We start from the raw sequence: 56,657 nt of genomic DNA, 5'->3' as shown, positions 1-56,657 counted from the left end.
GTTGTGCGCCCAGACGCGGTTCGCGAAGTGCAGCGCGAGGAACTGCTCCGGCCGCCCGGTGAACGGCGCGAGCGCGCTCGGCAGCAGCGTCGAGGAGTTCGTCGCGAAGATCGTGCGGGCGGGGGCGACCCGGCCGAGCTCCTCGTAGACGGCCTGCTTGATGTCGGGGTTCTCCGGCACGGCCTCGATCACGAGGTCCGCATCGGCGACGGCCTCGGCGAGCACGTGGCTCGTGCGGATGCGCCCGAGCGCCTCCTCCGCCTTGCCCTCGGCCGCCCCGGCCACGCCCTCGGCGCGATAGGTCTCGGCAAGCTTGGCGAAACGTTCCTTCGCCGCGGCGAGCGCGGGCTCGTCGACGTCGTAGGCCACCACGTCGAAGCCGTGGTACGCGGTCTGGTACGCGATCTGCGAGCCGAGCACTCCGGTGCCGAGCACGGTGATGTGTTGCATGGTCATTCCTCTTCTCTTGTGGAGCTTCTGGTCGAGCTGATCGAGCGGCGGCTGTCCCGCCCGCTCGGGCGGCGTCAGGGGCGGGTCTCGCCCCCGGCGTCGCGGTTGAAGCGCTGCAGGTCGTGCGCGAAGCGCGCGACCTCGTCATCGCTCCAGTCGGACAGGTGGCGGTCGACGACGCCCTGCAGGATGCCGATCGCCTCGTCGTAGGCGGCCCAGCCGTCCTCGGTGAGCTCGAGGGGCGTGCCTCGGCCCGACGCGTCGGCAAGCTCGCGCACGATGCCGAGCCGGACGAGGCCGGCGAGCTGCCGGGAGACGGTCGAGCGGTTCAGCCGGAACGCCTGCGCGATGTCGGTGGAGCGGGCGCCCGGATGCTCGACGAGGTAGCCGAGGATCGACTGCTCGGTCATGGAGAGCCGGATGCGCGCGGTCCGCGCGTCGGCGACACCGCGACGGGAGACGACGATGAGGGCGTTCAGGATGGCGGCGGCATGCGCGTTGCGCGATTCGGCTCGAGGCATCCGGCCCTCCACTCTTCCTGTTGCTCTTTGCAACGCTACGCCGCCCTGTTGCATTCCGCAACACCCCCGCGCGCGAAGTGGCGCTACCGCTGCGCCCTCGCTTGCCTCGCTCCCGCCCGGCTGCGAGGCTTGACGCGGAGGTCCCCACCAGATGTCAGCTTCACCGCCCGCGCCGCCCGCTTCCTTCTCCTTCGACCCCGCGAACCCCGTGCACGCCCGGGCCCTCGAACGACTCGCCACCGAGGAGGTCGCCTGGCTCGGCACGATCGACCGGCAGGGCTTTCCGCACGCGGTGCCGGTCTGGTTCCTCTGGGAGGGCGACACGATCCAGGTGCTGGTGCAACCCGGTTCGGTGAAGACCCGCAACGTCCGGCGCGACCCGAAGGTGCTCGTGCACTTCGAGACCGACGAAGAGGGCGAGGACGTCACCGTGCTGCAGGGCGTCGCCGAGCTCGCCGAGGAAACCGCGGCCGAGTGGATGGAACGACTCGGCGAGCCGTACCTCGCGAAGTACCGGGCGGGGCTCGAACGCCTCGGCTGGTCGCTCGACCGCATGACCGGCGACTACTCGACCGTGCTGCGCGTGCGCCCCACGAAGCTCATCGGATGGTGACCCGGGTCGCCGCAGCGGCGCCCTGGCGCATCTGGCTCGTCTGGGCGGTCAGCGTCGCCGCGTACATCGTCTCGGTCACGAACCGCACCTCGCTCTCCGCCGTCGGCGTCGATGCGGCGGAGCGCTTCCAGGCGGATGCCTCGACGCTGTCGATGTTCGCGGTCATCCAGCTCGCGGTGTACGGCCTCATGCAGATCCCCGTCGGCCTGCTGCTCGACCGCTACGGTGCGCGGCCGATCATCACGATCGGCATGCTGCTGATGGCGACGGGTCAGCTCGTGATGGCGTTCGCCCCGAACGTCGGCATCGCGATCTTCGCGCGCATGCTGCTCGGTGCCGGCGACGCGGCGGTCTTCCCGAGCGTGCTGCGCGTGGTCGCGACCTGGTTCCCGGCCCAGCGCTCCCCGTTCATCGTGCAGATGACCGGCATCGTCGGCCAGTTGGGGCAGCTGCTCGCGCTCCTGCCGATGGCGGCGCTGCTGCACGCGACGAGCTGGTCGGTGGCGTTCGGCAGCCTCGCCGGGCTCGGGGTGCTCTTCGCGGTGCTGACCTTCGGGATCATCCGCAACCGCCCGCCCGGCCGCGACGCCGATGTCGCGGTGAACACGGAGACGGGCGCGATCCGCGCCGTGACCTCGGCGGCCGACCTGCGCGAGGGCTTCCGCGAGAGCTGGGGTCACCCGGCGACCCGGCTCGCATTCTGGTCGCATTTCACGACGCCGTTCGCGGGCACCGCCTTCGGCATGCTCTGGGGATTCCCGTTCCTCACCAGCGGGCAGGGGCTGAGCCCCGCGACCGCCTCGCTCATCATCAGCGTGTTCGTCGTATTCGGCATGATCGTGGGCCCCGTGATCGGGCTGCTCTCCAGCCGGCATCCGATGCGCCGCTCCCGCCTACTGGTGCTGCCGATCGTCGGCATCCAGGCGGCCGTGTGGATGGCCGTCATCCTCTGGCCGGGGACGACCCCGCTCTGGCTGCTCTTCGGCCTCGCGCTGGCGCTCGCGACCGGCGGGCCGGCCTCGATGATCGCCTTCGACCACGCGCGCACCTTCAACCCGAGCCACCGACTCAGCACGGCGAACGGCATCGTCAACGGTGGAGGGTTCATCGCGGCGCTGATCGCGATCTTCCTGATCGGCCTCGCCATGGACCTGCAGGGCGCGGGCACACCGGCGGACTACTCCCTCGAGGCGTTCAAGATCGCGTTCCTCACCCAGCTGCCGCTGTGGGGGCTCGGCGCACTCATGATCGTGATCGAGCGCAAGCGCACCCGGGTGCACATCGGCATCGAGGAGCCGCGGCGGCGGCGGTCGGGCACCGATCCCGGCTAGGCGCCGCCGACCCCGACGCGGGGCGCACCAGGTAGAAGCAGCGCACCGAGCACGAGCAGCGCACCGGGTCAGTCGTCGAGCAGGGCACGGAGCTCGTCCGCGCTGAACCGAGGCTCGGCGAAGTCCACGTCGTCGGGTGCGAGGCCGTCGGAGCCTTCGGTCGCGGCAGCGCCGGCAGCGCCGGCAGCCCCGGCCCCGACCACCCCCGCCCCGAGCACGCCCGCCACGAGCTCGCCCTTGCGTGCCTGCAGAGCGAGCACTTTCTCCTCGATCGTGTCGGCGGAGACGAGTCGGTAGACCATCACCCGCTCCGTGCGGCCGATCCGGTGCGCCCGGTCGATGGCCTGCTGTTCGCTGGCCGGGTTCCACCACGGGTCGAGCAGGAACACGTAGTCCGCCTCGACGAGGTTCAACCCGAAGCCGCCTGCCTTCAGACTGATGAGGAACACGCGCGCCTCCCCCGCCCGGAAACGGGCCGCCTCGGCATCCCGCCGCGCGACCGGCGTCGAGCCGTCGAGCAGGGCGAAGGGGATGCCGGCCGCCTCGAGCCGCGCCGCCGCGCGCCCCAGGAACGAGGTGAACTGGCTGAACACGATCGCCCGGTGCCCCTCCTCGCGGAGCTCCTCGAGCTGTTCGAGGAGCGCGTCGAGTTTCGCCGAGCCGAGTCCGTCGTGCGCTGGATCGATGAGGCCCGGGTCGAGGGCGAGCATGCGCAAGAGGGTGAGCGAGCGGTAGAGGATGAAGCGGCCACTCTCATCCTTCACGAGGTCGAGCAGCTTCTGCCGTTCGCGCTGCAGCGTCGCGTCGTACACCCGCCGGTGCGCGGCGGAGAGCTCGACGGCGATCGTCTGCTCCTGCTTCTCGGGCAGCTCCGGCGCGACGAGCTCCTTCGTGCGGCGCAACAGGAACGGCCGGATGCGCCGTCGGAGCTTCGCGAGCCGCTCAGCGTTGCCATCGTCCTCGATCGGACGGCGATAGCGCTCGTCGAATCCGCGGCGGCTCGGGAACAGCCCGGGCGCGACCAGCCGCAGGATCGCCCACAGCTCGCCGAGGTGATTCTCGATCGGGGTCCCGGTGAGGGCGAGCACGAAGGGCGCGCGGATGGCCCGGGCCGCCTCGTGCACCCGCGTCTTCGGGTTCTTCACGAACTGGGCCTCGTCGAGCACGAGCCCGCCCCAGGCCACCTCGGCGAAGCGCGCCGCCTCGAGCCGGAGCACCGCATAGCTCGTCACCACGAGGTCGGCGGATGCCGCAGCCTCGGCGACGCCGAGCCGGCCGGTGCGTTCGGTCGAGGTGAGGCGGGCCACCCGGAGTCCGGGAACGAACCGCGCCGCCTCCGCGACCCAGTTCGACGCCACCGAGGTGGGCGCGACGACGAGGAACGGACCCGCGCCCTCCTCGGCCGCCCGGGCGACGAGCGCGAGCGCCTGGGCGGTCTTGCCGAGACCCATGTCGTCGGCGAGCACGGCGCCGAGGCCGGCGGCCCGCATGCGGGCGAGCCAGCGGTAGCCGTCGAGCTGGTAGGGCCGGAGCGGCAGCGCGAGCCCGGCCGGCGGTTCGATCGGGCCCGGTTCGGCCGAGGCATCCGCCCCGCGCTCGACAGCAGGAGCCGCCGCGGGCCGGAGCGCCGCCACGAGCGCGCGCCAGGCGAGCGCCGGCCCCTCGAACTCGGCGAGGTCCTCGAAGTCGGCGTACAGCGCGAGCGCCTGCTCGCGCGGCATCCTGAGGCCGGCTTCCCACTCGACGATCCCCTCCGCCTCGGCGATGAGCGCGCGCAGCTCGTCGAAGACGGCGAGCTCGAGCGAGAGGTAGCTGCGGTCGACGAGGAGCAGCCGCTTGCGCCCCTGCGCGAGGGCGCGGAACAACGGCAGGAACGGCACCGGCTTGCCGTTCACCGTGACGACGACGCCGAGGTCGAGCCAATCGGCCTTCGGGGACTCCACCATCGTGACCCGCAACTCGGGCGGATCGAGCAGTTCGCGGTAGTCGGGGCGCTCGCCGCGCTCCTCGATGACGAGCCGGCGGGTCTCCGCCAGACGCTCGAGCTCGGGCAGCCGCTCGGCCACGAAGCGCGCCGCGTCGATGCCGCGCAGCACGACCGCCTCGAACGGCACCCAGCCGAGCACGTCGAGCACGCGGGCGACGAGATCCGGGTCGCGCTCGGCATCCGCCCGCTCGTCGCCGTCCTCGGCGTCGGCCGCGCCCGCCTCGGCGACGCGGCCGTCGGCGAATCGCCAGTTCCAGGCGGCGCGCACCGCGTCGCCGGTCTCGTAGCGCAGCTGGAGCACGAGCTCGGCAGGCGGGGCGGGCGGCGGCTCGAAGCTGCCGTCGGCGCTCGCGACCGGGACCTCTTTGGCGAGCGCGAAGTAGTGCGTGCGGGTGAACTCCGCGAGCTCGCCCGGGGGCACCCGAACCGTCTCGGGGCGGGCGAGGAGCGCGAGCTGCGCGGCCGACGGCGTCTGCGCGAGCGGGGCCAGCTCGAGTGCGCCCCGCTCGAAACCCGCGCGGTACAGGCCGTGTCGTCCGATGAGTCGCACCCCCCCGAGCGGGACCGGGAGGGTCGGCCGTGCCCCGGCGAACCGGGCGACCGGGGCGAGCCGGAGCCCGCCGTCGTCGATGCTCGCGTCGAAGCCGAGCTCGGCTGCGCCGAGCACGCGGACGGTCGGCGTCGCCTCGCCGCCGACGAACGGGATGCCGAGGCGCACCGCCTCGGCGAGCAGCGCCCAGAGCACGGGGCTCTCGTACTCGTCGAGGGTGATCCAGTCGGAGCCGTACGGGTTGTAGACGCCCGGGTTGCCGCCCTTCAGCAGAGCGAACTGCGCGAACCAGCGGGCGTGCGCCGGGTCGTAGCCGCCCGCCTCGCCCTGGTAGGCGACGTTCTGCCAGGTGAGCCCCTGCTTCACCCAGGCCCCGCGAGCCCCGCGGGTCATGGGCCGGGCGGCGAGCCGGTCGACCTCGGCGAGGCGGGTGGCCGGCTCGTCCTTCGGCCCGCGCCACTGCCCGGGGCGCTGCTCGAGGCGGTGCCGCAGCTCGAGCTGGAGCGCGAGCGGGGTCGGCGCCGTGCGCGCCGGCGGACGCGCTGCCCGTCCGTCGGCCGTCACGCCCGCGGCGCCCGGGCCGCCCGGGCCGCCCGGTGGCACGAGGCCGTCGAGCGCCGCGCGCCAGTCGGCGGGATCGGTCGGCGGCGCAGTCATCCCACCATGCTCGCAGCTCCCGCCGACGCGCGGGTGTCCGCCGGGCCTCACGCTCGCGAGTTGCACGACGGATGCCCCGGCGCGCCGCCGCAACTGGCGCGACGTGCGATTCGTCGTGCGACTCGGGGCGCGGGCGGGCTGCGCGGGCGCGGGCGGGCGGCGCGGGCGGGCGTGGGCGGGGCTCAGCCGAGCACGTCGGCGAAGAAGGCATCGATCCGCTCGGCGAGGCCGGCAGCCCGTGCGGCGACGATCTCCTCGACGGGCGGATCGAGCGGACCGCGGAGCGGCGGCTGCCGGACTCGGGCGTGGCAGCCCAGGTCCTCGCAGGCCAGCACGCCGACGGTGTCGCCTCGGAGCCCGGCGGCTCCCGCGCGCGGGGCCGTGAAGAGGGCGACCTCCTCGAAGCGCGCCGTGAAGCGGCAGAAGGTGCACATCACGGCGCGGTCGGGTCGGCCGGGCGCTCGGGCGATCGTGAGCAGCAGCCCCTCGGGCCGCGGGGTGCCGTTCCGGCCTGCCCAGCGCACGAGGTAGCCGCGGTGGCGCGCCCGCGAATCGCGCCAGGCGAGCACGTCACGCCCCGCCCAGTCGAGTTCGGCGAGGCCGCGCGGCAGCAGCATGGTGCGGCGCACCCGTTCGTCGGCGTTCCTGATCGACCCGCGGATCTCGGCGGGGGTCATCGCGCGCATGTTCCGGCCTCCGTGCCGGCACGATGCCTTGGACTGTGCCGCAGATGGCGCAACGCAGCAGAAGTGGCGCATACGCGCAGCCACCCGGCGGGCTGAAGCCAAAACCAGCACCACGCGCGCCACTTCACCGTCGATGCGCCACCCGTACTGGCGCAACGCGGCGGAAGTGGCGCAAAGGCTGCGGGGGTGGGCAGAGCGGGGTGACCGGACATGGGGATCGCGCTCCTCCCTCTCCAAATTGGGCACTTGACCAAATCGACTCTAGGACAGATTTGGACTCGTGTACAATTCACGGATGAGCTACCTCCCGCGCGATGCCCGCCGCACCGAGCTGCTGCACGCCGCCGTGCGCGTGCTCGAGCACGACGGCCTCGCCGCGGTCACCGCGCGCGCCGTCGCGAGCGAGGCCGGCGTCTCCCCCGGGCTCGTGCACCACCGCTTCGCGAGCACCTCCGAGCTCGCCGCCGAGGCCTGGCTCGCCTACGTCGAGCGCGAGCGCACCGCCTACGAGCTCGAGACCCCGACCCCGGGGCGCGCGGCGGTCGAGGCGTTCTTCGCACCGTTCGCGGCGGGAGACCTGGCCGGGCTCGCGAGATGGGCGGATGCCTGGCGCCACGCCCAGCTCGACGAGCGCTTCGCCGTGGCCTTCGCCGAGAGCTACCGCGCGCTCGAGCGTTCGCTCGCTGCACGCCTCCCCGGGCCGGGCGACCGCACGGCCGCCGCGAGCCGCCTGCTGCTCATCGCCTTCGGCGTCGCCGGGGCGCAGCGCATCGATCCGGACCTCCTCCCGGCGCCCGGCGCACTCATGGCCGCCGCAGTCGACCGGGAGCTCGGCACCGGCTGAGCGCGAGTCGCACGACGGATGGCCGTTCGCGCCACACTGCGTGGCGCGCCGGCCGAATCGTCGTGCAGCTCGCACCCGGGGCGGGGCGGGGGCGAGAGGGCGGGCGGCGGGGCAGGGCCGGGGCGCGCGGGGGGGGGCCGGGGCGCGCAACGGGGGCTAGGCCTGCCGCCCGACGATGCCGTCGGCGTGCTCGGCGACCCAGCCGACGAGGGGCAGCATGCGCTCCATGAGCTCCTCGCCGAGCGGGCTCAGCGAGTACTCCACGCGCGGCGGCACCTCGGGGTAGGAGGTGCGTACGACGATGCCGTCGGCCTCGAGGGTGCGCAGCGTCGAGGCGAGCATCTTCTCGCTGATGCCGTCGACCTCGCGGCGCAGCTCGCCCCAGCGCAGCGTGCCCTCGCTGAGCGCGAGCAGCACGAGCACGCCCCAGCGGCTCATGACGTGGTCGAGCACGACCCGGGTGGGGCAGCCGTGCGTGAAGATGTTCGGGCGCTCGACGCGCAGATCCGCAAGACTTACCTGCATGTGGGTACCTTACCGAAAAGTGGGTACCCTCCAGATGGAATGCGGGCGCCTCGGCATCCGGTTGGCCCATGGTGACGCCGGAGGGGCCGGCGCTTCCGAAAGGACCATCGCATGACCATCCTCGTCACCGCCGCCTCCGGCCAGCTCGGCCGCCTCGTCGTCGACGCCTTGCTCGAGCGCGGGGTCGCCCCCGCCGAGCTCCTCGCCACCGCCCGCGACACCGCGAAGCTGCAGTCCGCCGCCGAGCGCGGCGTGCGCACCGCCGTGCTCGACTACGACCGGCCCGAGACCATCGCCGCCGCGCTCGACGGCGTCGACACCGTGCTGCTCATCTCGGGCAGCGCCCCCGGCGCCCGTGCCGCCGGGCACCGCAACGTCATCGACGCCGCGAAGGCCGCGGGCGTCGCGAAGCTCGTCTACACGAGCGTGCCGAACGCCACGACCGCCGAGTTCGTGCTCGCCCCCGACCACAAGGCGACCGAGGAGGCGATCGTCGCGTCGGGCGTGCCGGCCGTCATCGCCCGGCACAACTGGTACACCGAGAACTACGTCGGCGACGTGCAGCAGGCTGCCGAGTCGGGCGCGATCGTCGCGAGCGTCGGCGACGGCACGGTCGCGAGCGCCACCCGGGCCGATCTCGCCGCCGGGCTCGCGGTGCTGCTCACCGAGGACGGTCACCTCGGTGCCGTGTACGACTTCTCCGGCGAGCACGCCTGGGGCTACGAGGAGCTCGCCGCCGCGGCCGCGGAGCTCACCGGCCGCGAGGTGCGCTACACGCCCGTCTCCACCGAGGAGCACGTCGCCGCGCTCGAGGCCGCCGGCCTCGACGCGGGCACGGCCGGCTTCGTCGCGGGGATCGACGACGGCATCCGCCGCGGCGTGCTCGCGAACGCCGACGGCACCCTCGCGCGCCTCATCGGCCGCCCGACCACGTCGCTCGTGGAGGGCCTCCGCCTGGCGATCTCCGCCTGAGGCGGCAGCTCACCCCAGCCAGAGCGACGGCGCGCGGGCGACGAGTTCGCCCCGCGCCGCCCGCTCCGCGAGCAGCAGCGCGCCGGCGAGCGGGTCGCCGAGCGGGTCCCGCACCTCCGCGTCGGGGCGCAACCCGGCGAGCGTCGCCCGGAAGCGCTCCACGAGCGCCCCGCCGGCGCCGAACAGGCCGCCCGTCGCCGCGACCCGCGGGGCGAGCCCCGGCACGAGCGCGGCGGCGCCGCTCCGAGCGGCCTCCTCCCCCGCGTCGGAGACGATCGCGAGCGCCGCGTCGTCACCGCGCGCGGCGAGCGCGACGACGTCGGGCGCGAAGCCCGCGAGCACGCCTGCCCGATCATCGCGGGTGTAGAGCTGCGCCGGCCAGCCGAGCGGTTCGCCGAAGCGGGCGCGCGCGGCGGCGAGCAGGGCGTCGCCCGAGGCATCCACCCCGTCGTGCGCCCGGAGGGCGGCCTCGAGTCCGCGCCGCCCGATCCAGGCGCCGCCGCCACGATCGCCGAGCAGGTGGCCCCACCCGTCCACGCGGTGCCAGATCCCGTGCCCGTCCGAGCCGAAGGCGATCGCCCCGGTGCCGAGCGCGACGATCGCACCGGACTCGCCGCCGAGGGCGCCGAGGTGGGCGGTCACGGCGTCGATGGCGACGGCCACGGCGGGGGCCGGGGCGCCGGCAGCCCGGCCGTCTTCGAGCGAAGCGCGGAGCGACGCGGCGAGGGCGGCAGGTTCCGCGACGAGCGTGCCGAGCCCGGTGGCACCGAGGCCGAGGCCGTCGACCACGGCGAGCTCGGCCGGCCAGTGCTCCCGGGCGAGCCGGAGCAGCGCGAGTGCGGTCGCCGGGGCCGAGCTCCCCGAGCCGGTCACGCCGACACGCTCCCCCGCGAGCTCACGGCGCGGACCGGCGCCGCCCAGCAGGGCGACCCGACTGCCCGAGCCGCCGAGGTCGATGCCGAGCCGGAGGGTCACTTGCTCATGCCGGCGGTGAGGCCCGAGACGATCTGCTTCGTCGCGAGCAGGAACAGCACGACGAGCGGGATCGTCGCCAGGGTGAGCCCGGCGAACAGCGTCGCCCAGTCCGTCTGGTACTCGCCGAAGAAGCGGGTGATGCCGACCGGCAGGGTGTACGACTTCTGGTCGCGGATGAGGATGAGCGGGTAGAAGAAGTCGTTCCACACCGGCACGAAGCGGAACACGACGACCGTCGCGATCGCGGGGCGCACGAGCGGCAGGTGCACCCGCCAGAAGGTCGCGAACGGGCCCGCGCCGTCGAGGCGAGCGGCTTCGTCGAGCTCGAGCGGCAGCTGCCGGAAGAAGCTCGCGAGCACGAAGGTCGAGAACGGGATGCCGAGGGCGCCGTAGACGAGGATGAGTCCGCCGAGGTTCGAGATCAGGCCGGCCGCGTCGAGCATGAAGAACAGCGGCAGGATCGCGAGGTAGACCGGCAGCATCAGCCCCGAGAGGAAGAGGCCTTCGAGCGTCGTGAACAGCTTCGACTTCGTGCGGGAGAACGCGTACGCGGCGAGCAACGACACCGCGGTCGACAGCAGTACCGAGGCGACCGTCACGAAGATCGAGTTGAAGAAGTAGGTGTCGAAGGACGCGGTGATCCACGCCTTCTGGTAGCTCGTGAAATTGGGCGGCAGCGGCAGGCCGAGCGGATGCTTCGCCATGTCCTGCGTGGTGCGCAGGGAGTTCGAGAGCATGAGCAGCAACGGCGCGATCGAGATCGCGGCGTACAGCCAGAGGAAGGTGCTCGACGCGACGCCGCCGGCCGTGACCTTCTGGCGGCGGCGAGGGGTCGAGGGGCGCGGCCGGGCGGGCTTCCGGTCGTCGGATGCCGCGTCGGCGGTGCTGGGGGAGATCGTCGCGGTCATCAGAAGAGCTTCCGTTCGGCCCGGCGCATGAGCCAGGTGATCAGCATCGAGATGCCGAAGATGAAGAGGAACAGCAGGGTGGCGATCGCCGAGCTCGTGCCGATCGCGTTCGACGACCCGGACTCGAAGGCGGTGCGGTAGAAGAGGAGGCTCAACACATCGGTCGCGCCCGCCGGGTTGCCCTGCGAGCCGCCGAGCGCGTACGGGATCGGGAACGCCTCCATGGCGCCGATGAACGTCAGCACGCTGACGGTGCCGATGGCGGGGACGAGCATCGGCAGCGTGATCGAACGGAAGCGCTGCCACGCGCTCGCCCCGTCGAGGGAGGCCGCCTCCTCGATCTCCTCGGGGATGCCGCCGAGCGCGGCGCCGTAGAGGAGCACGGGGAAGCCGATCCACTGCCAGGCGGTGACGAAGACGACCACCCAGATCGCGGTCTGCGGATTGCCGAGCCAGGGCTGCGCGACGTCGCCGAGCCCGATCGTGCGGAGCACGGCGTTCACCGGGCCGAAGAGCGGCGACAGCATCAGCGACCAGAGGTAGCCGATGACGAGCGGGGAGACGAGGTAGGGCAGCGTGTACATCGTCTGGAAGAAGCGCTTGAAGCGGCGCACCCGGTGCAGCAGGGTCGCGAGTCCGAGCCCCACCGTGTTCTGGAAGAGCATCGCGCCGACGAAGAGCAGCACGTTGTGCACGAAGGCGTTCGGGATGTCCTCGCTGTACGGCAGCTTCGTGAAGAGGGTCAGGTAGTTCTCGAGGCCCACGAAGTCGCCGCGCACGATGCCGGTCCAGCCGAAGAAGGAGTAGCTGAGCGCGGTGAGCAGCGGATAGGCGATGAACACGCCGAAGAGGATCAGCGCGGGGAGGACGAAGACCATGCCCGCCCGTCGGGTCAGGGCGATGCCCGTGTTCCCTCGGCGGCGGGGCACCGAGGTCATGGTGGTGGCGGACATGGTCTTCGTTCCTCGCTATCGGGTCTTACTCGGGAAGGCGGTCACTCGCCGGGGGTGAACCACTGCGAGATGCCCGTCTGGAGCGCGGCGGCGGCGCCGGCGGCGTCGACCTGCCCCAGGAACATCTTCTGCACCTCGGCGCCGAGCACCGCGGTGCCGAGCGGCTCACCGTACCGGAAGTCGACGAGCAGGAGGTACGGCGCCTGACCGGCCTCGGCGTTCGCCCAGGCCTCCTTCATCACGGCGTCCTCGTACTCGACGCCGGGGATCGCGGAGAACTGGTTCAGCTCGTCGGCGACGAGCTGGCCGAACTCGGGCGTCGCGAGCCAGTTCAGCAGCTCGAGGGCCGCCTCCTTGTTCTTCGACTTGGCATTGATCGCGAAGTTGCCGTCGGCGTACGCCGGCGAGACGGGTGCGTCGAGCACCGCGCCGTCCGGCACCGGCACCTGGTAGGAGCCGAACTCGAGGTCGGGCGCCTGGTTGCGGAAGGTCGCGATCTCGAACGAGCCGCCGGGGAACTGCGCGGCCTGACCCGAGGTGAACTGGATCTGGCTGTCGGTGTAGCTCACGCCGACGACGTCGGGGGTGAGGTACTTCTGCAGCTCCGTGATGATGCCGAGCGACGCGACGTAGTCCGGGTCGTTGAAGTCGGTCTCGCCGGAGAGCACCTTCTGCTCGAACTCCGAGCCGCCGTAGCGGGCGCTGCCCACGATGTCGGCGAAGATCGGCAGGATCCAGTCGTCCTTCGCGCCGAGGGCCATCGGGGTGATCCCGGCGGCGAGGAGCTTCTCCTGGACGTCGATGAACTCGGCCCAGGTGGTCGGCACGTCGAGGCCCTGATCCTTGAAGATCTGCTTGTTGTAGAACATCTGCAGCGTCTGCGTGGCGAGCGGGACGGCGTACGTCTTGCCGTCGGCCTTGCCCTTGGCGCCGGCGATGACGCTCGGGGCGATGGCGTCGAGCCCGTCGACGTCCCCGTCGATCGGCTCGAGCTGCCCAGCCTCGATGTTCGGCTGCAGCTGCCCGTATGCGCGCACCATCGGCACGTCCGGGCCGTCGCTGCCGGCGAGACCGGTGGTCAGGATCTGGTTGTACTCGGTGTTCTGGAACGCCTCGAACTCGACGGTGATGCCGGGGTTCTCCTCTTCGAACACGTCGAAGATCGTGTTGTACGCCTCGACGTCTTCGGTGCGCCAGGACCAGACCTTCAGCGTGACGTCGTCGCCGCTCGCCTGCTCGCCGCCGCTCGAGCCGCTCGGCGCGCAGGCGCTGAGCAGGAGGGCGGAGCCGGCCAGGAGGGCCGCGCTCGCAAGGATACGTCGCCTCATCGTGATTCTCCTTCGTTGTGGTGGTGCATGGGGGATGGTGCAGGTCAGTGGGATGCCGCGGCGAGCGCGTCCCGGACCGCGCCGCCGTGCGCGGCGAGCAGCCGCCGGGCCTCTTCGACGGGGAGCCCGCCGTTCGCCGCGACGATCGCGGTCTTCAACTCGCCGCCGGCGGCGCCGAGCAGCTCGAGCGCGGCGTCGTGGTCGAGCCCGGTGGCCTGCTCGAGGATGCGCACGGTGCGCAGCCGGAGCTTGTCGTTCGTCGCGACGACGTCGACCATGAGATTCGACCATGTGCGTCCGACGGCGACCATGAGCGCCGTGGAGAAGCCGTTCAGCACGAGCTTCTCGGCGGTCGCCGCCTTCAGGCGGGTGGATCCGGTGAGCACCTCGGCCCCGGTGGCGAGGACCAGGTCGACGTCGGCGAGCGGGGCGAGGGACGCGTGCGGGTTGCTCGAGACGAGCGCGGTGCGCGCACCTGCCGCGCGGGCCGCGGCGAGGGCGCCGCCGACGTAGGGGGTGTTGCCGCTCGCGGCGAGGCCGATGGCGACGTCGTCGGGGCCGACGCCCGCGGCGGCGAGGCGCCCCTCGGCCTCGGAGTCCTCGGCGTCCTCGACGGCGTTCACGAGGGCGGCCGGCCCTCCGGCGATGTGTGCGACGACGCGGCCCGCTTCGAGGTTGAAGGTGGGCAGCAGCTCGGCGGCGTCGAGCACCCCGAGGCGCCCGGAGGTGCCGGCGCCGAAGTAGTGGATGGTGCCGCCTCGGCGGAAGCGCTCGGCGGCGAGCTCGACGAGCTCGGCGAGCTCGGGCAGGACGGCGGCGACCGCTTCGACGGCGACGCGGTCTTCGGCGTTCAGCAGGCGGAGCACGTCGAGGCTGGATTTCGCGTCGAGCTCGGACGAGGCCTCGAGCCGCTCCTCGGTGGGCGAGAGCGGGCGCTCGCCGTCGTTTCGGCGATCGAGCAGGAGGTCGTTGGTGCTCATCAGCGGTGCTGAATCCTTCACATCGGCGGGCTGGTTCCGACTCAGTATGTACAAAAGTGTCGCGTTTGGGAAGCGCAGGGATTATTTTTTTCATATGCGTTGCGAAACCGTCACCATCGGAGGGCTCGTCGACGAGGCGCTCGGCGCCGGGATCGGCTCGGGCGCATCCGTCGTGCTCGCCGTCGACGGCTCGCCGATCGTCGATCATCACGCCGGAACCGTCCGCCGCTGGGACGCCCCCGGGGTCGCGAGCACCACCGAGCACCCACCCGTCGGACCGTCCACCCGGTTCGACCTCGCCTCCGTGACGAAGCCGATCGTCGCAGCCGCGCTCCTCGCCGAGCTCACCGATCGCGGCCTCGACGCGAGCCTGCCGGCCGCGGAACTGCTGCCCGAGTTCCGGGAGCCGGCGCTCCGCACCGTCCGCATCGCCGAGCTGCTGTCGCACACGGCCGGGTTCGCGCCGGAGTGGCACGACCGCGAAGCCGACCCGGGCGCCGGGCGGTTCCGGGCCGGCGCCCGGCCGGTCGCCCCAGGCGGCACCGGCCACCGGTACTCCTGCGTCGGGTTCATCTGGGCCGGGCTCGCCGCCGAAGCGCTCGCCGGCGCCCCGCTCGACGCCGTCGTCCGGGACCGCGTGCTCGAGCCGCTCGGCATGCGCGACACCGGATTCCGACCGCACCCCGGGCTTCGCGGGCGGATCGCCGCGACCGAGTGGCAGCCGGGCCGCGGGCTCGTGCACGGCGAGGTGCACGACGAGACCGCGGCGGCCCTCGGCGGGGTGAGCGGCAACGCCGGGCTGTTCGGCACCGCCGCCGACCTGCTGCGCTTCGCCGAGGCACTGCGCACCGGCGGCACCGGTGGCCCGGGGCTCGCGCCGGCCGTGATCGAGGCCCTGACGACGCCGGTCGCCCTCCCCGACGACCCCGGATTCCGCCAGGCGCTCGGCCCCCGGCTCGACGAGCCCTGGATGCGCGGACTCGGCCCCGCGACCGCCGGTCACACGGGCTTCACCGGCACCGCCTTCGCCACCGAGCCCGGCGGACGCCGCTCGCTCGTCGTGCTCCTGAACCGGGTGCATCCGACGCGGGAGTCCGAGGCGATCCACGCGTTCCGCGCCCGGGTGGCCCGGGCGGCCGGGCGATGAGCGGGCGCCCGGGGCATCCGGCTGCCGGTGCGCGCCCGCGCGTGCCCGGCCGCGACGAGCCGGGGTCGGTAGTATTCGACTCCAGGCCGGTGCCCCTCGGTGGGCGCACATCCCGCCGGCCGCGGCACCGCTCCGGCGCCGCCGATGCCGTGGGAGGCCGCTCATGACCGACGTGTTCGTCGCCCTCCGCCAACGGATGCCGCAGCTGTCCAAGTCCGAACGGCACATCGCCGAGCTCGTGCTCGATCGGCCCGCGGTCGTCGTCGAGTCGACGATCACCCGGCTCGCCGAGCTGGCCGACACCTCGCCCGCCTCCGTCGCCCGCTTCTGCCGGGCGGTCGGCTACGCAGGCTACAAGGAGTTCCGCATCGCGATCGCGGCGGCGAACAGTCGCGAGCAGGCGGCGCGCGAGCTCTTCCGCGTCGACGATGCCGAGATCGACGCATCCGACTCCGCCCTCGACGTCGTCACGAAGGTCGCCTACCAGGAGGCCCGGGCGATCGAGGAGACCGCGCGCGGCATCGACCTCGAGGCGCTCGACGCGGTCGTGGCGGCGCTCCGCACGGCGCCCCGCATCGACATCTTCGGCGCCGGCTCGAGCGGGCTCACCGCCCAGGACCTCCAGCTGAAGCTGCACCGCATCGGCATCCCGAGCTTCTGCTGGACCGACGCCCACCTCGCGCTCACGTCCTTCGCCCTCACCGGGCCCGGCAGCGTCGCGATCGGCATCTCGCACTCGGGGCAGACGCTCGAACCGAACCAGATGCTCGCGCTCGCCCGCACCCGGGGCGCCACGACCGTCGCGATCACGAACTACCCCGACTCGCCGCTCGCCGCCGCATCCGACCGGCTGCTCGTCACGAGCGCCAGGGAGTCCCGGTACCGCACCGGCGCCATGTCGAGCCGGCTCGCGCAGATGGCGATCGTCGATTTCCTCGTCGTCCGGCTGCTCCAGGGCGAGATCGATCGCGCGGGCGAGCTGCTGCGGCTCACCTACGAAGCCGTGCAGGCCCACCGACTCGACGGGTGACGCCGGCCCCGCAACCGGGTGTTGAAAAAATACTTCACCATTTGTCGCTGTTCTGATAATTTCTTCCATCAACGCCCTCGACCGACTCCCCCGGCTCCGATCCCGAGCCCTCCGGTCGGGCGCCGATGCGGCGTACCCGCCGACACGATTCCCGTCAGAACGCACTGGAGCATTCAACGTGAACATCAAGAGACGGCTCGCCGTCCTCGCGGCGAGCGCGCTCGCCCTCGCCCCGCTCGTCGACGCCCCCGCCGCGCACGCTGCGCCACCGCCGGGCCTCGTCGTGCACTACAGCGACGCGACGGCGTCCCCGAGCGGCGCCGTCACCGCGCAGCTGCTCGACGGCACCGCCCCGAGCTCGACGCAGGTGACCGCCGATGCCTTCGGCGAGGTCACCACCTTCGCCTTCGACGCCCCGCTCGACGGGACCGTCGGCCTGCAGGTCACGGGCGACTCCGCCTTCGCCGACGACCTGCGGTATGTGCAGGCCGAGGGCGGCAGCGCCGAGGTGTGGGTCGTCGACGGCGACCCCCGCGTCTACGGCGAGCCGATCGCGATCGACCCCGCCGACCTCCGGGTGCAGGACCGCCGGGCCTACCTGCCCGTCAGCGCCCTCGCCGAGCTCGTCGACCTGCGCTTCCAGTACGGCACGAACGGCTACCGCTTCGACGGTTCGCCCACCGGCAGCCTCGACATCCTGACCCTGTACCGCGGCCGCGACTACTTCGAGATCGCCGTGGACACGAACCGCATCGGCTCGAACGTCACGGGCAACATGCTGAACGCCTACACCGACCTCGTCTTCGACGACGTCGAGGGCTTCCGCGAGGGCGGCGAGTACTACCTCTCGCTCGGCGCCATCGAGCGCACCCTGCAGCTCGGCACCCTCGTGCACCCGGAGGGCACCTACCTCCTCGAGCCCCAGCGCGTCGCCCACGACCGGCTCGCCGAGGCGGCGCCCGCGAGCGTCGGCTTCGACGAGGCGAAGCTCGCCGAGCTGGACGCCTTCGTACAGCGCCAGGTGGACGCCGGCGGGCCGGCCGTCGCGGTCTCCGTCACGAAGGACGGCCGCCTCGTGAAGGACGACGCCTGGGGCTTCGCCGAGAAGTACTCGACGAGCACCGGCCCCGACGGCGAGACGGTGCCCGCCGCGCTCCTCCCCGAGTCGGAGTGGACCCCCGCGACGAGCGACACGATCTTCGACCTCGCCTCGAACAGCAAGATGTACGCGACGAACTACGCCATCCAGCGCCTCGTGAGCGAGGGCCGGCTCGACCTCGACCGCACGCTGCAGAGCTTCCCCGGCTGGGCGGACTTCACCGACGCGAACTCCGAGTACACCGGCAAGTGGACGGTCGGCGGCGCCGGCGGCATCCCCGCCGTGTACACCGGCAAGGAGACCGTCACGATCCGCGACATCCTGCACCACGTCGGCGGCATGATCCCCGACCCCGAGTACCCGAACCTCGCCTCGGCCGGCGGTCTCTGGTACCAGAGCGACGACCCCGACGAGCGCGCCGGCATCATCGACGCGATCTCGCGGACGCCGCTGCGCTACACCCCGCGGACCGTCTTCGCCTACAGCGACGTGGACTACATGATCCTCGGCCTCCTCGTCGAGCAGATCACCGGCCAGCGGCTCGACGTGTACCTGGAGCAGGAGTTCTACGGCCCGCTCGGGCTCGACGACACCGGCTACCGCCCGCTCGAGGCCGGAGTCGACCCGGCCCGCATCGCCGCGACCGAGCTGAACGGCAACACCCGCGACGGCAACGTCTCGTTCGGCGTGCAGGGCGACGGCACCCCGGTGCCGATGCGCCACGAGACGCTGCGCGGCGAGGTGCACGACGAGAAGGCGTTCTACTCGATGGGCGGCGTCGCCGGCCACGCCGGGCTGTTCTCGACCGCGGGCGACCTGGCCGTGCTCACCCAGCTCATGCTGAACGGCGGCGTCTACGGGGGTCGCGAGTACTTCGACACGGACGTGGCGGATGCCTTCGTGCAGCCGTTCGCGGTGAACCCCTCCGGGCTCGGCGCCTCGACGATCGGGCTGGGCTGGCGCCTGCACTCGCAGAACGCGGCCGCGTACTACTACTTCAACTGGGGACCGAGCCGCAGCACCTACGGTCACCAGGGCTGGACGGGCACGCTCACCGTGATCGACCCGCTGCACCAGATGACGATCACGATCCTCACGAACATGCGCCACTCACCGGTCGTGAGCCCGCCGAACGGCTTCGCGGGGGCGAACTACGACGTGTCCGACCTCGCGCCCGTCTCGGCGATGGTCTACCGCGCCCTCGTCGGTGACGAGCCGGACTACACCGCCGAAGCCTCGATCGCCGCGGTGGATCCGGTCGCGGTGGCCCACGGCACGGGCGAGGCGGACGCGCTCGCCGCACTGCCGGCGACGGCTGTCGTACGCGACGAGAACGGGGCCGACCACGAGCTGCCCGTCACCTGGTCGCTCGCCGGGTACGACGGAAGGCAGCCGGGCGACTATGTCGCGACGGGCGAGGTGCAGCGACCGGCCTGGTTGGTCGCCGCCGACGGCGCGGAACCGCTCACGGCAGCGGCGACCGTGACCGTGCTGGCGGCCGAGGAGCCCGGCACCGGCGGGCCAGGCACGGGCGAACCCGGTACCGGCGGGCCGGGCACTGGCGGGCCGGGCACCGGTGAGCCGGGCACCGGCGGGGGCGACGGCTCGTCGGCTGGCGACCTCGCGGAGACCGGCGTTCCCGCCGGGCTCTGGGCCGGACTCGGTGCACTCGTGCTCGCGCTCGGCGCACTCCTCGCCGCTCTCGGCATCCGCCGCCGCCGCGCGATGCGATAGCCGGACGACCAGGAACGGGGCGGCGCGCCGTGCGCACCGCCCCGTTCCCCTGTCTCACCGCTCGCGGCTCAGCTCGCCGCGACCTCCTTGGGTGCATCCGAGCCGGCCGCCTGGCGCACCTCGACCTTGCGCGGCTTCGCGCGCTCGGAGACCGGCAGGAGCACGCTCAGCACGCCGTTGTCGTAGTGCGCGCTGATCGACGCGGTGTCGATGCCCTCGCCGACGCTGAGCTGGCGGAGGAACGAGCCGCTCGGCCGCTCGTGCGCGAGCCACTTCACGCCCTCGTCGCCGCGGAGCGTGCGCTCGGCGCGGATGGTCAGCAGCTGGCCGTCGATGTCGATGTCGATCGAGCCCGGGTCGACGCCGGGGAGATCGGCGGAGAGCACGTAGTGATCGCCGTCGCGATGCAGGTCGATCGGCATCATGCGCGGCCCCTGCCGCGAGTCGAGCATGGTGGCCGCGAGCCGGTCGAGGTCGCGGAACGGGTCCCAGGTCAGTGCCATGAGCGTCTCCTCTCACTCGGTGCGGGCCGCGGGTCGGCGGCCCGAGGTTTCAGAGTTGAGTCACTTCGACTCAACACTGCCAGATTAGCACTCGACCCAGGAGAGTGCCAATGCCGCACCGCTCAGAACAGCCGCCGCTGCGCGACCACCCCGGCCCCCTCGAGTTCGAGCAGCGTGCGCTTGCGCTCGAGCCCGCCGGCGTACCCCGTGAGCGAGCCGTCGGCGCCGACGACCCGGTGGCAGGGCACCAGGATGCTGATCGGATTGTGCCCGACCGCCCGCCCCACCATGCGGGCGAGATTGCGGTCGCCGAGGCGGAGCGCCAGCTCGCCGTACGTCGTGGTCTCGCCGAACGGGATCTCGCGGAGCATCGCCCACACCCGGTGCTCGAACTCGTCGCCCACGGGCGCCGTCGGCAGGTCGAAGTCGCGGCGTCGCCCTGCGAGGTAGTCGTCGAGCTGCCGCGCGAGCTCCGTCAGCAGGGGGTCGGCCGAGGCATCCGCCGCGGCCCCCAGGGAACCCGCGGCCGGCGGGTGCCAGTGCGCCGGGAAGTAGAGCCCGGCGATCCCGCCCGCGTCCGCGACGACGAGCAGCTCGCCGAGCGCGGTCGGCAGGGTGGCGTGGCGGCGGGTCATGCCCCCATTCTCACCGCGTCGGACCAGGCGAGGGCCCGATCGAGCAGCGGGTTTCGGACCTTTGCGCCGGACTAGGCTGATCGGATGCCTCAGCTCCCCCGTGTCGCCCGCGCGCACCTCGTCGGATCCGTGAACCAGCCGACCGCCGAGGCCGTGTTCCGGCTCGCCGCGGGCGAACTCGGGGCGGCGCTCCCGCGCATCCCCGACGGCGAGGTCGGCGAGCGCTTCCACTGGATCCTGTTCCAGGGCGCCGCGTTCGACCGCGTCGCCGGGCTCGTGCGCGCGCCGATCGATCCGGTCCTCGTCGCGGGCTTCGACCTGCGGCCGCTCTCGCTCGACGGCACCGTGCCCGCCGACGAGCTCGTCTTCGGCCCGCTCGGGTACGCCGGCGCCGCCATCGAGAGCCACGCCGAGTTCGTGCGGCTGCGGGCGGCGGGAATCATCCCCGCCGGCACGCGCTTCCAGGTCTGCCTGCCCTCGCCGCTCGCGCCCGTGACGAGCTTCGTCGCCCCCGGCGACCGCGCCGCGGTGTACCCCGCCTACGCCGCGGCGCTCGCGGCGGAGCTCCGGGCGATCGTCGAGGCGATCCCCGCCGAAGACCTCGCCGTGCAGCTCGACCTCGCCACCGAGTTCGCCTACCTCGAGGGCATCAGCCTCGGCGGCGGACCGCTCGAGGCGTTCTTCGCGGCATCGGACGGTGCGGATGCCGAGGGGCTCGCCGCCGCGGTCGCGCAGCTCGTCGCGGGCCTCGCCGACACCGTGCCCGAGGGCGCCGAGCTCGGCTTCCACCTCTGCTACGGCGACGTCGGCGAGCGGCACTTCGTCGAGCCGCAGGATGCCGGCCGCCTCGTCGCCGTCGCGAACGCGCTCGGCACGGCGGTCGCCCGGCGCATCGACTGGGTGCACCTGCCGGTGCCGATCGAGCGCACGGATGCCGCCTACACGGCGCCGCTCGCGGCCTGGGCGCTGCCCGCCGAGACCACGCTGTTCCTCGGGCTCGTGCATCACGAGGACGGCGTCGACGGCGCCCTCGCCCGGCTCGCCCCGGCCCGCGAGGCGCTCGCCGCTGCTGGCGTCGCCGAGTTCGGCGTCGGCACCGAGTGCGGCTTCGGCCGCGGGCCCGCCGAGCGCACCGCCGGACTGCTCGCCCTGCACCGGGCCATCCTCGCCGCCGCGCAGTAGGACGCGCTCCCGGGCTCCGGCTGCGAGTTGCACGACGATCGGGCCGGCGCGCCGGGCGGAGTGGCGCAGCGCGGCATCCGTCGTGCAACTCGCACCGGGCGGGCGGCCGGGCGCAGGGCGGGCGGGCGCAGGGGCCGGGCCGTCGGCGGCGGGCGCTACGCTCGGCGCATGCGCATCCGATTCGAGGCCGAGATCTACGAGTGGGCGGCCCGGCGCAACTGGTTCTTCGTCGATGTGCCGCCCGAGCCGAGCGCCGACATCTCCGACCGGCCGCGCATGCCGCGCGGCTTCGGCGCCGTGAAGGTCACGGTCTCGCTCGGCGGCAGCACCTGGAGCACCTCGATCTTTCCGAGCGGCGAGGTCTACGTGCTGCCGTTGAAGAAGGCGGTCCTGGTCGCCGAGCAGATCGGCGAGGGCGACACCGTGGTCGTCGCGCTCGACGTGCACGACGGCTGAGGATGTCGGCGGGCGCCGATACCGTGACCCCATGAACGAGATCTCGGGAACGACGAGCGGCAGCGTCCCCTTCACGGCGCGCGCCGCGTCGCGCCCCGAGGCGCCCATCGTGGTCGCCTGGCACCTGCTCGATCCACCGAGCACACCGGCGGCGATGGCCTCCGCGCTCCCGCTCGCCGGGTTCGACGCGCACGTCATGTACCTCGGTCTGCCGCTCAGCGGGGCGCGCGCGGTCCACGAGGGCTTCGAGGCGCTGCTCGGCAGCGGCATCGACCTGGTCACCGAGTTCTTCGGCCCGATGCACGAGCAGGCCAGCGACGAGTTCCCGGCCGCATTCGTCGAGATCCGTGATCGGCTCGGGGCCGACTCCGACGCCCCGCTCGTCGCACTCGGCGGTTCGGCGGGCGCCTCGGTCGCCGCCGAGGTCGCGGTCACCCACGGCACGGCGTTCCATCTTCGGGCGACGGTGCTGCTGAACCCCATGCTCAGGCTCCGGCCGATGGTCGACGCGATGGCCGAGTTCCTGCCCGAGCCCTACCGGTGGACGGATGCCTCGGGCGCCGTCGCCGCCCGCATGGACTTCGTCGCCCGCGCCGACGAGCTCCGCGGCCTCGGCACGCCGCTCCTCGTCGTCGAGGGCGATGCCGACGAGGCGCCGTTCCTCGACGCCGTGCGCGCGTTCGAGCAGCTCGACCTGGCCGAGGTGCGCTATGTGCCGGGCGTCGAGCACGCCCTCGCCGAGTGGCCGGGCACCGAGCCCGAACCCCCGACCGATGCGGCCCGCGCCTACGACGGCGCCGTCACGAGTTGGCTCGCGGCGACGATCTCCGGCACTGAGCATTCCCGGCGACCACGACATCCCGCCCGATCCCCGCTATCCTGGGCGACACGTGAGAGATCGTCCCCGTTCGGGATGCCAGAGGAGACCGTGATGAAGCTTCGCCGTATCGCACCGATGCTGGGCCTGCTGCTGCTCGCCGCGATGACGGGATGCACCGCAGCCCCGACCGCCCCCGGCACGACCGCACCGAAAGAGACCGAGGCTCCGCCGACGCTCACGGCCGGTGAGCTCAAACTCGTCCACCAGGCCCCGCTTCTCGCCGATCTCGATCTCAGCGACTGGCCGCTCATGGAGTCCGACATCGCGTACTCGGACGAGTGGATCGCGGTGACCTCGCCGCCCGACGGCACGCTCTCGGTCTTCGCGCGAGCCTCCCTGGAGCCGGCGTGGGAAGCGCCGGGCACCACGAGCGACTGGGGCCCCTGCGGCCCGCCGCGGTTCCTGTCCGAGGATCTCCTCGTGATCGTCACGGGCATCCAGGACGCCTCCGCCTGCTCCAGGTTCGTCGTCTACGAGCTCCAGTCGGGCGAGGTCGCCGGGGAGTTCGACTTCGTTACCGCGGAGTACCAGGGTGTCAAGAGCTACGAGCAGATCACCGGCACCGCGGAGCTCGACGGCCGGATCTGGTTCGTCACCTCGTGGGCCGGCCTCGGCGTGCTCGACCCGAAGACCGGCGCGCCGGACTTCATCCTCGAGGGCGAGGAGCTCGGCGTCCTCGACGGCTCGGACGGCCGCCGTGCCCATGTGATCTCGCTCGCGGCCGATCCGGAATCCGACCTCCTGGTGACGAATCTCGTGCACGGCGAGATGATCGGCGACGCGCTCGCTCAGGACCACTACGGCATCCACGTCGACGGAGAAGAGGCCGAGGTGGTGTGGAAGTTCGGCGACACCATCGATCAGGCCGACGCGCTCGGCGTCGACGGGCTGGCGACCGCCGACCCGCTGCTCAGGGTCGACGATCGCCGGGCGGGGGCGATCACGATCGCCGAGCTCGCCGACGGACGCATGATGTTCGGCAAGATGGACCCGGCGACCGCCCGCATCGAATCCCCGGTCGTCCCCGAGACGCCGAGCCTCATCGTCGAGGCGCTCGCGAACACGAACGGCGGGTACGCCGTGGTCGGCGATCTCCTGGTGACCGGCGCCGAAAACGCGGAGGGCACGATGACCGAGCTCGTCGGGTACGACCTCAGCACCGGAGCCGAACGGTGGCGCAGTACCCCGCCCGTGCCCGACAGTGCGCGCGTGCGCGACGTCAGCGTCGGCACCGACGGCCAGGTGTACGTCCTCAGCATCAGCCCGTTCATCGGCGATGCCGCGCTCAACCGCATCGAGCTGGAGCGCGGTGAGAGCACCGACTCCTGGGAGCTGCCGCAGGGCCTGTTCGGCGAGAACGATTTCACGGCGCGGGTCATCGACGACGCCGTGGTGATCGCCTGGAACTCGAACCAGCTCCCGGCCTACCCGACCTCACCGCTCGTGATGCTCCGCTCGCCCTCGTCGGGCGGCTCCTGATCGCCGGTTCGCCCGTTCGCCGCAACTACCCCCGGTTGTGCGCCCGGTCCGCCTTCGCCAGGTTCGCGATGAGCTCCTCCCGGGTCTGCGCCCCGGCCGAGTACGCCGGCTGGTCACGCTCCACGCGCCAGCTCTCCGCGAGCGGGCCGACGTTCACCGTGTCGTAGCCGAACCCGTCGTAGAGCCGGGCGACGGCGGCCGCGGCATCCTCATGGTCGCTCGCCGTGGCGAGCGCGCGACGACCCGGCGCACCGGCCGGGCGGCCCTCCGTCGTGATGTCGGCCGCCGTGATGTGGTTGAAGCCTTTCGCGACGCGGCTGGTCGGCAGGTGCGCCTGGAGCATGCCGCTCACGGTGTCGCGGCCCTCGTCGAGGGCGGGCACGTGCCCGTCGCGCTCCCAGTAGTAGTTGTTCGTGTCGATCACGATCTTGCCGGCGAGCGGCTCGACCGGGATCGCCGGATACGCCTTGAACGGCACCGTCACGACCGCGAGGTCGGCAGCCGCCGCGGCCTCCTCCGCGGTCGCGGCGCGCGCCTGCGGGCCGAGCTCGGCCACGAGTTCCGTAAGCGTCTCCGGGCCGCGCGAGTTGGCGATCACCACCTCGTAGCCGTTCGCGACCGCCGCGCGCGCGAGCTGGCTGCCGATGTGTCCTGCGCCGATGATTCCGAGGGTCGTCATGCAGAGGTGGAACGCTCTGGCGGCGCGATTGCTTCCCCGCTCGAGGCATCCCGCCGATGTCGCGTGACGAGGTACGAGCCGAGCAGCACGAGGACGAAGCCGACGACCGTCCACACGGTCACCCGCTCGCCCAGCACGAGCACGCCCGCGACGATCGCGACGGCGGGGTTCACATACGTGATCGTGGTCGCCTTGACGGGACCGATCTCGGCGATGAGGCCGACCATGAGCAGGAACGCGAGCGCACTGCACACCACGGCGAGCACGAGCACGGCGACGACGACCTGCGGCGAGGGCCAACTCGTCGGCACCCCGCCGGTCAACAGCACGAAGGGCACGAACACGACCGCGGCGCCCGCCAGCGAGACGGCGACGATGCCGACGCCGGGCAGGTCCGACATCCACCTCGCGAGGATCGCCGGGCCGAGCGCGTAGCCCACCACCACGACGCCCATCTCCGCCACGGCGAAGAGGTCGGAGCCCGCGACGTCGAGACCGACGAGCGCCGCGACGCCGAGCATGCCGAGCAGGATGCCGAGCCAGTTCACCCCCGAGAGCCGCTCCGGGCGCCCCATGAGGAACGCGATCGCGACGCCGGCGAGCGGGACTGCCGCGAGCAGGAGGCCGGCGGTCGAGCTCGGCAGGTGCTGCTCGGCCGAGCTCAGGAAGTACCAGGGGAACACGATCTCGACGAGCGTGTACGCGAGCATCGGCTTCCAGCGTTTCAGCACCGGCCACACCTCGTGGCGGAAGAGGGCGAGCGGCAGCAGCAGGATGGCCGCGAGGCCGGAGCGCGCGAGCACGACCATGCCGGGGTCGAGTTCCGACACCGCCACCTTGATGAAGAGGTACGGGATGCCCCACGCGATCCCGAGCGCGGCGAACAGGAGGAGCCCCCGGCGAGTCACCCGCCCATTCTGGTGGGTCCGCGCGCTCCGTGCACGCCCCTGGCTGCCGTCCTCCCGCGACATCCGGCCACCGCGTGGTGCGCTGAGCCCGTCGAAGCGTGGGGGGATGGTGCGCTGAGCTCGTCGAAGCGTCGGGGGATGGTGCGCTGAGCCCGTCGAAGCGTCGGGGGATGGTGCGCTGAGCCCGTCGAAGCGTCGGGGGATGGTTCGCTGAGCTCGTCGAAGCGTCGGGGGATGGTTCGCTGAGCTCGTCGAAGCGTGGCGGCGTTCCCTTCGACGAGCTTGTCGAAGCGTCGGGGCGTTCCCTTCGACGAGCTCAGGGAACCAAGGGATGGTTCGCTGAGCTTGTCGAATCGTGGGGGGCTCCCCCCTTCGACAAGCTCAGGGAACCAAGGCGGCATTCCCTTCGACGAGCTCAGGGAACCAAGGCGGCGCTCCCTTCGACGAGCTCAGGGAACCAGGGCGGCGTTCCCTTCGACGAGCTCAGGGAACCAGGGATGGGGAACCAGGCTCAGGGAGCCGCGGGGTCGTCGGCGAGGGCGGCGTAGGCCTGCAGGGGCACGGGCTTCACCGGAATGTGCGCGGCGAACCGCCCGGCCTGCCCGACACCCGCGCCGCGGGCCTTGGCGACGAGTCCGGCGACCGCCGTCTCGCAGTAGCGGCCCTGGCACGGGCCCATGCCGCTGCGGCAGGCGAGCTTCACGGCATCCGCGGTGCCGGCGAAGGGGTTCTCGTCGAGGAAGCGGTCGATCGTGCCCCGAGTCACCGTCTCGCAGCGACAGATCTCCGTCGCGGGCGTCGCGAGCTCGAGCAGGGCCTCGCGGCGCGGCGCGAACATCCGCTGCACCACCCCGGAGAAACGCGAAGCCGAACGGATGCGTCGGCGCGCCCCGGCGAGCGCACGCTCCGGCACCGCACGGCCGAGGGCCGCGGCGATCGTGAGACCGGCGAGCTCGCCCTCGGCGCGGGACTGCTCGGCCCCGGCGACGCCGCTCGGCTCGCCCGCGACGTGGATGCCGGGAACGGTCGTCTCGAGCTGCGCGTCGTGGCGGACGATCCAGCCGCCCTGCGCCGAGTCCCAGTCGAGCCCGCAGCCGAGTTGGCGGGCGAGCTCGGTCGAGGGGTGGAAGCCGTAGCCGAGCACCAGCGCGTCCGCGTCGACGGTGCGAGCGGGCCCGGTCTGCCGCCAGCCACGGTCGGCGCGGGCGAGCCGCACCCCCTGCACGCGGCCGTCGCCGAGCACCTCGGTCGGCACGGTGCCGGTCGAGATCCGCACGCCGGCCCGCAGCAGCCGCAGCACGCAGCCGGCGAGCTCGCCGAGCAGGCGGACGTGGCCGGGTACTGCGGGGAGCGCGCGCACGAGCTCGAGGGGCGAGGGGATGCCTCGGGCGATCGCGACCTCCTCGATCCGCGCGCCGGCCGCGAGAAGCTGGTCGGCGACGATCAGGAGGAGCGGGTGGGAGCCGGCCAGCACGACGCGGTCGGTGACGCGCAACCGCTGCGACTTCAGGAAGCCCTGCACGGCGCCGGCCATCATCACGCCGGGCAGCGTCCAGCCCGGGATCGCGACGGGCATGTCGTAGGCCCCCGAGGCGATGAGCACCCGCCGCGCGCGCACGCGGCCGGAACCGGCGGGATCGGCCGGATCGCTCGTCAGCACGTCGAAGCCCGTCGAGCCGGGCCCCGCCGAGGCATCCGCGCCATCCGGCGACGAGGCATCCGAGGCATCCGGGGCATCCGACGCGACCGGCAGGATGCCGAACACGGTCGCGCCATGCCGCCATCCGATGCCCGGGTGCGAGCGCGCGCGGTCGAGGAGCTCGCCGGCCCACGGGTAGCCGGTCGGGAGCTTCCGGCGCCCGCCGAACTCCGGCGGCGTGGTGCGGAAGATCTGTCCGCCCGCGGCGCGCTGCTCGTCGACGACGAGCACGTCGAGGCCGGCGTCGGCGGCGGCGAGCGCGGCCGCGGCACCGGCCGGGCCCGCGCCGACGACGACGAGGTCGTGGGCGGCGCTCATCGTTCGCTCGTCTCGACCCGCATGCCGTCGCGCACGGTGGTGAGGCAGGAGCGGGTGAGCGGCACCCCGTCGACGGTCACGCCGCACTCGAAGCAGGTGCCCATGTTGCAGAGCGGGATGCGCGGTTCGCCGTTCCGGTGCGAGAACGCGGGCACCCCGGCGGCGAGCATCGCCGTGGCGACGGTCTCGCCGGCGAAGCAGGCGACCGGGCGGCCGTCGACCGTGATCTCGGCGGGTTCGCCCCGCTCCGAGGGCAGGCGCGTGGCGCGCCCGCTCGTGGCCTCAGCGTCGGGCATGGCGGAGCCTTTCGAATCGTGCGGGGTCGTAGGGGTGCAGCTCGATGCCGGGCGGCCGGCCGTCGGCGAGGGCGATGAGCGAGCGAGCGAAGCTCGGCCCGAGGGTGAACGCCGAGCCGCCCGTCGCGACGAACACGCCGGGCCGGCCGGGCACCTGGCCGACGAGCGGCAGCTGGTCGGGGGTCACGGTCGTCGTGCCGACCCAGCTGCGCACGATCGGCAGGGAGGCGGTGCGCGGTACGACGCCGATCGCGGCGGCGGCGTTGCCGACGAGGGAGGACTGCAGCAGGGTGGGCCGGCTCTCCAGATCGGGTGTGCCGTCCGGGGTGAGCGGCAGGCGGGCGGGCCAGCCGCCGCCGATGAGCACGGTGCCGTTGCCGGTCTGCTTCAGGGAGAGCTTCGTGCCGGCGTGCTGCACGAGGTGCGGCACGAACGGCGCGGTCGGGGCGCTGACGCTCATCATGAGCGCGAGCGGGATCGTCGGCAGGGTGACGTCGAGGAGCTGCCCGAGCCGGGTCGTCCAGACCCCGGCGGCGAGCATCACCGTGTCGGCCTCCAGGCGGAGCATCCGCTCCCCCGCCTCGCTGCGCTCGACCGCGTGCACCGCCCAGCCGGACGCGGCGGGAACCAGGTCGACGACCTCGGTGCGGGTGCGCACCTCGGCGCCGAGCCGCAGCGCGCCGCGGGCGAGCGCCGGGCCGGCGATGCGGGTGTCGGCTTTGCCCTCGAGCGGGCAGAACGCGGCGGCGAGCACCGAGTCGGAGAGGTACGGGGCGAGGCGGCGGGCTTCGTCGCCGTCGAGGAGGTCGACGTCGAGGCCCCACTCCTGCTCCAGCGCGGTCTTGCGCTGCAGCACCTCCACCTGCTCGGCCGTCTCGGCGAGCATGAAGCCGCCCTGCTGGGCGACCCCGAGCGATTCGCCGAGCTCGTCGCCGAGCGCCGCCCACTCGCGGGCGGCCTCGAGGTGCAGCGGCATCGCCTCGGCGGCGGTGCGCGCCGATTCCCAGCCGTGCTCGACCATCCGGTACTCGAGCTGGAAGTGCAGGCTGCCCGCGTTCTGGCCCGAGGCGTGCTGGTTCAGCTGGTCGCGTTCGAGGAGCGCCACCCGCGCACCCTCGCGGGCGAGCATCCAGGCGAGCGCGGCGCCGAGCAGTCCGCCGCCGACGACGATGCTGTCGTATCGCTCGCTCACGAGAGTGGAACGGTCGCGATCCCCAGGTCCTCGAGAGTCGAGCGGACGATCGAGACCTGCGCGTCGTCGAGCTCGAGGAGGGGGCGCCGGACGTAGCCGGCCGAGACGCCGCGGAGGCGCAGCGCCGTCTTCATGATCGCCTGCTGGTTGCCGAACTTCGCGCCGTAGTCGGGGCCGAACCACCGGGTCATGACGACCCGGTCGCGGGCGCCGAGCTCGATGGCGCGCTCGCGCTCGCCTGCGGCGAGCGCGTTCCAGAAGTCGGGGTGGTCGCGGCCGAGCGGGGCGCCGGAGCCCATCAGGCCGTCGCCGCGGCCGAGGGCGGCGAGGTCGGCGCCGAGCTCGCTCGTCGGGATGCCGAAGTAGCGCACCCGGTCGCCGAGGGCGTACAGCCCGGCCAGGAAGCCGGCGAAGTTCCCCGTGGAGTTCTTGATCGCCACGACGTTGTCGATCTCGGCGAGCTCGCCGAGGGTGTCGACATCGAGGTCGACGATGCAGCCGCGGGGCCAGTTGTAGACGCAGATCGGCAGCTCGGTGCCGGCGGCCACCTCGCGGTAGAACTCGACGACCTCGGCGCGGCTGGGCACGAGGTAGGGCGGCGGGGTGAGCAGGATGCCGTCGAGCCCGACCCGCTCGGCGGCGCGGGCGTGGCGGATCGCCTCGGCCGCGGTGAAGGCGTTGCAGCCGCCGAGCACGCGCATGCCGGCGCCGAGCCGGGCGCCCTGCGCGAACAGTTCGGCCCGCTCGTCCTCGTTCAGGCTGAACCACTCACCCGAGGTCCCGGCGAGGATGACGCCGTGCATGCCCTCGTCGGCGAGCCAGCCCATCTGCCCCTCGAAGGCGGCGACGTCGAAGTCGCCGTCCCGGGTGAACGGGGTCGTGATGGCCGGGATGTAGCCGTGCCAGTCGACGCTCGTGCGATCCATCTTCCTCGTCCTCTCAGTTGGCGCCGTCGGCGGGCAGGTCCTGCGCGTGGTGGTGCACGATACGCCAGCCGTCCTCGCCGTGGCGGAGCACGTCGGTGACCCGCACCCGTTCGAGCAGCCGGCCGTCGGCCGGGTCGCGCACCTCGAGCACGTAGCGCACGAGGCCGGTGCCGTCGCCGAAGTCGTCGCTGACGATCTCGACGGGGCGCACCTCGGGCAGCGGTTCGGCGCGGTCCTCGGCCGCGAGGGCGGGGCCGCGCAGCTCGTCGAGCTCGGCGATGCCGCGCATGAGGATCGGCCACGGCGTCTCCCACACGGTCACGGCGGGGTCGAGGCGGGCGTCGAAGGCGGCGCGGTCGCCGAGCTCGCGGTAGAGGGCGACGACGAAGTCGTCGAGGGAGGAGGCAGTGGTCATGGTCGTTCCGTCGATTCGGTGGTGAGCAGGTGCTGGAGCGGCCCGAGGCCCATGGGCCCGTAGGACAGCGCGCGGTGGTGGAAGTCCTTGGCGGCGATCCCGGATGCCTCGGCCCTCGCCCGCGCCTCGGTCCAGAGCTTGGCGCCGACCTTGAAGGCGAGCGCCTGCCCCGGCCAGGCGAGGTAGCGGTCGACCTCGAAGCCGGCCGTCCTGGGGTCGACGAGGGCGAGTTCGGTGAGGAAGCGGCGGCCGAGCTCGGGGGTCCACGGGCCGGCCGCGCCGAGCGGGTTGGGCCGCAGCTCGCGCCCGGTGTGCAGGCCGAGGTCGACGACGATCCGCACCGCGCGCCAGATCTGGCCGAGCACCATGCCGAGCTGCTCGGCGGGATCGCGCAGCAGTCCGATCGAGTCGGAGAGCTGCTCGGAGTAGTGCGCCCAGCCCTCGGCGTAGCCGTGGATCTCGCAGAGGGAACGCTGCCACGGGTGCAGGCTCGCGTTGCTGCGGGTGATGGTGTGCTCGAGGTGGTGCCCGGGCACGCCCTCGTGGTGGAAGCTCGTGACCTCCTGCCAGGTGCCGATCGCCTCGGCGCCCTCGGGGACGGTCCAGACGATCTTGCTGCGCACGGAGCCGTCGGGGGCGCCGGGCGTGTAGTAGACGACGCCGCTCGCGGCGGTCGGCACGACGACGTCGACCTCGCGGATGGCCCGGGGCAGGTCGAAGGCGACGCCGTCGACGCGGGCGAAGGTGTCCTCGAGGCGGTCCTGCAGCCAGGCGACGATGCGCTCGTGCCCCGCGACCCGGTACCGCGGGTCGGCGTCGAGCAGGCGCGCCGCGGCGCGCACGGCCTCGGTGCCGCCCGAGCCGGTGCCGGTCCCGGTCCCGGTTCCGGTGCCAGTGCCGTCGCCCAGCACGATCGTGGCGAGGCGCCGGGCCTCGCCGAGGAGCCGATCGAGCTCGGACCAGCCGTAGTCGTAGACCTCGTCGAGGTCGAGCCGGGTGCCGAGGAAGCTCTGCGCGGTCTGCCGGTAGACGTGCTCGCCGACGGCGTCCTCGACGGGCGCGCTCGGCAGCAGCTCGGTGCGGAGCCATCCGCTCAGCTCTCCGAAGGCGCGCGTCGCCCGCTCGCCGGCGCGCGCGAGGGCCGCGGCGCGCGGCCCGCTCAGCGGCGCGGCCGAGATGCGGGAGAAGTAGTCGAGGCCGGCCGGGTCGATCCAGGTGTCGATCTGACCCGCGACGACCTCGAGTTGACGCGCCGCCGCGACCCCCGAGCCGCTGAACCGGCCATCGCGGCCCGCCTCGCGCGCCCACTCGAGGCGGCGGCGGAGCGCGTCGAGGGCGGGCTCGACGGCGGCGAGCCGTTCGATGACCGCGTCGCCCGCCTCGTCGTCCGTGACGGTGACATCGTCGAAGCGCTCCCGGATCTCCTGCACGGGCGAGGCGAGCGGGGCCAGCAGCCTGGCGGTGAAGCCCGTGTCGAAGAGCTCCGCCTCGCTCGCGGCGCGCTCCGCGAGCGCGGCGTCGAGGGCGGCGTCGGCGGCGCGCGCCTCGGCGGGCAGTGCGGCCAGGGCCGCGGCGGTGCGGCCGAGCAGCGCCCGGCGCTCCTCCGCCCACTCCGGGCCGTAGTCCGCGAGGCGCGCGGCGGCGTCGCGGCCGAGCGCCTGCGCCGCGGCGGGCTCGTGCTCGGCGAGCGCCGCGAGGTGCGCGTCGGCGACGGAGCGGACGGTGGCGCGACCGGTCATCGGGCGCCGGCCCGGTCGTCGCGCACGACGACGCCGTCCTTCATGACCCAGTCGATGCCGCGCAGCGCGGAGACGTCGCGCGTCGGGTCCTCGTCCGTGACGATGAAGTCGGCGTGGGCGCCGGGCTCGATGACGCCGATGCCGGGCGCGCCGAGGAGCTCGGCCGCCCGCCCGGTGGCCGAGCGCATCACGTCGAGGTCCGTCATCCCGGCCTCCACCATGAACTCCATCTCGCGGACGGTGGCCGTCGTGCCGTCGAAGTCGGCGGCCGGCGGCATGTCGGTGCCCATCGCGATCGGCACGCCGCTCGCGATGGCGTGCTGCAGGCTCTCCCAGTGCCGGGGGCCCGCACCGAGGGCGCGCTCCTTCATCCAGGCGGGGACCCCCTGCGCGTCGAAGAACTCCTCGCAGCGGCTCACCGTGATGGTCGGCACGTACCAGACGCCGCGCTCAGCCATGAGCTCGGTGATCTCGCGCGTGAGCTGGTAGCCGTGCTCGACGCAGTCGAGGCCGAGCTCGATCGCGCGGCGCAGCGTCTCCGAGGGGCCGACGTGCGCGGTGACCTTGCGGCCCCAGTCGTGGGCGACCTGGATGATCGAGGCCATCTCCTCGTCGGTGAGCTGGGGGGTGTCGATCTGCTCGTGCTCGCCGGCGATGCCGCCCGAGATGCAGACCTTGATGAGGTCGGCGCCGTGCCGGATCTGGAGGCGGGCGAGCCGGCGCAGCTCGTCGGCGCCGTCGCCCTCGAGGGCGTCGGAGTCCCAGCCGTGGCCGCCCGTGCAGCACAGCGCGTGACCGGCGGTGAAGATGCGCGGGCCGGGCACGATGCCCGCGTCGATGCCGCGGCGCAGCGCGAAGTCGAGGTAGCGACTCTCGCCGACGAGGCGAGTCGTCGTGACACCCGCGTGCAGCGTGCGCTTCGCGCCGTCGGCCATCACGAGGAGCAGGTCGGGGTCGGACTTGCTCGCGATCGCGGCGCCAGCCGTGCCCGGCAGGGCGAGGCCGAGGTGCACGTGCATGTTCACGAGGCCGGGGCTGAGCACCCGGCCGGCGAGGTCGACGACGCGCGCGTCGGCGGCGTCGGGGCGGGCGCGCAGCTCCGCCTCGGGGCCGACGGCCGCGATGCGGCCGTCGGCGGCCACGAGCACCGCGGCGCCGTCGAGGAGCTCAGCATCGGTGCCCGAGAAGATCCGGGCCCCGACGAGCAGGGTGGGGGCGGTGGTCGCGCTGATCATGCTGATGCTCCGTTCGTGGCTGCCGCGCCGGCGTCGGCCGCGGCCGGCTCGGTGAGGTCCTCGTCGAGGCCCGGCAGCTTCTTGACGGGTCCGATCTCGGGGATCGCGGCGATGAGGGTCTTCGTGTAAGGGTGCGTCGGCTGCTCCCAGAGCTGCTCGCTCGGGCCGCGCTCGACGATCTCGCCGGCGTACATCACCGCGGTCTCGTCGGCGATGGCGCGCACGAGCGAGAGGTCGTGCGAGATGAAGAGCATGCCCATGCCGAGCTCCCGCACGAGCGACTGCAGCAGCTGCACGATCTGCGCCGAGGAGAAGGCGTCGAGCGCCGTGACGGGCTCGTCGGCGACGACGAGGCTCGGCTTCGCCGCGAGGGCGCGGGCGATCGCGAGCCGCTGCCGCTGCCCGCCCGAGAACTGGGAGGGGTAGCGGCTGCCCGCGGCCGGGTCGAGCCCGACGAGCTCCAGCAGCCGCGAGACCTCCGCGGAGCGCTGCTCGCGCGGGATCGGCTCGGAGGCACCGTCGAGCAGCTGACTCGCGATCGTGCGGCGCGGGCTGAGCGAGGCGTAGGGGTTCTGGAACACCATCTGCAGCTTGCGGTCGGCGGCGGGCCGCTGACGCATCCGGAGCGGTTCGAGCGGCGCGCCCTCGAAACGCACCGAGCCCGAGGTCGGGGCGTGGATGCCGCAGGCGACCCGGGCGAGCGAGGACTTGCCGCAGCCCGACTCACCGACGAGGCCGACGACCTGACCCGGCGCCACGCTCAGCGAGACGCCGCGGACGGCCTGCACCGCCGGGCCGCCGCTCCGGCGATGGGTGACGACGATGTCCTCGAGTTCGAGCACCTTGGCGGTCATGGGCGGGCCTCCTGCTGCACGCGCTCCTCGGCGAGCGACTGCGCGCGCGAGGCGATGAGCGCCTTCGTGTACTCGTGGCTCGGGTCGTTCAGGATCGTGGTGGTGACGCCCGACTCGACGACCGTGCCGTCCTTGAACACGTAGGTGCGGTCGGCGATGGAGTTCATGACGCCGAGGTCGTGGGTGATGAAGAGCATCGAGACGCCGGTCTCCCGGGCGAGCCGGTCGAAGAGCCGCAGGATGCCGGCCTGCACGGTCACGTCGAGCGCGGTCGTCGGCTCGTCGGCGATGAGCAGCCGCGGCTCGCAGGCGAGCGCGATGGCGATCGCCGCGCGCTGGCGCATGCCCCCGGAGAACTGGTGCGGGAACGCCTTCACCGCGTGGTGCGGGTCGCGGATGCGCACGAGGTCGAGCAGCTCGACCGCGCGGGCGTTCGCCTGCTTCTTCGTGACGCCCTTGTGGTGGATCAGGTGCTCGGTGAGCTGCGTGCCGATCGTGAGCAGCGGGTGCAGCGCCGCCGAGGGGTCCTGGAACACGATCGCGATGCGGTTGCCGCGCACCGTGTCGAGTTCGGCGCGACTGAGCGAGAGCAGGTCGCGGCCCTCGAACATGATCCGGCCGCCGGCACGCGCGCCGGGCGGCAGGATGCCCATGATCGCCGAGGCGGTCATCGTCTTGCCCGAGCCGCTCTCGCCGGCGAGGCCGACGATCTCGCCCTCGCCGATCTCGATGTCGGTGCGGTGCACGAGCTCGACCGGCCCCGACGGGGTCGGCATGGTCACCGAGAGGCCCTCGATGGAGAGCAGGGGGTCGGCTGCGGTCGTCATCGCGTCCTCGCATTCCGCGACCGGGGGTCGAGGTGGTCCTGGATGGCGTCGCCCAGGAGGTTGAAGGCCATCACGATCGTGAGGATGGCGAGGCCCGGGAACAGGCTCACCCACCAGTTGCCGAGGTTCTGCGAGCCGAGCGCGATCATCGCGCCCCACTCGGCGGCCGGCGGCCGCGGGCCGAGGCCGAGGAACGACAGGGCGGCGAGCATCAGGATGGCGTTGCCGAGCTCGATCGTCGACATGACGAGGGCGGGGCCCGCGCTGTTCGGGATGACGTCCTTCACGATGGAGCGCAGCGTCGGCAGGCCGAGCAGCCGGCCGGCGACGACGTACTCCTGCTCGCGGACGCTCAGCACCGAGCTGCGGATGATGCGCGCATAGAGCGGCCACGACACGATGACGAGCGCGAGCACCGCGTTGCCGACGCTCGGGCCGAAGGCCGCGGCGACCGCCATCGCGAGGATGATCTGCGGGAACGCGAGCACGAGGTCGGCGAGCCGCATCGCGACGTTGTCGACGGCCTTGCCGAAGTAGCCGGCGGCGAGGCCGACGATGCCGCCGACGAGGAGCGAGCACGCGACGATGGCGACCGCGAGCGGCAGCGAGAGGCGCGAGCCCCAGATGAGCCGGCTGAGCACGTCACGGCCGAGGTCGTCGGTGCCCATCCAGTGCGCGCCGGACGGCGGCTGCAGGTTGTCGCCGACGGTCTCGAGCGGGTCGTAGGGCGCCACCCACGGCGCGAAGGCCGCGAGCAGGCACCAGAGCACGATGATGCCGAGGGAGACCACGGTGAGCGGCCGCCAGAACGACCCCGTGCCGAGGCTGCCGCCGACGCGCAGGCGGTCGCGCCGGAAGCGCGAGGCGCGCGAGACGGCGACCCGGTCGGAGGGCAGGATGGTCATTTCGCTCCGATCCTCGGGTCGATGACGCTGTAGAGCACGTCGACGAGGAGGTTGATGAGGGTGTAGACGACCGCGATGAACAGCGTCACGCCGAGGATCGCCTGCAGGTCGAGCGAGATGGCGCTCTTGTAGGCGTACTGGCCGAGGCCGGGCCAGGACAGCACCTGCTCGACGAGCACGGCGCCGCCGAGGAGCGACGCGAGCATGAGGCCCGACACGGTGAGCACCGGCAGGAGGCCCGCGCGGAACACGTGCCGCCAGGTGATGATCCGCCGCGGCAGGCCCTTCGCGATCGCCGAGCGGATGTACTCGGCATCCAGCACCTCGATCATGGCCGAGCGCACGAAGCGGAGGAGGCCGGAGACGGTGAGCGCGGTGAGGATGCCGACGGGCAGCACGAGGTGCCAGAGCGCGTCGCCGAAGACGTCCCACTGGCCGGCGATGGCCGCGTCGACCGTGTACATGCCGGTCACCGCGGGCGGCGGGTCGTAGATGTTGCTGAGCCGGCCGCCGTTCGGCACCCAGCCGAGCAGGTAGAAGAAGACGTAGAGCGCGACGAGCGCGAGCCAGAACGGCGGCGTCGAGAGGCCGACGAGGGCGGCGCTGCGGATGCCGGTGTCGGTCGGGCGGTTCTTGCGCATCGCGGCGAGCATGCCGAGGCCGACCGCGACGACGATGGCGAGGGCCATGGCGGGCAGCGCGATCTCGATCGTCGCCGGCACGTACTGGCTGAGGTCCTCGGCGACCGGGCGATGGGTCTGCTGCGAGGTGCCGAGGTCGCCCTGCAGGATGTTGCCGAGGTAGCGCACGTACTGCACCCAGATCGGCTGGTCGAGGCCCCACTTGGCCTCGAAGGCGGCCCGGATCTCCGGGTCGTCGTAGGCCTGCTGCGAGAGGTTCGCCGCCGCCGGGTCGCCCGGGACGACGTTCACGAGCAGGAAGGTCACGACCGTGACGCCCCAGAGCAGCACGAGGGCGCTCAGCAGGCGTTTGCCGATCATCTTGAGGAGGGGTGGCATCGAAGCTCCGTCTCGGGTCGCGGTGGCGACGGGTGGTCGCTCGCGCGACGGGGTCGCATGCGCGACGGGGGAAGCGGGCGCCCCTGACAGGAAGAGAGCAGGGGCGCCCGCGGTCCGTTCCGGCTACTTGCCGGCGATCGCCGCGAGGTCGACCGTCCAGCCGGCGGGCGTGTAGTCCGCGCCGGTCAGGTCGCTCGTCGCGACGACGATGCCGGCGTTGTTCGCGAGGGCGACGTACGGCGAGACCTCGTTCATCACGTGCTGCCAGTCGATCATCGCCTCGTTGCGGCCCTCGGGGGTGAGCTCCGCGGTCACGGCGTTGCTCGCGTCGATGGCCGACTGGTCGGCCCGCTCGAGGGTCCAGCCGGTGCGCAGCGAGGTCGAGGCGCCGGGGGCCATGTTGTTCACGAGCGACGACGAGGCCGGGTAGTTCAGGCTGTTCGGCGAGAAGTTGATCTCGTTCTTGCCCTCGGACTGCGACTGCAGGAATACGTTGATCGGCTGCGGGGTGAGCTCGATCTCGATGCCGGCCTTCTTCGCGTCCTGCTGCACCTTCGTGACGATGGTGCCGAGGTCGACGCCGCGGTAGGTGATCGCCGGGTAGACGAGCGCCACCTTCACGTCGCTGAGGCCCGCGTCGGCGAGCAGCTTCTTCGCGCCGTCGATGTCCTGCACCGGGTTCTCCGACTCGTCGAGCGCGCCGGCGAAGGCGGGCGGCACGAGACCGGCCGCGGGGGTCGCGCCCTCGCCGAAGAGCTTCGCGAGGCCCTCCCCGTCGACCGTCAGGCGCAGGGCCTTGACGAACGCCGGGTTCGAGGTGACGGCCGAGACGGCCGGGTCCTGGTTCAGGCTCAGGAAGTACGAGGTGTCGGCGACGCCCGAGACCTGGAGGTCGTCGGACAGCTCGGCGGCCTGCGGGCCGGAGAGGTCGAGGGCGATCTCGTCGCCCTTCGCCTTCGAGATGGTGAGCTTCTGGTTCTGCACGTCGACGTTCTGGATGACGACGCGGCTGTAGGCCGGCTGCTCGCCCCAGTACTTCGGGTTCGCGGTGAGCACGATCTTCGTGCTCGGGTCGTAGCTCTTCAGCACGTACGGGCCGCTGCCGAGGCTGGCGGTGTCGAGCTGGGTGCCGATCTGGTCGCTCGTGGCGGCGTCCTCGGCGTCGGTCGCGCCGAGCTTCTTCGCCTCGGCGGAGTTCAGCACGCTCGCCGCGGGCATCGCGAGGATGACCGGCACGTCGGGGTTCGGCGTCTCCGAGGTGACGACGACCGTGTCGTCGCCCTCTGCCGCGAAGTCGAGGCCCTGCACGGTCTGCGAGGCGGAGCCCTGCAGGTTCTTCAGCCGGTTGAGGCTGAAGACGGCGTCCTCGGCGGTGACGGCGGCGCCGTCGGAGAAGACCGCGTCGTCGCGGAGGGTGAAGGTCCAGGTGGTGCCGTCGCTCGACTGCTCCCAGCTCTCGGCGAGCTCGGGCTGGAGGGTCGTGACGTCCGAGCCTTCGTACGTCACCAGGGTGTCGTACAGCGCGTGCACGGCGATGTTGCCCGTCTGCTCGTACACTGTGCCGGGGTCGAGTGTCTTGACGACGAATGAGGTGTCGACGGTGAGCGTCTGGTCGCCCGCGTTGGAGGTGCTGTTGCCTCCGGCGCATCCGGCGAGCGCGAGCGTCAAGGCGACGGCGCCGGCGGGCACCGCGAGCTTGGCTGTGAGGGATCTCATGTGCTTCTTTCCCCGGTCGGCGACGGTGACGAAGGAGTCGGAGGAGCGCTCAGCCTCGCTGCCAATCAGTGCCCGGTGTCGTGTGGATGATGTTCAATCCAGGTACCATGAATTCAAGCACATTAAACACGTGCGGACTCACATGTCAAAACGCGGCCGCCCGTCACACCCAGACGGGGGACGCACAGGAAGGATGACTCAGCGTGCTCGGTGACCGATTGAAGGCCCTGCGCCAGGCCAAGGGGCTGACCCTCCGCGAGCTCTCCGAGCGGACGGGCTTGTCGGTCAGCATGCTGAGCCAGATCGAGAACGGCGCCGCCGACCCGAGCCTCGGCTCGGTGCGCAAGCTCGCCGAGGTGTTCGAGGCATCCATCGCGACCCTCTTCAGCGACCCCGACGCCCCCGCCGTGCACATCAGCCGGCCGGGTGAACGGCACAGCCTCGGCGTCGCCGACGCGAGCTTCGCCTACGAGCGGCTCACCCCCGGTCGCGGCGACCTCGAGGTGCTGCGCGCCGAGATCCCGCCCGGGCAGGCGACCTCGCCCCGCCTGTGGGGCCACCCCTCGACCGAGTGCGCCTACGTCATCTCCGGCGAGCTGACCGTCGAGCTCGGCGCCGAACGGGTGACCCTCGCGACCGGCGAGTCCGTCACGTTCGACTCGCGCGAGCCGCACCGCTACGTGAACGAGAGCGACGGCGTCACCACGATCGTCATCGCGGTGACGCCGCCGTCCCCGTAGCGGTTGGTTCGCTGAGCCCGTCGAAGCGGCGCGGCGTTCCCTTCGACAAGCTCAGGGAACCAGGGCGGCGTTCCCTTCGACGAGCTCAGGGGACCGCGCTCAGTCGCCCTTCACGTTGACGATCTGCCGCAGCGTGTGCCGCACCGCGACGAGCGACGAGGCATCCGCCATCACCCGGTCGATCGGCTTGTAGGCCTGCGGGATCTCATCGATGAAGGCATCCGTGTCCCGGAACTCGATGCCGACCATCGCCTCCCGGAGCTGCTCGTGGGTGAAGGTCTTCCTGGCCTTCGACCGCGAGTACTCCCGGCCCGCGCCGTGCGGCGAGGAGTTCAGCGACATCGGGTCTCCGAGCCCCTCCACGACGTACGAGGCGGTGCCCATCGACCCCGGGATGAGGCCCGGCCGGCCGACGTCGGCCTGGATCGCACCCTTCCGCGACACCCACACCCGCTTGCCGAAGTGCTCCTCGCTCTCGGTGAAGTTGTGGTGGCAGTTGATGCGCTCCTGCTCCTCCACCGGCACGCCGGTCCACTCGGACAGCTGCCGGATCACCCGGTCCATCATCTCCTCCCGGTTGAGCAGCGCGAAGTGCTGCGCCCACCGGAGCTCGGCGATGTACCGGGAGAACTCCGGCGTGCCCTCGACGAGGTAGGCGAGGTCGGGGTCGGGCAGCTCGATCCACCACTGCTTCGCGAGCCGCCGGGCGATGCCGATGTGCCGCTGGGCGATCTTGTTGCCGACGCCCCGGCTGCCGGAGTGCAGGAACAGCCACACCCGGTCGACCTCGTCGAGCGAGACCTCGATAAAGTGGTTGCCGCTGCCGAGGGATCCGAGCTGCTGCCGCCAGTTCCCCGCGTAGGAGGCCGGGTCGAAGCCGCTGCGCTCCGCGAGCTCCTCGAGCTCGGCGACCCGGGGCTCGGCCGTCGCGACGACCTTGCGGTTGTACTTGCCCGCGGACAGCGGGATGGCCCGCTCGATCTGCTCCCGCAGCTCCCGCCGGTCGGCGGGCAGCTCGCTCGCGTGGAACTGGGTCCGCACGGCGATCATGCCGCAGCCGATGTCGACGCCGACCGCGGCGGGGATGATCGCCCCGAGCGTCGGGATGACCGAGCCGACCGTCGCGCCGAGGCCCAGGTGGGCGTCGGGCATCAGGGCCAGGTGCGGGTGGATGAACGGCATCGTCGACGAGGTGCGCGCCTGCGCGACGGTCTGCTCGTCGAGCAGGCTCGCCCAGGAGACGAGCCGGTCGGAGAGTCTCTCCATGATGGTGATTCCTGTCTGCTTTCCCGGAGCCCGCGGTGACGGGCTCCGCTCTGGTGGGTCCTCGGGCCCGAGGGTCCACCGTCGCGCGCAGACGGAATCACCCCGGGCCTCGAAGCGGCACGGGGTGACGGTGGCGACGGATTCGCTGGCGTCAGGGTGCCGGCTCGAGAGCCTGCTCGAGCTTCGCTTCGGGGCGCTGCTCGCGCCCCGCGTTCGCGGGCTCGGCGAAGGCGGGCGTGAAGGTGCGCTGCAGAGACACGGTCACGATTCCACCTGCTTTCAGACTCCGGGGATGCCGCGCGATGGCGCAGCCTTGGAACCCTAGCGGGCCCGAGCGGCAGAGGTCAAGGCTTGTTGGTTCGCTGAGCCTGTCGAAGCGGGGCGGCGTCCCCTTCGACAAGCTCAGGGGACCAGCGCTGGTTCGCTGAGCTTGTCGAAGCGAGGCCTTGGTTCGCTGAGCCTGTCGAAGCGAGGCCTTGGTTCGCAGAGCCCGTCGAAGCGAGGCCTTGGTTCGCTGAGCCCGTCGAAGCGAACGGGCGTCCCCTTCGACAAGCTCAGGGAACCACTCAGGCTCAGGGGAGCAGACGGGCCGCGCTCGCGTCGACGAGGGCGGCGAGGAGCGCGACGCGCGGCGGCACGCTCGCGAGGTCGAGCCATTCGCTCGGGCTGTGGTCGCCGCCCCCGACGGGGCCGAGGCCGTCGAGCGTCGGCACGCCGAGGGCGGCGACGCGGTTCGCGTCGGACACCCCGCCGGTGCGGGCGAGCCCCGGCTCGAAGCCCAGCTCACGCGCGAGCTGGAGCGCCAGTTCGCCGAGCTCGCGCCCCGCCTCCGTCTCCTCGAGCGGCGCGCACTGGTCGACGACGCGCACCTCGACGCGGGTGCCGTCGACGAGCGGGCCGGCCGCCCGCTCCCGGAGCGCCACGAGCGCGCCCTCGATGACCGCGGTGCGCGTCGCCCGCATCTCGACGTGCATGGTCGCCCGGTCGGGCACGATGTTCGTGCGCTCGCCGGATCGGAGCACGCCGACGTTGACGGTCAGCTGCTCGGCGGGGTCGGCGAGCGCCTGCAGGAAGACGGTGAGGTGGGCGGCCTCGAGGGCGGCGTGCGCGCCCCGCTCCGGCTCGATGCCCGAGTGGGCGGCGACGCCGTGCACGACGAGTTCGAGGTCGGCGACCCCCTTGCGGCCGACGACGAGGTCGCCGTTCTCGCGGGCGCACTCGAGGCTGAAGGCGGCGTCCACTCCCGCGGCGAGCTCCTGGAGGACCGGGCCGCCGGCGGGCGAGCCGATCTCCTCGTCGGGGGTGAAGGCGAGCACGAGCTCGCCGTAGCGTTCGGCGCCGACGCCGATCAGGTGTCCGGCGGCGTGCAGGGCGGCGACGACGCCGGCCTTGTCGTCGGTGACGCCCGGCCCGTGCGCGTGCCCGACGTCGTCGATCGAGAACGGCCGCGCCGCGGCATCCCCCGGCTCGAAGACCGTGTCGAGGTGGGCGAACAGCATGATGCGCGCGACGCCGGCGCCGCGGCGCCGGCCGATGACCGTGTCTCCGTAGCGCGGGTCGGCGGAGGCGCGGCGTTCGACGGCGAAGCCGAGTTCGGCGAGGCGGCCGGCGACCACTTCGCCGACGCGATTGACCCCCTCCGGGTCGAGTGAGCCCGAGTCGATGCCGACGAGTTCCGCGAGGTCGCGGATGTACACCGCCTGGGCGTCTTCGGCGCGGCGGAGCAGTTCGGCAGCGAGCACGGGGCCTCCGTTCGGCGTCTGCAACATTCGTTGCAGATCACCGACGACCATACACGAACAGAAACGCTCGTTTCTGAGCGGAATCCCCGAGTTGCCCAACTTCCATGCGAGTCGGGCAACTCGATGATCGGGCGCCGCTCAGAGCAGCTCGAGCTCCTGCACGGTGCGCTCGATGCGCTCCATCCGCTCCCGCGCGGGCGGCCCGAGCCGGGTCAGCACGGCCTCGAAGATCGCTTCGATGAGCGCCATGACGGGCACGACGGAGTCGAACGGGCCGCGCTCGGAGGCGAGGCTCGACAGCACGGTGTCTGCGTCGCCGGCGCACGGCGACACCCAGCGATCGGTCACGAGCACGACGGTCGCCTTGCGCGCCTTCGCGTGCTGCACGAGCCGGCGGGTCTCGGCCTCGTAGCGACGGAAGTCGAAGACGACGAGCACGTCCCTCGCATCGAAGCCCGCCATCGTCGCAGCGCGCAGGCTCGCCATGCGCGGCACCATCTGCACCGCGGGACGCAGTTGCTGCAGGCTCGCCTGCAGGTACTCGGCGAGGAATCCGCTGTACCGCCCGCCAGCGAGCCAGACGCGGCGCTTCGGGTTCGCGATCGCGTCGACGGTGGTCGCGAAGTCGTGCTCGGACAGGCCCGCGAAGGTGGCGCGGACGTCGTCGGCGGGGGCGTCGCCGAGGGACGCGAGATCACTGGATGCCGAGGCGCCCGCCGCACCGATCCGCTCGTAGAGCGAGGCGGGCGAGGCGCTGCGCTGCTCGAGCTCGTGCCGGAGCGCGCGCTGGAAGTCGGGGAAGCCGCGGTAGCCGAGCCGGGTCGCGAAACGCACCACGGTGGCGCCGCTCACGGCGGCGAGGTCGGCGAGGCCCGCGACGGTCTCGAAGCCCGCGACCGGATAGGCGGCGAGCAGCGTGCGGGCGACCTTGCGCTCGGCCGGGCTGCAGTCGCCCATACGCTCACGGATGCGTGCGGCGACCGATTCCTCGGCGAGATCGCCCGACGCGGCGGCGGATCGAGGGGAATCGGGGTTCATCTGGGTCCTTCGGTCTGCGACGCATCTCCGTCGCCGAGCCCCGGCCGGCGATGGCGAACCCGGTCGACCGCGACATCGGACGTCGCGAGTCTAGCAACGGGCCACCCCGTGCCCGGGCGGCGAACGACTGAAATGTCCATTTCGATTCTGGACATTCTATCTCGATGTGAAATACTTGCACCGCGCATCCGGCCCCCGCCGGAGCCCGATCCCGTACTCGGAGAGGAGTACCGTGACCGCCACCCACGACGACGCCCGCGGCACCCTCGTGCTGATCGGCGGCGCGCTCGACGAGCATCCCGGCATCCTCGACCGCATCGTGCAGCTCGCGGCGAGCGCCAGTCCGGCGCCAGGACGCCCGCCGCGCATCGCGATCCTCACGACGGCGTCCGAGCCCGCCCGCTCCGCCGACGACGAGACCACGAACGACCCCGGCGTCGAGCACGACGCCGCCGACGGGCGCTACTACGCGGCACTCTTCGCCCGGCACGGCGCCGAGGGCGTTCCGATCCCCGTCGGCGTCGCTGCGGCGCCCCGGTTCCCCGGCCAGCGCTACCTCGCCGAGCACGCGGAGCGCGCCGAGCTCGCGGCCCTCGTCGACTCGTGCGACGGCGTGTTCCTCGGCGGCGGCGACCAGACGCACTACGTGCTGGCGCTGCACCGCAGCACCGGCGCCGCCGCCTCGGCCGGCGCTCCACCCTTCGGCGAGCGCCGCGACACTCCCGTGCTCACCGCGATCCGCGGGGTGCTCGCGCGCGGCGGCGTGGTCGCGGGCACGAGCGCGGGGCTCGCGGTGCAGCAGGGCGCCGGCATGGTCTCGGGCGGTGGGGTGCACGAGAGCTGGCGCCTCGGCGCCGAGGTCGGCTACGCCGACGACGAGCGGCTGCGCTATGTCCCGGCCGGGGGCCTCGGCCTCTTCCCCGAGGCGCTGCTCGACTCGCACTTCGCCGAGTGGGGCCGGCTGCCCCGGGCCATCCGCCTCGCCCGCGCGCTCGGCCGCGGCTCGCTCGTCGGCGTCGACGAGCACACGGCGCTCGTGTACGACCGCGCCACCCGCCGCGGCGAGGTCATCGGCGAGCGCGGCGTGCACCTCGTCGACGTCACCGAGAGCGAGGAGACCGACGTGGATGCCTCGGCGGCGCGCTCGGTCGGGGCAGCCGATGCCGGCGACGCGGTCACCGGGGTGCGCTGGAGCCGGCTCCTCCACGGCGACGCCATCGATTTCGGCGCCGGCCGCGTCGAGCGCGCGGGCGCCGTGCGGTCGGGTCCCGGTGCGGCCGCCGCACCCGACCCGGTCTCGGACGCCTGGGCCGCCGACGGCTCGCGACCGCTCCTCCGGCTCGCCACGCAGCTCCTCGCCTCCGGGGCGCGCACCGCGCACGGCGACTCCGCCGAGTCCGAGCCGCGCTACCGCACCACCCTCTGCCGCGACGAGCGCACCGTCTGGACCGCCGACGGCGGCTTCGGCGAACTGCTCGTCTCGATCGCCCCGGCGCCGGTCACCGCGCCACCCGCAGACGAGCTCATCCCCACCACCACAGCAGTCCCCATCACCACAGCAGTCCCCATCACCACAGAGGAAGGCGCACCATGCCCACACCCGTGACCGGAGCATCCGGCATCCCCCGCCGTCGGCGGAGCCTCCGCCGTGCGAGCGCCGTCTCCGCGATCGTCGCGTCCGGCGCGCTCGTGCTGAGCGGCTGCGCGGCGTCCGGCGACGGCGGCGACGCCGCGAAGGACGTCGTCAACGTCGTGACGCCCGCGCAGCCGTCGACGCTCGACCCGCAGATCTCGACCGAGTCGATCATGGGCGAGATCACCGGTTCGATCTACGAGACCCTCGTCGTCACCGACGAGAATCTCGTCCCGCAGCCGATGCTCGCCGAGTCGTTCGAGCGCAGCGACGACGGCCTCGAGTACACCTTCGTCCTGCGCGAGGGCGTGAAGTTCCACGACGGCTCCGATCTCACCGCGACCGACGTCGTCGACTCGATGAACCGCTGGACGCGGGTCTCGATCGCCGCCGACGGCGCGTTCGACGGCTCCGAGTGGACCGAGGTCGACGACTCCACCGTGAAGCTCACGGTGCCGACGGCGAGCTTCCTGCACCTGCTGTACCTCTCGGACATCGGCACCTCGTACCCGGCGATCATGCCCTCCGAGGTCATCGAGGAGTTCGGCGACGAGCCCGTGCAGGACATCGTCGGCACCGGTCCGTACACGCTCAAGGAGTGGGACGCCGACCAGCGGATCGTCATCGAGAAGTGGGACGACTACCAGTCGGTCGACGCTCCGTCGAGCGGTCGCGCCGGAGCGAAGGACGCCGTGCTGAACGAGGTCGTCTTCAGCTTCGTCCCGGATGCCGCGACGCGCACCATGGGCATGCAGTCGGGCCAGTACGACGTCACCCCCGAGCTGCCGTTCGACGGGCTGACGCAGTTCCAGGAGGACCCGAACCTCGTCCTCGGCACCTACACGATCGGCCCGATCAACCTCGTCTACAGCGACCGCGCCGGCGGCCCGTTCGAGAACGTCGTCAACCGACAGGCGGTGAACACGGCGCTCGACCGCGACCCGATCATGCTCGCCTCGGTCGGCTCCGAGGAGCTGTACGACCTCGTGCACCACAACATGACCGAACCGCAGCAGGCGATCTGGGACACCGAGGTCGGCAAGGCCGCGTTCAACTCGGCCGACACTGCGGCGGCGAAGGCGCTCCTCGCCGAGGGCGGCTACGCCGGCGAGCCCGTCACGCTGCTCGTCACCCGCGACTACACCGAGGCCTACAACGCCGCAGTCGTCGTCGCCGAGCAGCTCAAGGGCATCGGGGTCGACGTCAAGCTGGAGGCGCTCGAGTGGGCCTCGTACTTCGACAAGTACAAAGAGGGCCGCGACGAGTGGGACCTCACGATCATCCCGCAGGGCACCGTCACCGACCCGACGCAGACCGTCGGCTTCCTGCCGAACCGCGCGGGCTACTACGACACCCCCGAGCTGCACGATCTGCTCGCGCGCTTCCGCGCGGCGCCGACGCAGGACGATGCGACCCTGATCTTCGACGAGATGCAGCAGTACATCGAGACGTACCGCCCGCTCACCCGCCTCGGCGACGCGCACAACGTGTACGCGGCGAGCAAGGACCTCGAGCTGCCGGTGTTCAACTCGCACTTCGTGTGGTGGAACGCCAGCTGGAAGTGACCGGCTGAACGCCCGGGGCGGGTGAGTCGGAGCACGAAGCTCCGCCCCGTCCGCCCCATCCCCCGCTCCCCCTCGTCCCCGGAGACCCGATGCTCAGATTCATCTTCCGACGGCTGCTCAGCCTGCTGCCTGTCCTCTTCGTCGTATCGGTGGTGATCTTCTCGCTCATCCACCTGACGCCCGGCGACCCGGCCCGCGCCATCCTCGGGCAGAACGCGACGAACGAGCAGGTCGCCGCGCTCCGCGAGAGCATGGGCCTCGACCGGCCCCTCGTCGAGCAGTACCTCGGCTGGGTCGGCGGCGTGCTCACCGGCGACTTCGGGGATTCCTACTTCCTGCGCAAGAGCGTGACGGAGGCGATCGGGGACAACGCGGTGCCGACCATCCAACTCGCCGTGATCGCGATCATCGTCGCCATCGTGCTCTCGGTGCCGTTCGGCACCCTCGCCGCACGATTCCGCGGCGGTCGGCTCGACCGCTCGGTGATGGGCTTCACCCTGATCGGCATGACGGTGCCGAGCTTCGTGCTCGCCCTCGCCCTGATGGTCGTGTTCGGCCTGATGCTGCGCTGGCTGCCGATCTCGGGCTACGTGAACCCCTTCGAGGACTTCGCCGGCGGCATCCGCACCCTGATCATGCCGGGCATCGCGCTCGGCGCGATCACGGCCGCCCTGATCACCCGCACCACCCGGGCCGCCGTGCTCGACGTGCTGAACGCCGACTACATCGACGCGGCCCGCTCCCGCGGTGTCGCCGAGGGCCGGCTGCTGTTCAGCCACACCCTGAAGAACGCGAGCCTGCCGGTGCTCACCATCATCGGCCTCTCGCTCGGCGGGCTCGTCACGGGGGCCGCCGTCACCGAGACGATCTTCAACATCCCGGGCCTCGGGCAGCTGCTCGTCACCTCGATCGCCCGCCGCGACTACCCCGTCATCCAGGGCGTGATCCTCTTCGTCACCCTCATCTACCTGCTCACGAACCTGCTCATCGACCTGCTCTACGGCATCGTCGACCCGCGGGTGCGCGTCGGAAAGGCCTGAGCGATGGCCCCCACCTCCCCCGCGACCGCGAACACCGCAGCGCCCAGCACCACGGTGCTCGCCATGCAGCCGGCCGCAGGCCGCGACTCGCTGTGGCGCCGCATGCTCGGCAACACCGGGCTCATGACCGGCCTCGTCGTCATCGTGGTCATCTTCGTCGTCTCCTACGTGCTGCCGCCGCTGCTGCAGCTCGACCCCTATGCGGTCGACCCCGCGAACCGGCTCGCGCCGCCCTCGCCGGAGCATCTCTTCGGCACCGACAACTTCGGCCGCGACCTGTTCGCGCGCATCGTCTCCGGCGCCTCGACCTCGCTCCTCGTCGGCTTCGTCGTCGCCCTCGTGAGCGGCGTGCTCGGCGCGATCATCGGCATCGCCGCTGTCTTCAACAGCGTGCTCGACCAGGTGCTGATGCGCATCTGCGACGGCCTCATGGCGATCCCCGCCATCCTGCTCGCCGTCGCGCTCACCGCAGCCCTCGGGCCCAGCGTCACGAACCTCGTGATCGCCCTCACGATCGTCTACACGCCCGGCATCGCGCGGCTGGTGCGGTCCCGGGCGCTCGCGGTCACGTCGGAGACCTTCGTCACCGCGAGCACGATGCAGGGCGCCGGCATGCTGCACCTGATGTGGCGGCACATCCTGCCGAACACGCTCTCGGTGCTCGTCGTGCAGTCCACCTTCACCTTCGCCGAGTCCGTCATCACCGAGGCGGCGATGAGCTTCCTCGGCGCCGGCGTGCCGGCCCCGCAGGCGAGCTGGGGCAACATCCTCTACGACGGCAAGTCGGTGCTGATGCAGGCGCCGCAGATGATCCTCATCACGAGCGGCTTCCTGATCGTGACGGTGCTCGCGCTCAACCTCATCGGCGACGGCCTGCGCGACCTCGTCGACCAGCGCTCGCGCTCCCTCGTCGGCAAGCCGGGCGTCTTCGCCCGCATGGCCGCCGTCGTCACGCCCGGCCGATTCCGTCAGGAGGTGAAGCGATGACCGGCGAGCCCACCGCGCCGCTCCACTTCGAGGAGCTCACGCTCGACATCGACACCCCGCAGGGCACTGTGCACGCGGTGCGCGGCGTCACCCTCGAGCTGCAGCGTGGCGAGATCCTCGCCATCGTCGGGGAGTCGGGGTCCGGCAAGACGCTGACGGCTCGGGCCGCGCTCGGCCTGCTGCCGCCGCGGACCCGCACCGGCGGACGGGTGCTGCTCGGCGGCGCCGACGTGCTGCAGGCCGCGCCCGACGCGCTCCGCGCGATCCGCGGCGGCGAGGCGGCCATGATCTTCCAGGAACCCTCGACCGCGCTGAACCCGGTCTTCCCGATCGGCTGGCAGCTCGAGGAGGGACTGCGCGCGCACGGCGTGTCCGAGCCGGCCGAGCGCCGCCGGCGGACGGTCGACATGCTCCGCGCGGTCGGCATCCCCGACCCCGAGCGCCGCCTCGGCGACTACCCGCACCAGTTCTCGGGCGGCCAGAAGCAGCGCATCGTGATCGCCATGGCGCTGGCCCTGCGGCCGTCGGTCATCATCGCCGACGAGCCGACGACGGCGCTCGACGTGACGGTGCAGGCCGAGATCCTCGAGCTGCTCCGCGAGTGCCGCGACGAGTTCGGCGCCTCGATCGTGCTGATCACGCACAACATGGGCGTCGTGGCCGACCTCGCCGACCGGGTCGCGGTCATGTACCGCGGCGAGCTCGTCGAGCTCGCCCCCGTCGACGAGCTGTTCCGTGCGCCGCGCGAGGCGTACACACGGCAGCTGCTCGCCGCGGTCCCACGGCTCGGCGGTGGACGGGACGAGCCGGATGCCTCGCCGGCATCCGTCTCGTCGGCGGCATCCGCCGTCCCGGTCGCCCCGGCCCCGACCCCGGCCCCGTCGGCGGCGACCGCCCCGGCCGTGCTGCTCGATGGCGTCGACATCGAGTACCGCAGCGGCTTCGGCACGAAGCCCGTTCGCGCCGTGCGCGGGGTCTCGCTGGAGATCGCCCGGGGCGAAGTCGTGGGCCTCGTCGGCGAGTCCGGCTCGGGCAAATCGACGATCGGCCGCGCCATCGGCGGGCTCGAGACCGTCGCCACCGGCCGCCTGGAGGTGCTCGGCGTCGAGCTCCGCGGTCAGTCGCGGCGCCGCTTGCGCGCGCTCCGTCGCCGGATCGGCTTCGTCTTCCAGGACCCGGCGGCCTCGTTCAACTCCTTCATGACGATCGAGGACTGCGTCATCGAGCCGATGCGCATCCACCGCGTGGCCGGTGGCCGCTCGACGCACCGCGCCCGCGCGACGGAGCTGCTCGACGCTGTCGAGCTCCCCGGCTCCTACGCGAGCCGGTACCCCTTCGAGCTCTCCGGCGGGCAGCGCCAGCGGGTGGGCCTCGCCAGGGCGCTCGCCCTCGATCCGGAGCTCGTGATCGCCGACGAGCCCACCTCCGCCCTCGACGTCTCGGTGCAGGCGCGCGTGCTCGACATCTTCACGTCCCTGCAGCGCGAACTGGGCTTCGCCGCGCTGTTCATCAGCCACGACCTCGCCGTCGTCGAGCTCCTCGCCGACCGCGTCGGCGTGCTGCAGGGCGGCGAGCTCGTCGAGCTCGGGGCGACCGAGCAGGTGCTGCACGCCCCGGAGCATCCGTACACCCAGCAGCTCATCGCCGCAGTGCCGGTTCCCGACCCCGAGGTGCAGCGGCTGCGGCGCCGGGCCGAGGACCCGGGCCATCCCCTGCTCGACGCGGAGGCGATCGCGTGACCGCCGCCGCTCCCACCGTCCGAGCCGATCTCGTGCTCCTCGGCGGCCTCGTCCGCACCGGCCACGAGCCGGACGGTTCGGTGTCCGACGCGCCGCCGCAGGCGGTCGCCGTCAGCGGGCAGCGGATCGTCGCCGTCGGCTCCCGGGCCGAGGCCGCGGCCTGGGACACGAGGGATGCCGAGCTCGTCGAACTCGGCGACGCGACCATCACCGCCGGCTTCGTGGACGGGCACGTGCACCCGCTCTCCGGCGCCGAGTCCCGGCACCGGGCGCTGCTGCTGCACGACTGCACCTCCGTCGAGGAGGTCGCCGAACGCCTCGCCGCCTTCGCCGCCGAGCGCGGGCCCGGGGAGTGGATCCGCGGCTTCGGCCTCTCCTTCGACCTCTTCGTCGGCGGCGAGCTGACGAACGCCCCCTTCGCCGAGGCCTTCGGCGGACGCCCCGGCTACCTGCTCCTGTTCGACGGGCACGCGATCATCGCGAGCCCGCGCGCCCTCGAACTCGCCGGCATCGACGGGCCGCGCGACTTCGGCAACAACGCATCCATCGAGGTCGACGCCGAGGGCCGCCCGACCGGCTATCTCGTCGAATCCGACGCGGAGATGCTCGTCACGGAGCTCTACCCGCGCATGCCGTTCGAGGAGCGCGTCGCCGCGGTGCGCGACAAGCTCGCAGAGTTCGCGGCGAGCGGCTACACCTCGCTGCACCAGCTCAACATGGAACCCGGCGACCTCGACGTGCTGCGCGCCATCGAGGCGCAGGGCGAGCTCCCGGTGCGCGTGCGGGTCTCGCCGATCTGGCGGGCCACCGATCCCGGCGAGCAGACACTCCACCGCCTCGTCGAGCTGCAGGGCGTCGGCGGCCGGCGCTGGCAGGTCGAGGGCGTGAAGTTCATGCTCGACGGCAGCATCGACAACGGCTCCGCCTGGCTGTTCGACGCCGACACCGCCGGCGGCGGACTGCAGCCGTACTGGGTGCCGTCCGAGACCTTCACCCGCGCGCTGCACGCCCTCGCGGAGCGCGGAGTGCCGACGGCGACGCACGCGATCGGCGATCGCGCGGTCGAGTTCGTGCTCGACGCCGTCGCCACCATCCCGGTGCATGCGCCACGGGTCACGCACCGCATCGAGCACCTCGAGACGATCCCCGACCGGCTCCTGCCCCGCTTCGCGGAGCTCGGCGTGCCGGCGAGCGTGCAACCGATCCACGCGTTCGCGCAGCGGCCCGACGGCTGCGACATGTGGACGACGCTCCTCGGCCGCGGCTCGGAGCGCGCCGCGCACGGCTGGCGGGTCGCCGACCTCGACGCCGCCGGCGCGCTCGTCGTGCTCGGCTCGGACTGGCCCGTCGAGGAGTTCGACGGACGCCGCGTGTTCGCCGCGAACGTGACCCGGCGCCGACACGGCTCCGCCCGGCCCGCCATCGATCCGCATCAGGCGCTCTCGCCGGCGCGTACGCTCGTCGCCATGACCCGCAACGCCTGGACCTCGATCGACCGCCCCGGCGAGGGCGCCGTCGTACCCGGTGCGATCGCCGACCTCGCGGTGTTCCGCGACGATCCGCTCACGAGCGAGCCCGACCGCTTCGCCGAGACGGAGGTGCTGCTCACCGTCGTCGGCGGGCGGGTGAGCCATCGCTCGGGCGGCGATGCCGCGAGCGGTGGGCAGCCGGCGTGACGGGAGCCACGGCGGTCGCCCAGCTCCGCTCGGTGCGCCTGCTCGGCCGTCCCGAGCTGCTCGACGTGAGCCTCCAGGCCGGCGAGCGGGCAGGCGAGGCCCGGATCGCCGCCGTCACCCCCGCCGGCAGCACGCCCGCGACGACCGACTCGATCGACGCGGAGGGCCGCTTCCTCACCTCCGGGCTCTGGGACGAGCACGTGCACTTCGGGCAGTGGGCGGCCCGATCGGGCCGCCTCGACCTCGGCGAGCTCACCGACGCACGGCGCGCACTCGACCGGGTCGCGGCTGCGGTCGCCGATGCCGACGCCCGCGGCACGACGGACCGGATCGTCGCGATGCGCGCCCGCGGCGACGACTGGACCGGGCGGATGTCGCGGCAGCTCCTCGACGAGGCCGCGGGCTCGACACCGGTCGTGCTGATCACGGCAGATCTGCACGGCGCCTGGCTGAACTCCGCGGCCCTTCGCCGGCACGGCCTGCCCGAGACCGGCGACGGGCACCTCGTCGAAGACGCCTGCTTCGCCCTCCTGCGGGAGCTCGACTCCGGCGCCGACGCGGAGCTCGACGGCCGGGTCGTCGAAGCCGGTACCGCGGCCGCCCGCCGCGGCGTCGTCGGCGTCGTCGACTTCGAGATGCGCTGGGGCGTCTCGGACTGGGCGCGGCGCGAGGCATCCGGATTCCGCTCCCTCCGCGTCGAGACGGCGATCTACCCGCACGAGCTGGAACGGGCGATCGCGCTCGGCCTGCGCAGCGGCGACCCGATCGGCTCGGCCGGACGGATCACGGTCGGCCCGCTGAAGGTCATCACCGACGGCTCACTCGGCACCGCCACCGCGTGGTGCTGCGACCCCTATCCCGACGGCGGGCACGGCCGCACCCTGTGGCCCTCGGCCGAGCTCGAGGCGCTGCTCCGCCGTGCGAGCACGGCCGGACTCGAGCTCGCCGTGCACGCGATCGGCGACCGGGCGAACACCGAGGTGCTCGACGCCTTCGAGCGCACCGGCACCGCCGGCCGGATCGAGCACGCGCAGCTGCTCTCCGACGCCGACCTCGAGCGCTTCGCCCGGCTCGGCATCACCGCGAGCGTGCAGCCCGCGCACCTCCTCGACGACCGCGAGAACGCCGGCCGGCTCTGGGCGGGACGCCAGCACCGCGCCTACCGCTTCGCCTCGCTGCACCGCGCAGGCGGCCGGCTCGTGTTCGGCTCCGACGCCCCGGTCGCCCCCCTCGATCCGTGGCTCGCCGTGCAGGCGGCCGTGCTGCGCTCCCGCCCCGGCGAAACGCCGTGGTCGCCGGAGGAGCGGCTCCCCGTCGCCCTCGCCCTCGCCGCCTCGATGCGCGGCCCGTTACGCCCGGGCCCGGGCGACCCGGCCGACCTCGTGCTGCTCGACGCCGACCCGCTCGCGGCGGAGCCGGAGGAGCTCGCCGGAGTCACGGTGGCAGCGACGCTCGTGGGCGGCGTGCCGACCCATCTCGCTGACTGAGCCTGGTCGGAGCGGGCCTTGGTTCGCTGAGCCCGTCGAAGCGGGGCCGTGGTTCGCTGAGCCCGTCGAAGCGAGCGGGCGCCCCCCTTCGACAAGCTCAGGGGACCAGGGCTGGTTCGCTGAGCCTGTCGAAGCGGGGCGGCGTCCCCTTCGACAAGCTCCCTTCGACAAGCTCAGGGGACCAACCGCCGCACCGCGCAACACGCCGTCATGCGACGACACGCTCCGCGACGGGCCGCCCGTCATATCCCGTCACCGGCATACTTCCGCCGTCACCCGCGTACTCCGGATGACATCCCGGCACGAGGCATCCGCCGCGGGCCGTAGCGTCCCTGGTCATGCACCAGTTCGACCCTTCCTCCTCCCCGCGATCCGGCCGGCACCATGGCTGAGCCCGACTGGCTCGCCCTCGCCGCGACGGGCGTCGTCGCCGCCCTCTTCGTCGGCCTCTTCCTGCTCCGCCGGCGCGGCGCCGGCTTCACGCTCCTGACCGTCGTCGCCCTCGTCGTCGGCGTCGCCGCGGGACTCGCGTTCCAGGGCCACCTCGCCTACGTCGACGTGATCGGCACGATCTACATCAACGTCATCACGGCGTTCGTGGCGCCCCTCGTCGTCGTCTCGGTGCTCTCGAGCGTCACCTCGCTCGGCAGCATCGCGAAGCTCCGCACGATCGGGCTGAGCTCGGTGTTCTGGCTGCTGCTCACGAACCTCCTCGCCATCCTCCTCACGCTCGGGCTCGCTCTCGCGACGGGCGTCGGTCGTGGCGCGCAGCTCGAGCTCGCGGGGGTCGACGGCGACTCGCTCACCGGACTGCTCCGCCCGCTCGACCAGGTGATCGTCGGGCTCTTCCCCTCGAACCTGGCGAACGACCTCGGCGCGAACAACCTCATCGGACTCATCCTGTTCGCCATCCTGATCGCGGTCTCCTACCTCCTCGTCGCGGACCGCAAGCCGGAGAAGGTGCGGGCGTTCAAGGAGCTGGTGGATGCCACGCGCCGGGTGTTCTTCAAGGCGGTGGGCTTCATCATCGCGCTCACCCCCTACGCGGTGCTCGCACTGGTCGCCTCGACCACCTCGACCGCGGTCGCCCGGCTCGAGACCGCGACCGCACTGCTCGGCGTGCTCGTCATCGCGCTCGTGGCGTGCTTCGTCGACGCGTACCTCGTGAACGGCGTGCTCGTGCGCGTCTTCGCCGATCTGAACCCGTTCCGCTTCTTCCGGCTGATCACGCCGCCGCAGTACACGGCATTCACCACCCAGTCGAGCCTCGGCACCCTGCCGCTCACGATCGCGACCCTCACCCGCAGGGTGGGCGTCTCGCCCGAGGTCGCCGGCTTCACGGCGCCGATCGGCACGACGATCGGGATGCCGGGATGCGCCGGCATCTGGCCGACGCTCGTCGCGGTGTTCAGCGTGCAGGCGCTCGGCATCCAGTACACGCCGCTCGACTACGTCGTCCTCGTCGTGCTCGGGCTCCTCGTCTCGCTCGGCACGGCCGGCGTGCCCGGCACCGCGATCATCACCGCGACAGCCGTGCTCACCGCGGTCGGGCTGCCGATCGAGGTGCTCGTGCTGCTCATCCCGATCAGCGCCGTGGCCGGCACCGCCAGCACCATGGCGAACGTCACCGCCGCCGCGACGGCGTCGGCGATCGTCGCCCGTCGCGCCGGTGCGCTCGACGACGAGACCTTCGCCGGCCGCCGTGCGGTCGCCGACGACGGCGATCGGGACACGGTCGCCGACCCCGCCGCCGCAGCGGCCTCCGCCGCATCCACCCGCCGCATCGACGGCCCGACCTCCGAAGGATTCGCACGATGACCCACCACCGCCGCCCCGGCCGGCTGCGCAGCCTCGCCGCCGCCATCGCGCTCGCGATCTCGGTCCCCACGTTCCTGCTGGTGTGGGCCTCGCCCGCCAACGCCGCGGGAGACGTCTGCGACCTCTGCTCCATCAACTTCGACCTGACCGCCTGCGAGGGACTCGGCGGCTACCCGTACGACAGCACCCAGGAGGACCCGCCGCCCGCGATCTCCGGCGGCGGCAGCGGTCCTGCGCCGAAGCCGGAGCCGCAGCCCCAGCCGCAGCAGCCGGCGCCGGCCGCACCCGCGCCCTCGGGTGGTTCGTCCGGCGGCAGCTCGGGCGGATCGTCCGGGGAGACCGTTCCCGAGGACGGCGGCGACGGCGGCGCCCCGGTCGACGGCGGCGCGCAGCAGCCCGCGGCCGTGGCCGCCACCGCCCCCGTGGCCCCGGCCGCCCCGAAGCTCGCCGCGACGGGCACGTCGCTCACGGTCAGCTGGACGGCGCCGGCCGACGGCGGCTCGCCGCTCACCGGGTACCGGATCTCACTGAACGGCGGTACCGCGATCCCCGTCACCGGGACCTCGACGAGCTACACCTTCGCGAAGCTCGCCGCCGGCAAGTACACCGCGACCGTCGTCGCCGTGAACGCGATCGGGGCGGGCACGGCGTCGGCGAGCTCCACTCCCGTCGTCATCGACGGGCCCGCCGCCGCCACGGCGACCGCGAAGGCCACGGCGACGGCGAACACGAGTGACGAGGTCCCGGGCTGGCTCGCCGGGGCCGGCCTCCTG

The 56,657-nt window shown here is 72.7% G+C and carries 49 protein-coding genes and 1 pseudogene (2 of these 50 cut by a window edge); 20 read left to right on the top strand and 30 right to left on the bottom strand.

The features are described from left to right. Both M3147_RS12120 and M3147_RS12115 read right to left on the bottom strand, forming a co-directional pair. On the bottom strand, positions 1-450 hold the 5' portion of the coding sequence (locus M3147_RS12120; protein WP_308201067.1) for a 3-hydroxyacyl-CoA dehydrogenase. The gene continues 405 nt to the left of window position 1, outside the view; 450 of the gene's 855 nt are visible here — the first part of the coding sequence; the start codon lies at positions 448-450; its stop codon lies off the left edge, out of view. Between the two features lie 74 nt (positions 451-524). Next, positions 525-971, bottom strand: a complete 447-nt coding sequence (locus tag M3147_RS12115; protein WP_251203728.1) for a MarR family winged helix-turn-helix transcriptional regulator — start codon at positions 969-971, stop codon at positions 525-527. A 151-nt stretch (positions 972-1,122) separates the two neighbouring features. On the opposite strand from M3147_RS12115, the gene M3147_RS12110 reads away from it, so the two are divergent. Both M3147_RS12110 and M3147_RS12105 read left to right on the top strand, forming a co-directional pair. Then, a complete protein-coding gene (locus M3147_RS12110; protein ID WP_251203727.1) occupies positions 1,123-1,584 on the top strand; it encodes a TIGR03618 family F420-dependent PPOX class oxidoreductase in 462 nt (153 codons plus the stop codon). Beyond that, a complete protein-coding gene (locus M3147_RS12105; protein ID WP_251203726.1) occupies positions 1,578-2,915 on the top strand; it encodes an MFS transporter in 1,338 nt (445 codons plus the stop codon). Before M3147_RS12110 ends, M3147_RS12105 begins: the two co-directional genes overlap by 7 nt. 68 nt (positions 2,916-2,983) lie before the next feature. Here the strand turns inward: M3147_RS12105 and M3147_RS12100 are convergent, their stop codons facing one another. Next, on the bottom strand, positions 2,984-6,109 hold the full coding sequence (locus M3147_RS12100; RefSeq protein WP_251203725.1) for a DEAD/DEAH box helicase: 3,126 nt from the start codon (positions 6,107-6,109) through the stop codon (positions 2,984-2,986). A 182-nt stretch (positions 6,110-6,291) separates the two neighbouring features. Then, positions 6,292-6,795, bottom strand: coding sequence for an FBP domain-containing protein (locus tag M3147_RS12095; RefSeq protein ID WP_251203724.1), 504 nt, complete (start codon positions 6,793-6,795; stop codon positions 6,292-6,294). A 295-nt stretch (positions 6,796-7,090) separates the two neighbouring features. Between M3147_RS12095 and M3147_RS12090 the strand changes: the two genes are divergently transcribed. Continuing rightward, a complete protein-coding gene (locus M3147_RS12090) occupies positions 7,091-7,639 on the top strand; it encodes a TetR family transcriptional regulator (RefSeq protein WP_251203723.1) in 549 nt (182 codons plus the stop codon). A gap of 156 nt (positions 7,640-7,795) precedes the next feature. On the opposite strand, the gene M3147_RS12085 is transcribed toward M3147_RS12090, so the two are convergent. After that, a complete protein-coding gene (locus M3147_RS12085) occupies positions 7,796-8,164 on the bottom strand; it encodes a winged helix-turn-helix transcriptional regulator (RefSeq protein ID WP_251203722.1) in 369 nt (122 codons plus the stop codon). Between the two features lie 111 nt (positions 8,165-8,275). Here M3147_RS12085 and M3147_RS12080 point away from each other — a divergent pair, with 111 nt between their 5' ends. Further along, complete coding sequence (locus M3147_RS12080; RefSeq protein WP_251203721.1) at positions 8,276-9,136, top strand: SDR family oxidoreductase; 861 nt, start codon at positions 8,276-8,278, stop codon at positions 9,134-9,136. A gap of 9 nt (positions 9,137-9,145) precedes the next feature. Here M3147_RS12080 and M3147_RS12075 read toward each other — a convergent pair whose 3' ends face one another. From M3147_RS12075 to M3147_RS12055, 5 genes are read right to left on the bottom strand one after another with little or no spacing between them, the layout of a single operon-like run. Then, positions 9,146-10,111 carry an N-acetylglucosamine kinase gene (locus tag M3147_RS12075; RefSeq protein ID WP_251203720.1) on the bottom strand — a complete coding sequence of 322 codons (966 nt, stop codon included), beginning with the start codon at positions 10,109-10,111 and terminating at the stop codon, positions 9,146-9,148. Continuing rightward, the gene (locus M3147_RS12070) at positions 10,108-11,019 is read right to left on the bottom strand and encodes a carbohydrate ABC transporter permease (RefSeq protein ID WP_251203719.1); all 912 of its coding nucleotides are present in this window, start codon (positions 11,017-11,019) and stop codon (positions 10,108-10,110) included. Before M3147_RS12070 ends, M3147_RS12075 begins: the two co-directional genes overlap by 4 nt. Further along, positions 11,019-11,972: a carbohydrate ABC transporter permease gene (locus tag M3147_RS12065; RefSeq protein ID WP_251203718.1), complete on the bottom strand. Its 954-nt coding sequence runs from the start codon at positions 11,970-11,972 to the stop codon at positions 11,019-11,021. Before M3147_RS12065 ends, M3147_RS12070 begins: the two co-directional genes overlap by 1 nt. Positions 11,973-12,013: 41 nt before the next feature. Next, positions 12,014-13,300: an ABC transporter substrate-binding protein gene (locus M3147_RS12060; protein WP_251203717.1), complete on the bottom strand. Its 1,287-nt coding sequence runs from the start codon at positions 13,298-13,300 to the stop codon at positions 12,014-12,016. 44 nt (positions 13,301-13,344) lie between these two features. Next, positions 13,345-14,280, bottom strand: a complete 936-nt coding sequence (locus M3147_RS12055) for an N-acetylmuramic acid 6-phosphate etherase (protein ID WP_251203716.1) — start codon at positions 14,278-14,280, stop codon at positions 13,345-13,347. A gap of 94 nt (positions 14,281-14,374) precedes the next feature. Here M3147_RS12055 and M3147_RS12050 point away from each other — a divergent pair, with 94 nt between their 5' ends. From M3147_RS12050 to pbp4b, 3 genes are all read left to right on the top strand, one after another. Next, on the top strand, positions 14,375-15,427 hold the full coding sequence (locus M3147_RS12050; protein WP_251203715.1) for a serine hydrolase domain-containing protein: 1,053 nt from the start codon (positions 14,375-14,377) through the stop codon (positions 15,425-15,427). A gap of 163 nt (positions 15,428-15,590) precedes the next feature. Then, the gene (locus M3147_RS12045; RefSeq protein WP_251203714.1) at positions 15,591-16,457 is read left to right on the top strand and encodes a MurR/RpiR family transcriptional regulator; all 867 of its coding nucleotides are present in this window, start codon (positions 15,591-15,593) and stop codon (positions 16,455-16,457) included. Between the two features lie 178 nt (positions 16,458-16,635). After that, a complete protein-coding gene (gene pbp4b / locus M3147_RS12040) occupies positions 16,636-19,290 on the top strand; it encodes a penicillin binding protein PBP4B (protein WP_251203713.1) in 2,655 nt (884 codons plus the stop codon). Between the two features lie 68 nt (positions 19,291-19,358). Here pbp4b and M3147_RS12035 read toward each other — a convergent pair whose 3' ends face one another. Both M3147_RS12035 and M3147_RS12030 read right to left on the bottom strand, forming a co-directional pair. Then, the gene (locus M3147_RS12035; protein WP_251203712.1) at positions 19,359-19,793 is read right to left on the bottom strand and encodes an Hsp20/alpha crystallin family protein; all 435 of its coding nucleotides are present in this window, start codon (positions 19,791-19,793) and stop codon (positions 19,359-19,361) included. 122 nt (positions 19,794-19,915) lie between these two features. Beyond that, a complete protein-coding gene (locus M3147_RS12030; RefSeq protein WP_251203711.1) occupies positions 19,916-20,428 on the bottom strand; it encodes a methylated-DNA--[protein]-cysteine S-methyltransferase in 513 nt (170 codons plus the stop codon). An 84-nt stretch (positions 20,429-20,512) separates the two neighbouring features. Here M3147_RS12030 and M3147_RS12025 point away from each other — a divergent pair, with 84 nt between their 5' ends. From M3147_RS12025 to M3147_RS12015, 3 genes are all read left to right on the top strand, one after another. Beyond that, the gene (locus M3147_RS12025) at positions 20,513-21,610 is read left to right on the top strand and encodes a hypothetical protein (RefSeq protein WP_251203710.1); all 1,098 of its coding nucleotides are present in this window, start codon (positions 20,513-20,515) and stop codon (positions 21,608-21,610) included. A 168-nt stretch (positions 21,611-21,778) separates the two neighbouring features. Further along, positions 21,779-22,066 carry a DUF1905 domain-containing protein gene (locus M3147_RS12020; RefSeq protein WP_251203709.1) on the top strand — a complete coding sequence of 96 codons (288 nt, stop codon included), beginning with the start codon at positions 21,779-21,781 and terminating at the stop codon, positions 22,064-22,066. A 31-nt stretch (positions 22,067-22,097) separates the two neighbouring features. Next, positions 22,098-24,425, top strand: a complete 2,328-nt coding sequence (locus M3147_RS12015) for a hypothetical protein (protein WP_251203708.1) — start codon at positions 22,098-22,100, stop codon at positions 24,423-24,425. 25 nt (positions 24,426-24,450) lie between these two features. Here the strand turns inward: M3147_RS12015 and M3147_RS12010 are convergent, their stop codons facing one another. From M3147_RS12010 to M3147_RS11940, 14 genes are all read right to left on the bottom strand, one after another. Continuing rightward, complete coding sequence (locus tag M3147_RS12010; protein ID WP_251203707.1) at positions 24,451-25,104, bottom strand: NADPH-dependent F420 reductase; 654 nt, start codon at positions 25,102-25,104, stop codon at positions 24,451-24,453. Next, the gene (locus M3147_RS12005) at positions 25,101-26,012 is read right to left on the bottom strand and encodes a DMT family transporter (protein ID WP_251203706.1); all 912 of its coding nucleotides are present in this window, start codon (positions 26,010-26,012) and stop codon (positions 25,101-25,103) included. The genes M3147_RS12010 and M3147_RS12005 overlap by 4 nt, the downstream gene beginning before the upstream one ends. Before the next feature lie 511 nt (positions 26,013-26,523). Next, complete coding sequence (locus tag M3147_RS19345) at positions 26,524-28,029, bottom strand: NAD(P)/FAD-dependent oxidoreductase (protein ID WP_285873820.1); 1,506 nt, start codon at positions 28,027-28,029, stop codon at positions 26,524-26,526. After that, positions 28,026-28,325 carry a (2Fe-2S)-binding protein gene (locus M3147_RS11990; RefSeq protein WP_251203705.1) on the bottom strand — a complete coding sequence of 100 codons (300 nt, stop codon included), beginning with the start codon at positions 28,323-28,325 and terminating at the stop codon, positions 28,026-28,028. The genes M3147_RS19345 and M3147_RS11990 overlap by 4 nt, the downstream gene beginning before the upstream one ends. Then, positions 28,312-29,517 (bottom strand): NAD(P)/FAD-dependent oxidoreductase, encoded by a 1,206-nt coding sequence (locus tag M3147_RS11985; protein ID WP_251203704.1) that lies wholly within the window; start codon positions 29,515-29,517, stop codon positions 28,312-28,314. Before M3147_RS11985 ends, M3147_RS11990 begins: the two co-directional genes overlap by 14 nt. Further along, positions 29,514-30,443 carry a dihydrodipicolinate synthase family protein gene (locus M3147_RS11980; RefSeq protein ID WP_251203703.1) on the bottom strand — a complete coding sequence of 310 codons (930 nt, stop codon included), beginning with the start codon at positions 30,441-30,443 and terminating at the stop codon, positions 29,514-29,516. Before M3147_RS11980 ends, M3147_RS11985 begins: the two co-directional genes overlap by 4 nt. A 13-nt stretch (positions 30,444-30,456) precedes the next feature. Continuing rightward, positions 30,457-30,858, bottom strand: coding sequence for a nuclear transport factor 2 family protein (locus tag M3147_RS11975; protein ID WP_251203702.1), 402 nt, complete (start codon positions 30,856-30,858; stop codon positions 30,457-30,459). Next, positions 30,855-32,597, bottom strand: a complete 1,743-nt coding sequence (locus M3147_RS11970) for a DUF885 domain-containing protein (RefSeq protein WP_251203701.1) — start codon at positions 32,595-32,597, stop codon at positions 30,855-30,857. The genes M3147_RS11975 and M3147_RS11970 overlap by 4 nt, the downstream gene beginning before the upstream one ends. Continuing rightward, on the bottom strand, positions 32,594-33,832 hold the full coding sequence (locus M3147_RS11965) for an amidohydrolase family protein (protein ID WP_251203700.1): 1,239 nt from the start codon (positions 33,830-33,832) through the stop codon (positions 32,594-32,596). The genes M3147_RS11970 and M3147_RS11965 overlap by 4 nt, the downstream gene beginning before the upstream one ends. Then, on the bottom strand, positions 33,829-34,686 hold the full coding sequence (locus M3147_RS11960) for an ABC transporter ATP-binding protein (RefSeq protein ID WP_251203699.1): 858 nt from the start codon (positions 34,684-34,686) through the stop codon (positions 33,829-33,831). Before M3147_RS11960 ends, M3147_RS11965 begins: the two co-directional genes overlap by 4 nt. Next, positions 34,683-35,513, bottom strand: a complete 831-nt coding sequence (locus M3147_RS11955) for an ABC transporter ATP-binding protein (protein ID WP_251203698.1) — start codon at positions 35,511-35,513, stop codon at positions 34,683-34,685. Before M3147_RS11955 ends, M3147_RS11960 begins: the two co-directional genes overlap by 4 nt. Continuing rightward, positions 35,510-36,418, bottom strand: coding sequence for an ABC transporter permease (locus tag M3147_RS11950; protein WP_251203697.1), 909 nt, complete (start codon positions 36,416-36,418; stop codon positions 35,510-35,512). The genes M3147_RS11955 and M3147_RS11950 overlap by 4 nt, the downstream gene beginning before the upstream one ends. After that, positions 36,415-37,437: an ABC transporter permease gene (locus M3147_RS11945; RefSeq protein WP_251203696.1), complete on the bottom strand. Its 1,023-nt coding sequence runs from the start codon at positions 37,435-37,437 to the stop codon at positions 36,415-36,417. Before M3147_RS11945 ends, M3147_RS11950 begins: the two co-directional genes overlap by 4 nt. A gap of 123 nt (positions 37,438-37,560) precedes the next feature. After that, the gene (locus M3147_RS11940; RefSeq protein WP_251203695.1) at positions 37,561-39,153 is read right to left on the bottom strand and encodes an ABC transporter substrate-binding protein; all 1,593 of its coding nucleotides are present in this window, start codon (positions 39,151-39,153) and stop codon (positions 37,561-37,563) included. A 203-nt stretch (positions 39,154-39,356) separates the two neighbouring features. Between M3147_RS11940 and M3147_RS11935 the strand changes: the two genes are divergently transcribed. Next, complete coding sequence (locus tag M3147_RS11935; RefSeq protein WP_251203694.1) at positions 39,357-39,893, top strand: cupin domain-containing protein; 537 nt, start codon at positions 39,357-39,359, stop codon at positions 39,891-39,893. A gap of 99 nt (positions 39,894-39,992) precedes the next feature. Here M3147_RS11935 and M3147_RS11930 read toward each other — a convergent pair whose 3' ends face one another. From M3147_RS11930 to M3147_RS11920, 4 genes and pseudogenes are all read right to left on the bottom strand, one after another. Beyond that, positions 39,993-41,159 carry an RtcB family protein gene (locus tag M3147_RS11930; protein ID WP_251203693.1) on the bottom strand — a complete coding sequence of 389 codons (1,167 nt, stop codon included), beginning with the start codon at positions 41,157-41,159 and terminating at the stop codon, positions 39,993-39,995. Positions 41,160-41,503: 344 nt separating this feature from the next. Then, positions 41,504-41,671, bottom strand: a pseudogene (locus M3147_RS19635) (hypothetical protein); the annotation flags it as partial. 60 nt (positions 41,672-41,731) lie between these two features. Further along, entirely contained in the window at positions 41,732-42,901 is a 1,170-nt protein-coding gene (locus tag M3147_RS11925) for a M20 family metallopeptidase (protein WP_251203692.1), read from the bottom strand. A 138-nt stretch (positions 42,902-43,039) separates the two neighbouring features. Then, the gene (locus M3147_RS11920) at positions 43,040-43,939 is read right to left on the bottom strand and encodes a MurR/RpiR family transcriptional regulator (protein ID WP_251203691.1); all 900 of its coding nucleotides are present in this window, start codon (positions 43,937-43,939) and stop codon (positions 43,040-43,042) included. 232 nt (positions 43,940-44,171) lie between these two features. On the opposite strand from M3147_RS11920, the gene M3147_RS11915 reads away from it, so the two are divergent. The 9 genes from M3147_RS11915 to M3147_RS11875 form a co-directional block, all read left to right on the top strand. Next, a complete protein-coding gene (locus M3147_RS11915; RefSeq protein WP_251203690.1) occupies positions 44,172-45,545 on the top strand; it encodes a cyanophycinase in 1,374 nt (457 codons plus the stop codon). Then, entirely contained in the window at positions 45,530-47,137 is a 1,608-nt protein-coding gene (locus M3147_RS11910; protein WP_251203689.1) for an ABC transporter substrate-binding protein, read from the top strand. The genes M3147_RS11915 and M3147_RS11910 overlap by 16 nt, the downstream gene beginning before the upstream one ends. A gap of 89 nt (positions 47,138-47,226) precedes the next feature. Next, a complete protein-coding gene (locus M3147_RS11905; RefSeq protein WP_189083467.1) occupies positions 47,227-48,177 on the top strand; it encodes an ABC transporter permease in 951 nt (316 codons plus the stop codon). A gap of 3 nt (positions 48,178-48,180) precedes the next feature. Beyond that, on the top strand, positions 48,181-49,164 hold the full coding sequence (locus tag M3147_RS11900; RefSeq protein WP_251203688.1) for an ABC transporter permease: 984 nt from the start codon (positions 48,181-48,183) through the stop codon (positions 49,162-49,164). Further along, complete coding sequence (locus M3147_RS11895; protein ID WP_251203687.1) at positions 49,161-50,903, top strand: dipeptide ABC transporter ATP-binding protein; 1,743 nt, start codon at positions 49,161-49,163, stop codon at positions 50,901-50,903. The genes M3147_RS11900 and M3147_RS11895 overlap by 4 nt, the downstream gene beginning before the upstream one ends. Further along, entirely contained in the window at positions 50,900-52,579 is a 1,680-nt protein-coding gene (locus tag M3147_RS11890) for an amidohydrolase (RefSeq protein WP_251203686.1), read from the top strand. The genes M3147_RS11895 and M3147_RS11890 overlap by 4 nt, the downstream gene beginning before the upstream one ends. Next, a complete protein-coding gene (locus M3147_RS11885) occupies positions 52,576-54,066 on the top strand; it encodes an amidohydrolase (RefSeq protein ID WP_251203685.1) in 1,491 nt (496 codons plus the stop codon). The genes M3147_RS11890 and M3147_RS11885 overlap by 4 nt, the downstream gene beginning before the upstream one ends. 384 nt (positions 54,067-54,450) lie before the next feature. After that, positions 54,451-55,884, top strand: a complete 1,434-nt coding sequence (locus M3147_RS11880) for a dicarboxylate/amino acid:cation symporter (protein ID WP_251203684.1) — start codon at positions 54,451-54,453, stop codon at positions 55,882-55,884. Next, on the top strand, positions 55,881-56,657 hold the 5' portion of the coding sequence (locus tag M3147_RS11875) for a fibronectin type III domain-containing protein (RefSeq protein WP_251203683.1). It continues 153 nt past the right edge of the window; the window shows 777 of its 930 coding nt (coding positions 1-777); it begins with the start codon at positions 55,881-55,883; its stop codon lies beyond the right edge, outside the window. Before M3147_RS11880 ends, M3147_RS11875 begins: the two co-directional genes overlap by 4 nt.

Origin of the sequence: Agromyces mediolanus, assembly GCF_023715325.1 — a bacterium.
GTDB classification, from domain to species: domain Bacteria; phylum Actinomycetota; class Actinomycetes; order Actinomycetales; family Microbacteriaceae; genus Agromyces; species Agromyces mediolanus_A.
The sequence above is the reverse complement of the archived record's forward strand: the minus strand, read 5'-3'. Positions and strand labels throughout refer to the sequence as shown.

Bases quoted from the DNA above. Each gene is read 5' to 3' on its own strand.
- M3147_RS12115 (WP_251203728.1), bottom strand. From the start codon at position 971: ATGCCTCGAGCCGAATCGCGCAACGCGCATGCCGCCGCCATCCTGAAC.
- M3147_RS12110 (WP_251203727.1), top strand. From the start codon at position 1,123: ATGTCAGCTTCACCGCCCGCGCCGCCCGCTTCCTTCTCCTTCGACCCC.
- M3147_RS12105 (WP_251203726.1), top strand. From the start codon at position 1,578: ATGGTGACCCGGGTCGCCGCAGCGGCGCCCTGGCGCATCTGGCTCGTC.
- M3147_RS12100 (WP_251203725.1), bottom strand. From the start codon at position 6,109: ATGACTGCGCCGCCGACCGATCCCGCCGACTGGCGCGCGGCGCTCGAC.
- M3147_RS12095 (WP_251203724.1), bottom strand. From the start codon at position 6,795: ATGCGCGCGATGACCCCCGCCGAGATCCGCGGGTCGATCAGGAACGCC.
- M3147_RS12090 (WP_251203723.1), top strand. From the start codon at position 7,091: ATGAGCTACCTCCCGCGCGATGCCCGCCGCACCGAGCTGCTGCACGCC.
- M3147_RS12085 (WP_251203722.1), bottom strand. From the start codon at position 8,164: ATGCAGGTAAGTCTTGCGGATCTGCGCGTCGAGCGCCCGAACATCTTC.
- M3147_RS12080 (WP_251203721.1), top strand. From the start codon at position 8,276: ATGACCATCCTCGTCACCGCCGCCTCCGGCCAGCTCGGCCGCCTCGTC.
- M3147_RS12070 (WP_251203719.1), bottom strand. From the start codon at position 11,019: ATGACCGCGACGATCTCCCCCAGCACCGCCGACGCGGCATCCGACGAC.
- M3147_RS12065 (WP_251203718.1), bottom strand. From the start codon at position 11,972: ATGTCCGCCACCACCATGACCTCGGTGCCCCGCCGCCGAGGGAACACG.
- M3147_RS12060 (WP_251203717.1), bottom strand. From the start codon at position 13,300: ATGAGGCGACGTATCCTTGCGAGCGCGGCCCTCCTGGCCGGCTCCGCC.
- M3147_RS12055 (WP_251203716.1), bottom strand. From the start codon at position 14,280: ATGAGCACCAACGACCTCCTGCTCGATCGCCGAAACGACGGCGAGCGC.
- M3147_RS12050 (WP_251203715.1), top strand. From the start codon at position 14,375: ATGCGTTGCGAAACCGTCACCATCGGAGGGCTCGTCGACGAGGCGCTC.
- M3147_RS12045 (WP_251203714.1), top strand. From the start codon at position 15,591: ATGACCGACGTGTTCGTCGCCCTCCGCCAACGGATGCCGCAGCTGTCC.
- M3147_RS12035 (WP_251203712.1), bottom strand. From the start codon at position 19,793: ATGGCACTGACCTGGGACCCGTTCCGCGACCTCGACCGGCTCGCGGCC.
- M3147_RS12030 (WP_251203711.1), bottom strand. From the start codon at position 20,428: ATGACCCGCCGCCACGCCACCCTGCCGACCGCGCTCGGCGAGCTGCTC.
- M3147_RS12025 (WP_251203710.1), top strand. From the start codon at position 20,513: ATGCCTCAGCTCCCCCGTGTCGCCCGCGCGCACCTCGTCGGATCCGTG.
- M3147_RS12020 (WP_251203709.1), top strand. From the start codon at position 21,779: ATGCGCATCCGATTCGAGGCCGAGATCTACGAGTGGGCGGCCCGGCGC.
- M3147_RS12015 (WP_251203708.1), top strand. From the start codon at position 22,098: ATGAACGAGATCTCGGGAACGACGAGCGGCAGCGTCCCCTTCACGGCG.
- M3147_RS12010 (WP_251203707.1), bottom strand. From the start codon at position 25,104: ATGACGACCCTCGGAATCATCGGCGCAGGACACATCGGCAGCCAGCTC.
- M3147_RS19345 (WP_285873820.1), bottom strand. From the start codon at position 28,029: ATGAGCGCCGCCCACGACCTCGTCGTCGTCGGCGCGGGCCCGGCCGGT.
- M3147_RS11990 (WP_251203705.1), bottom strand. From the start codon at position 28,325: ATGCCCGACGCTGAGGCCACGAGCGGGCGCGCCACGCGCCTGCCCTCG.
- M3147_RS11980 (WP_251203703.1), bottom strand. From the start codon at position 30,443: ATGGATCGCACGAGCGTCGACTGGCACGGCTACATCCCGGCCATCACG.
- M3147_RS11975 (WP_251203702.1), bottom strand. From the start codon at position 30,858: ATGACCACTGCCTCCTCCCTCGACGACTTCGTCGTCGCCCTCTACCGC.
- M3147_RS11970 (WP_251203701.1), bottom strand. From the start codon at position 32,597: ATGACCGGTCGCGCCACCGTCCGCTCCGTCGCCGACGCGCACCTCGCG.
- M3147_RS11965 (WP_251203700.1), bottom strand. From the start codon at position 33,832: ATGATCAGCGCGACCACCGCCCCCACCCTGCTCGTCGGGGCCCGGATC.
- M3147_RS11960 (WP_251203699.1), bottom strand. From the start codon at position 34,686: ATGACCGCCAAGGTGCTCGAACTCGAGGACATCGTCGTCACCCATCGC.
- M3147_RS11955 (WP_251203698.1), bottom strand. From the start codon at position 35,513: ATGACGACCGCAGCCGACCCCCTGCTCTCCATCGAGGGCCTCTCGGTG.
- M3147_RS11950 (WP_251203697.1), bottom strand. From the start codon at position 36,418: ATGACCATCCTGCCCTCCGACCGGGTCGCCGTCTCGCGCGCCTCGCGC.
- M3147_RS11945 (WP_251203696.1), bottom strand. From the start codon at position 37,437: ATGCCACCCCTCCTCAAGATGATCGGCAAACGCCTGCTGAGCGCCCTC.
- M3147_RS11940 (WP_251203695.1), bottom strand. From the start codon at position 39,153: ATGAGATCCCTCACAGCCAAGCTCGCGGTGCCCGCCGGCGCCGTCGCC.
- M3147_RS11930 (WP_251203693.1), bottom strand. From the start codon at position 41,159: ATGGAGAGACTCTCCGACCGGCTCGTCTCCTGGGCGAGCCTGCTCGAC.
- M3147_RS11920 (WP_251203691.1), bottom strand. From the start codon at position 43,939: ATGAACCCCGATTCCCCTCGATCCGCCGCCGCGTCGGGCGATCTCGCC.
- M3147_RS11910 (WP_251203689.1), top strand. From the start codon at position 45,530: ATGCCCACACCCGTGACCGGAGCATCCGGCATCCCCCGCCGTCGGCGG.
- M3147_RS11905 (WP_189083467.1), top strand. From the start codon at position 47,227: ATGCTCAGATTCATCTTCCGACGGCTGCTCAGCCTGCTGCCTGTCCTC.
- M3147_RS11900 (WP_251203688.1), top strand. From the start codon at position 48,181: ATGGCCCCCACCTCCCCCGCGACCGCGAACACCGCAGCGCCCAGCACC.
- M3147_RS11895 (WP_251203687.1), top strand. From the start codon at position 49,161: ATGACCGGCGAGCCCACCGCGCCGCTCCACTTCGAGGAGCTCACGCTC.
- M3147_RS11880 (WP_251203684.1), top strand. From the start codon at position 54,451: ATGGCTGAGCCCGACTGGCTCGCCCTCGCCGCGACGGGCGTCGTCGCC.